The sequence below is a fragment of the Sorangiineae bacterium MSr11954 genome, assembly GCA_037157815.1.
Lineage (GTDB): Bacteria > Myxococcota_A > Polyangia > Polyangiales > Polyangiaceae > Pendulispora > Pendulispora albinea.
Genome location: CP089984.1, coordinates 6,818,741 through 6,876,411 on the forward strand (window position 1 = coordinate 6,818,741; position 57,671 = coordinate 6,876,411).

Consider the following 57,671-nt stretch of genomic DNA (forward strand, 5'->3'; position numbering starts at 1 on the left):
AGTCGGTGCTGATGAGCGTCCTCAAGGCGGGGAGCGCCAGCACGTTGGACGTGGTCGCGCGCATCCGGGAGATGCTTCCGACCACCTTGGCCAAGCTCCCCAAGGAGCTGAAGGTCTCGCTGCTCTTCGATCAGTCGGTGTTCGTGCGCTCGGCGGTGGGCGGGGTGGTGACGGAGGCGGGCATCGCCGCGGGGCTGACGGCCATCATGCTCCTGATCTTTTTGGGGAGCTGGCGCAGCACGATCATCGTGGTCATCTCCATCCCGCTGTCGATCCTGGTGTCCATCGTCATCCTGCGGTTCCTCGGTCAGACGCTCAACGTGATGACCTTGGGCGGTATGGCGCTGGCCGTCGGGATCTTGGTCGACGACGCCACGGTGGCCATCGAGAACGTGCACCGTCAGTTCGCGATGAAGAAGCCGCTCATCCAAGCCATCGTCGACGGCGCCTCGGAGATCGCGGTGCCGGCGTTCGTGTCGACCTTGTGCATCTGCATCGTGTTCGTGCCCGTGATGTTCATCACGGGGGCGGCCAAGTCGCTCTTCAGTCCCCTGGCGCTGGCCGTGGTGTTCGCGATGATGACGTCGTACTTCCTGTCGCGCACCCTGGTGCCCACCTTGATGATGATGCTGCTGGGGCGCGAGGCGCTCGAGCACACCGAGGGGCATGCGCACGGTCCGAAGAGCTTGGCGGCGCGCATGTTCGCGCGGTTCAACCAGGGCTTCGAGAAGCTGCGCAGCTTCTATGGCGGCTGGCTGGCGTGGGCGCTCGCCAACCGGCGCATGGCCATCGGTTCGTTCGGTGTGTTCGTGGTGATCTCGTGCGCGCTCTTTCCGCTGGTGGGGCGCGACTTCTTCCCCACGGTCGACGCGGGGCTCATCAAACTCCACGTGCGCGGGGTTCCGGGGACGCGGGTGGAGGAGACCGAGAAGGAGTTCATGCGGATCGAAGATGCGATCCGCGCCGTCATCCCCGCCCACGAGATCGATACGATGCTCGACAACATCGGGGTGCCCAACAGCGGCATCAACCTGTCGCTCAGCGAGGGCGCGCTGATTTCGCCGGCCGACGGGCAGATCTTCATCGCGTTGAAGAAGGAGCACGCGCCCACCGCCGACTATGTGCGGCGCATCCGAAGGAAGCTCCACGAGCAGTTCCCGAACACGACGTTCTTCTTCCTCGCGCCGGACATCTCGACCCAAGTGCTCAACTTCGGTCTCGCCGCCCCCATCGACGTGCAAGTGACGGGCGCGCCTGGAAACGAGGAGCAAACCTTCGGCGTTGCGCAAAAAATCGCCAATGAAATGGCGAAGATCCCGGGCGCAGCCGACATTCACTTCGCGCAGGTGACGCGGGCTCCTCAGCTTCGGGTCGATGTGGACCGGACGATGGCGGCCCAGCTCGGGATGACCGAGCGGGACGTGGCCGGCGATCTGCTCGTGTCGCTCTCCTCCAGCTCGCAAGTGTCGCCGAGCTTCTGGGTCGACAAGCGCGGCGTACAATACTCGATCGCCGTGCAAACCCCGCAGTACCAGCTCGATTCCATCGATGCGCTCCACACCATGCCGCTGTCGGCCGGTGAAGGCGCGCCCGCGCAGCTGCTCTCCAACGTCGCCTCCATTTCGCGCAGCGAAGGGGCGCAGAACGTCACGCACTACAACGTGGCGCGCACGTTCGATGTGCAGGCCAATGTGGACGGGGCGGATCTGGGCTCGGTGGGCAGCGCGGTCTCGAAGATCGTGGAGCAGATGAAGCCAGAGATGCCGCGCGGGACCACGGTGCGCATCAAGGGTCAGGTGGAGAGCATGGAGTCGTCGTTCCGCGGGCTCGGCTACGGGCTCTTGTTCGCGGTGCTCCTGGTCTACCTGCTGATGGTGGTCAACTTCCAGTCGTGGCTCGATCCGCTCATCATTCTGATGGCGCTCCCGGGTGCCATCGCCGGCATCGCGTGGATACTCTTTCTGTCGAACACGACGCTCAGCGTGCCGGCGCTCATGGGCTCGATCATGTGCGTGGGCGTGGCCACGGCCAACAGCATCCTGGTCGTGACCTTCGCCAACGATCAACGCAAGATTGGCTTCGACGCGAACAAGGCCGCGCTCGCCGCTGGAATGACGCGGCTTCGCCCGGTGTTGATGACGGCGCTCGCCATGATCATCGGGATGCTGCCGATGGCGCTCGGGCTGGAAGAGGGGGGAGAGCAAAATGCACCGCTCGGGCGCGCGGTCATCGGAGGGCTCCTGCTCGCGACCCTGACCACGCTCTTCTTCGTTCCGGTGATGTACAGCGTCCTGCGCCGACGCACGCCAGCTGCCCTCGATCCTCTCCTGGAGAACGTATGAGTACGCACGACGAATCGCCCAACCCCGGCGAACCGCTAGGTTTCTCGCTCCCCCAGCCCGCCGCGCTCTCCAAGACCCGCGCCGTCTCCCTGGCCGTCGGCGCCGCGGTGCTCCTGAGCGGCGCCTTCGTGCTCGGCTACCTGCCGAAGCGGCACGCGCGCGCCGAGCTCGAGGCCAGCACGCAAACGGCCGCCCAGGCGCCGACCCGCCTCGCCGTCTTCACCGCCAAGGTCTCGGCGAGCGATCGCGCCATCTTGCTGCCGGGCAGCGCGCAGCCGCTGGAGGAGACGACCATTTACGCGCGCGCCAATGGCTACACGCGCCGCTGGCTGGTCGACATTGGCGACAAGGTGAAAGAGGGGCAGCTGCTCGCCGAGATCGATACACCGGAGCTCGATCAGGAGCTGGAGCAGGCGCGGGCGCAGCTGGCGCAAGCCAAGGCGGCCATCGCGCAGTCGAACGCGAACCGCGATTTTTCGAAGAGCACGTTCGAGCGTTACAAGCAGCTCACGTCGGCGGGGCTGGCGTCGCAGCAGGATCTCGAGCAGCGGCGGGCGCAGTCGCTCGTGGACGAAGCCAATGTCGGGGTTTCGCAGGCGGACGTGGCCGCAAAAGAGGCGAACATCCGGCGTCTGACGCAGCTCAAGTCGTTTGCGCGGGTGATCGCGCCGTTCGAGGGGACCATCACGCAAAGGACGATCGAGCGCGGCGCGCTGGTCACCTCGGGGAACGCCACGCCGCTTTACAAGATTGCCGCCACCGATCCGATGCGCGTCTTGATTCAGGTGCCGCAAGACGTGGCGCCGAGCGTGAAGGTGGGCGCCGCGGTGAAGGTCACGGTGCGCGAGTATCCTCAGCGGGTCTTCGAGGGGACGGTGGCGCGCGCGGCGGGGGCGCTCGATTCGGCGACGCGCACGATGAACACCATCGTGCGGATTCCCAATCCGAACGGGGAGCTGCTCGCGGGGATGTACGCGCAGGTGTCTCTCACCTTGCCCACGCCGCATCGGGTGCTCGAGATCCCCTCGACGGCCTTGATCAACGACGCCAAGGGCGTGCGCGTGGCCATCATCGACGGCGAGAGCAAGATCCGCTTCGTGCCCATCGTCATCGAGCGGGACACGGGCGCGACCATCGAGATATCGAGCGGTCTGGAGGGGAGCGAGCGCATCGTGAAGATCGCGACCGCCGATCTCTATGAGGGCAAGGCGGTGGAGGTAGTTCCGTAATAAGCTCGCCATCATGCGAGAAGGACGACCGAGTTACACCGCTGCATGGGTGGCGGCCATGCGCGGGCTTTCGCGCTCCCCATCGGACCATCACGGCGGTGCGCTCGATCATGTTGCGCGCGATCTCGTTCCACAGCCCTATGCGTGGGCGCTCGATCTGGCGGATCGGTTTCCAGGCGTGTGGGAGCGGATCCACCACATGGCCGATCGCGCGAGCTTCTACCATTTCAGCCATGTGGGGCTGCGGACGCGCGCCATCGACGAAGGGGTGCACGAGGCGATTCGGAGAGGGGCGCGCCAGTTGGTGCTGCTGGGGGCGGGGCTCGATGCGCGGGCGTGGCGGCTTTCGGATCTACGGGACTCGGTGGTGTTCGAGGTGGATCATCCTTCTACGCAAGCGTACAAGCGCAAGAAGATTGGCGCTCGGCCGAGCCTCGCGCGCGAGGTGCGCTTCGTGGCCGTGGACTTCGAGCGGGATGCGCTGGATGAGCGGCTCGTGGGGGCGGGCTACGATCCGGGTGTGCTGTCGGTGTTCGTTTGGGAGGGGGTGACGATGTATCTGTTGCCCGAGTCGGTGGATTATACGCTTTCGCAGCTTTCGAGCTTGATTGCGCCGGGTGGGTCGCTACTCGTGACCTATGGGCAGCGCCATCATGGGCGTGTCGGGACACGGGCGGTGCGATGGTTGGTGCGGCGTTCGGGCGAGCCGTTTCGTGCGCTCTACACGAAAGAGAACATGGCGGGGTTGCTCGGCCGTCATGGGTTCGATGTCGTGGCCGATGAAGGGCTCGACGACTGGGTGCGGCGCTACTTCGGTGCGGAGTCGGGGCGAGGTACGGTCGAGCGGCTCGTGCGGGCGGTGCGGGTGTAGGGCGGGGGGCGGTGCGGGTTGGGGGCTCGACTCGGTTGAGGTATGGGGTGGGTGCGCGGTGCCGAGGGTGTCCGGGACAGGTGGGGGACGGGCCTGGACGCGTCCATGGGGTGCTGCGGTTGCGGATTTTGTCGGTGAAAATGCGAGGGGGTGGCGTTGGCCTTTTAATCGCAAGGAACCGAGCAGGTTTTGCTGCGTGGCGCTCCGGACGCCACCTTGCGGGACCGCAGACGATGGGTTGACCTTGGGTACGATCGGGTGTCAACAGCCCCCGCGTGCCTCGTGAGCTCCGCCAGACAGAGTTCCCATTGGGAGTCGGGATAAGCGAGGACGTACACGCGACGGGTGATGGGTTACGCAGCGGGCGCAGACCGGTGGCTGAATTCCTCGTTGGGGCAGCTGCTAGAACTGATCGCTTCCACCGGACCTTTTCTATCCACCTTTTTCGTCTGGTTCGAAAGAAAGCCAGCAGTAGAACGTGTGCGATTGCGCGGAGCGCTTCGTTGACGCCGCCGTTTTGTTCCACCCCGGCCCCCTTGCCGATTCCGCTTCGGCGCAGGCTTTGCCCACGCCGACCCGTTGGACGACGGTGCCCGACTCAGTGACGGAAGTGCCGCACGCCCGTGAAGACCATGGCGAGACCGAGCGAATCGGCAGCGGCAATGACATCCGGATCTTTGACGCTACCTCCCGGCTGCGCGATGGCGGTAATTCCAGCTTTGGCCGCCGCTTCGACCCCATCGGGGAACGGGAAGAACGCATCGGACGAAAGCACGCTCCCGCGCGCCTTGTCGCCCGCTTTCTCACATGCAATTTGCACGGAAATCACGCGCGACATCTGCCCGGCGCCGACGCCGACCGTGCGCGCCCCTTGCGTCAGCACGATCGCGTTGGATTTCACGTGCTTGCACACCCGCCATCCAAACGCGAGCGAGCGCAGCTCCTCGGCGGTGGGCGCACGGCGGGTCACGACCTTGCCGTTTTCGACCTCGCCCTTCACCCCCGGATCCCGCGCCTGCACCACCAACCCACCCCCCACGCGCTTGTACTGAAGCGCCTCGTGCTCGGCGCCCAACCACGCGCCCGTGGCCAAAAGACGGAGGTTCTTCTTTGCGCGCAACACCTCCAGCGCCGCCGGCTCGAACGACGGGGCCACGATGCACTCGAGGAACGTCTCGGCCAACACCGCCGCCGTAGCCGGATCCACCGGTCGATTGAGCGCCACGATCCCGCCGAATGCGCTGAGCGCGTCCGCCTCGCGGGCCTCGCGGTAAGCCTCCACCAACGACGCCCCCTCGGCCACCCCGCAGGGATTCGTGTGCTTTACGACCACGGCCGCAGGTGCATCGAACTCGCGCACCGCATCGAGCGCCGCCTCGACGTCGACCAGGTTGTTGAAGCTGAGCTCTTTTCCACCCGCGCCGAGGCTCTCGGCGCCCGCCAACGAACCCGCCGGAGCGCCACGCTCGACATAAAAGGCGCCTTTTTGGTGCGGATTTTCACCGTATCGGAGTGCGTATGCCCGCTCGAACGGCAAGGTGAGGTAGCGCGGAAACGCGTCGCGCTCCCCGTCCTCACGCCGCGACGAAAGATAGCCGCTGATGGCGGCGTCGTAGGCCGCCGTGTGGGCAAACGCCTTGGCCGCCAGCTCGGAGCGCGCACGGGCGCTCACCTCGCCGTGGGCCGCCAGCTCGTCCAGCACGCGATCGTAGTCCCGCGGATCGCATACCACGGTGACGCGCGCGTGGTTCTTGGCCGCCGAACGCACCATCGAAGGGCCGCCAATATCGATGTTCTCCACGATTTCCTCGTGGCTCGACGTGCTCGACTGGGCCACCCGCTCGAACGGGTAGAGGTTCACCACCACCAGATCGATTTCGCGCGCCCCGAGGCGCTCCAGGTCGGCGCGATCGCGGTCGCCGCGCGCCAGGATGCCGCCGTGCACGCGGGGGTGCAGGGTCTTGACGCGACCATCCATCACCTCGGGCGATCCCGTGTAGTTTTCGACGGTTTCGACGGCGATCCCCGCCTCTGCGAGCGAGCGGGCGGTGCCTCCGCTCGAGAGCAGGGTCACCCCGCGTTCCGCTAGGGCTCGCGCGAACGGGATGAGGCCGGTTTTATCGGAAACGGAGAGAAGGGCGGTTCGGACGGGCATGATCCGCCCCCGTTATCTTCTCTCGGCCCCCCGGTCAAGAGCCGCTCAAGAGACTGTGCGCGGCTCGTCGGAAGCCTCGTTGCTTCAGTCCAGATCGGCGCTCGCGAACGCTTCGACGTCGAAGTCGTCGCCGGACGCCCCGCTCTTGGCAGCAAAGCCCTCGTCCTCGTCTTCGTCCATGTCCTCTTCGTCGACCTCTTCCTCTTCGGCCGCCTTCCCCTTGGTGAGAACCGGCAGACGGCGCTTGCCGACGGGACCCTCGTCGACGTAGTCGCGCAGAGAGGCCATTTCACGCAGCGCTTCGAGCTTGGCGAGGCCCTTCACCTCGACTTGGCGAATGCGCTCGCGGGTGAGGTTCATGATGGCGCCCACCTCTTCCAAGGTGGTGCCCCCGCGATCGGCCACGTCGAGCGCGCAGGTCTCCGTCATGTCCCAGACCTCGAGATCGGGAAAGTTCAACTTGATGGCGCCGGTCTTGGCCGACACATCGAGATAGAGGTGGTGCTTGCACGAAACGAACGGGCACGGACGCATCCCATTGGCGCACTCCTCGCGCGTGCGCGGGTGCTCGACACCTTCCGTATCCGGATATAGAAGGCGCCCGATTTCGAGCTCGCGTTTGGTCATGCGCTTGACGCTGATCGTCCGAGCGCGCACCGCTCGCTTGCGGCGCGAGCGACGCTGCTCGCGCGTGACTTGATCTTCGCCGTTTTCGGCGGGTTGGAGCGCGAGTGCAAGGGCTCCCTCGGTCGAGGGTTCCATGGCAGTGGACGCGCTTTCGTGGTCGTTGGCGCTCGAACTCTCCGCAGTCGAAGTCGAAGAAGAAGTTGAAGGTGGAGTCGCGCGATGGCCGTCGCGCGAAGCTTCTGTGCCTGTCACGTGCTGCAGATTCTTCGGGTCCATTCGTCGTTCCTCCCAGGTCCTTGCATCGGCCTGCCGCAGATCACGAGCGGCACGATGCACCCCCACCTCCACCATGCAGGTCGCCTCCGGCCCGCACGTGGTCCCTAATGGCGCGCCGTACTCCGCGCACCAAGCCATTTTTGTAGTCGTCGGTCGTTGCTCGACGCTCGTTCCCGAAAAATCGAAAACCTAAGAGACGTCGATCCGTTCGCTCGTCTAACTGCGACGATTGGTCCCCACCCCTACGCGGGCTGCTGATGCCGTGCTGCTCGCCAGGGAAAATTTCCACACCAAGAAAGCGGTCCACTCCGGCCTCGGCCGTCGTTTACCTCGATCCTCGGTTCAGCAAGAAACGCCAACCACGTATCGAACGCCGGCGACTGTATGGCAGGCGGAAGATTACGGTCAACGCCTCTCCAACGTTTTTTTCTCAATGTTTCCATAATGGAAGGGAGTCGCGTAGTTAGGTCGTCGGTGTGACAAAGAATGTCATAGCAAAAGTGCATTCCCAGGCGCGGATCGACATCGAGAACAAGAACGAAAACGAGACCTTAATGAGGGTCCATGTGTGTCCATCCCGCCGGGTTCGCGAGCTCTTCCGTCCGTCCCCGCTGGACGATCGTCCGGAGCTCGCGGCACTTGGGCTATGGTGCACGCCACGGTGGCCAGTTCTTCACGTGAAGTCATGCGATCCCATGCGTCGCTCATTGCAACGCGCGACGTGAGCGCACGCGGGGCGCGCGTCCGCCTCGTGGAGGCAGGCGAAGGGCCCGCGCTCCTTCTGGTGCATGGATGTTTGTCGAGTCGTCTCGTCTGGGAGGACGTGCTCCCGAAGTTGGCGACGCACTTTCGCGTGATCGCGCCCGATTTGCCAGGATTTGGCCAAAGTGAGAAACCGCCTCCGGCGCGTTACGCTTATGGATTCAACGCGTTCGCCGAGTCGCTGGTCGATGTGGTGGCCGCCCTCGGGCTAGGACGCATCTCCATTTGCGGCCATGGAATGGGCGGCTCGGTGGCCCTGACATTGGCCGCGCGCCACGCGGCGTTGGTCGACAAACTCGTCTTGGTCGATCCCATCGTCTACCCTCCCCGCACCGACGCGCTGTCGCGCCTGGCGAACATGCCCATCGTCGGGCCGTTTGCGTTCAAGCAGCTGTGCGGGCGCACCGTCTTTCGAAGCTATTTCAAAGATCGCGTGTACGCGCCCGACTCGACCATCCCGTGGAACCGGGTCGATCATCACTTCGACCTGTTCAACGCGCCGGCCGCGCGTGAAGCGGCGCTCGCTACCCTGCGCGCGCTCCACGATACGCGCCCGCTGGTGGCGCTTCTGCCCCGGGTGGCCGCCCCCACCTTGCTGGTGTGGGGCCGCTCGGATCGCACGCTCCCGGTGGCGCAAGGCCGGCGGCTCGCGCGCGAGCTTCGCAACGCGCGCTACGAAGTCTTCGAGTGCGGTCACTCGCCACCCGAAGAAGTGCCCGACGCCTTCGCGGAGATCGCCGCTTCGTTTCTTGCCACGCAGGGAGGCAAAGCGGCATAGTGGAGGATCGAGGCCTGACACCGTGCTGGATCGCCGCGCGCGAGCTCGATTCCGTCAACATCGCGGTGCGATGGTCGGCTCCGCGATCGTCCTCGGCTTGGCGGCCTTCGCCTTATTTGGTCCCCTGCTATCGGGAAAAGACCCGTACGCGAGCGACTTCGTCCACGGCGTGTTGCCCGACACGGGCTTGCCGGCGCCCCCCAGCGGTGCGTTCGTTCTTGGCGCCGATCGCCTCTTTCGCGATCAGTTCGTACGCCTCGCCGTCGGCGCGCGCCTCTCGCTTCTGATCGCCCTTTCGGCCGCCGCCCTCGCGAACGTCCTCGGCGCCGCCGTCGGCATTTTGGCGGGCTACTACGAAGGCACCGACGGCGTTCGGCTCCCCTGGCCTTTTCTGACGTCGCTCGCCTTCGCGTTCCTGCTCATCGTCGCGCAGGGCCATTGGCTCGCGCCGGTCGCCACCTTGGTCGCCGGTGCCCTCGTCGGCGTCTTCGCCGTCAAACGGAAGATCGCCTGGCTCGCGCGCGGACCGCAGTTGAACCTCGACATCGCGCTGATGCGCCTCGTCGATGTGGGGCTCTGCTTTCCGTTTTTGCTCTTGGTCATGGCCATCGGCGCCGCGCTGGAGCGAACGACCGCCATTTCGGTCTTCGTGGTGCTGGGCCTCACCGGCTGGCTGGGCGCAGCCCGAATTTTTCGCGCCAAGACCTTGCAGGTGCGCCACTTGGAGTACGTGCAAGCCTCGCGGGCGCTCGGTCAGAGCACGCCCTGGATCCTCATCCGCCATATCCTCCCGAACCTCTCGGGCACGTTCATCGTGCTCTCGAGCAGCGCCGTCGCGCAGATGATCCTGTACGAGAGCATGCTCTCGTACCTGGGCGTGGGCGTAGCTCCACCCACCCCCACTTGGGGGCATATGCTATTTCAAGGACAGGACATTTACGCGGCGGCGCCGTGGGTCGTGCTGGCGCCGGCGGCGGCGATCCTCGCGGCCGTGTTCGGGTTCAACCTCCTCGGAGAAGGGCTGCGCGATGCGCTGGATCCGCGGGAAAGCTAAGCTATTTTACGCGCGCATCGCGTGCAGCGGCTTGGCCATGGCGCTGATGGCGTCGGCGACCGCGGGTTGCCGCGAACCTTTGGCGGCGCCCATCCCCTCCGCACAATCCGACGAAGCATCGCCGCGGCGCGGCGGAACGTTGCATCTTGCATCTTTTGGCGATGTGCGCGGCCTCGACAGCGTCACGGGCGAGGCCTTGGCGTCGCAAATGGGCGAGCTTATCTATGCGGGCTTGGTCGATCTGGACGCGAAGGCCAACGTCATCCCCGATCTCGCCACGCACTGGGAGCGGACCTCGGACGGGCTCACATACACCTTTTTCTTGCGCTCGAACGTGCGCTTCCACGATGGCGAAGAGCTCACGGCCGACGACGTGAAGCGCTCGATGGAGCGCGCCCTTCATCCTACGACGCCCAACGCCCTCGGCAGCTTCTACGAGAACCTCGCGGGCTTCGACGAGTACACCACCAAGAACGCGCCCGAGCTGCCGGGCGTGGAGGTGGTCGGGCGCTACGCCGTCGCGTTTCACCTCAAAAAGCCGGATGCCACCTTCCTCACCTTGATGGCCCTCATGCCCGCGCGCCCCGTTTGCAAGAGCGCGGGCCATCGCTACGTCGATACGTGGTCGCCGTGCGGCGCGGGTCCGTTCAAGCTCTTGCCCGGAGGGTGGGAGCACGGCCGGAGCCTCACCCTCGTGCGGCACGAGGGCTACTTCAGACCCGGGCTGCCGTACCTCGATGCCGTCAATGTCACGTATGGGATGAACTTGGTCACGCAGCGGTTCAAGTTCGAGGCGGGCGTCCTCGACGTGCTGCGCGAGACGCTGCAAGCCGATGCGCTTCGATTCCAGAACGATCCGCGCTGGAAGCCTTACGCCACCTTGGAGCCATCGATCCAGAGCTTTGGCGAGAACATGAACACGGAGATGCCGCCCTTCGACAATGTCGAGGTGCGGCGCGCGGTGGCCTGCGCCATCGATCGCGAGCAGTACCATTTGCTCCGAGCGAGCAACGTGTCGGCCCATACGCACGCCGTTCCCGCCGACGTACCCGGATACAACCCGAACGTCCCGGGCCAGAAGCTCGATTTGGCCGAGGCCCTCGAGCACATGCGAAAGGCGGGCTTCCCGTACGATCCGGCCACCGGCCGCGGAGGCTACGAGCCGCACATCGAGTACGTGGTCCAGCGGCAAAGCTTCGGCGAGTACACGGCGCAGGTCCTCAAGCAAAGCCTCGCCAAGATTGGGATCCGCATCGACATTCGGGCGGTGAACTTCCCCACCTACCTGGCGCTCACCCACCGCCGCCACCGCGTCGCCTTTTCGCCGCAAGGGTGGAGCCAGGATTACCCCGACGCCATCGACTTCTACGACTCGCTCTTTGCGTCGAAGTCGATCAACGACGAGGACAGCAGCAACTCCGCATTTTACAAGAATCCGACCCTCGACGACGTCTTGGAGCAGGCGCACCACGAGCTCGACCCCGCCGCGCGGCAAGCGCTCCTCGATCGCGCGGAGAGCATCGTGCAAGGCGATGCGCCGTGGGCCTTCACGCATAGTTACCGCTTCGTCAACGTGCGCCAGCCCTACGTGCGCAACTACCGGCTCCACCCCTCGTGGACCTTCGAGGTGCGCGAGATGTGGTTCGATCGCATCAAAGACGTCATGGTCACGGGCGCGCTGGGGCCTTTGCTGCGCTCCCGCACGCCGGAGCGCGCGGGGATGGCCACGCGGCGGAGCCTGCGTTGAAGCGCCTGGCGGAGAGGCTGGTGTGGGCCGTCCTGGTGCTCTGGGCCGTGATCACCTTGACCTTCGTCATCAACAACGTGCTCCCCGGCGATCCGGCCCGCATGGTGGCGGGACCGGCGGCGCGGCCCGCCGACATCGAACGCATCCGCCAGCAGCTCGGGCTCGATCGCCCTCTGCTCGCGCAATATGCGCGCTTCATGTCACGGCTCGTGCACACCCCGCGCGCGGCGGCCGACGACGTCCCCGACAAAGAGCACGCGAGCTGCGCGGCCTGGGGCCAGCTCCACATCGACTTGGGAAAGAGCTACCAGCAAAGGCGCCCGGTCACGACCATCCTCGCCGAGAAGCTCCCGCGCACCGCCATGTTGGCCATGGCGGCGCTGCTCGTGCAGCTCGTGCTCGGTGTGCTCATGGGGATCCTGGCGGCCATGAAGAGAGGGACGCGCGCCGATCTCGGCATCGTCGGGGTGAGCCTGCTCGGGGTCAGCATGCCCACGTTCATGTTGGGCATCGGCCTCCAATACGTGTTCGCGCACCGGCTCAAATGGCTGCCGCTCGACGGCTTCGGCAAAACGCCGCGCGAGAACCTGCTCTCGCTCGTTCTCCCCGCGCTCACCCTGGGGATCTTCGGGGCGGCTTATTACACGCGCCTCGTCCGCGACGAGATGATCGGCCTCTTGCAACAAGATTACATTCGAACGGCCCTCGCCAAGGGAGCTTCGCGCTACCGCGCGGTGCTGGTTCATGCCTTGCGCAACGCGCTCGTCCCCATCGTCACGGTGGTCGCGCTGGATCTGGGGGCCTTGGTCGGCGGCGCGGTGGTCACCGAGACGCTCTTTCGCTGGCCCGGCATCGGTGCCCTCAGCGTCAATGCGCTGCTCGACCGCGATGGTCCCGTCATCCTCGGCACCGTGTTGCTCACGTCGACGGCCATCGTATTGAGCAACGTCGTCGCCGATTTTCTCTACGTGCTCCTCGACCCGCGCATCCGCGCTTCATCCGGCGATACGCCGCGCTGACGAAGAAAGTCGCCCGCTACGGGCCGCCGGCCAACGCGCGGCACTCGCTCACCCGCGGCCCTTGCCCGCTGTCGACGCAGCTCTTGTACGCGCCGCGTGCCAGCGCATGGTTGCCCGCGGCGTCGTGCGCGGCGCCCAATGTCAGCCACGCTTCGGCGTTCGTCGGATCGCCGTTCACCGCCTTGCGCGCCAGCTCGGCGGCACCCGTGGGGTTGCCCCGCTCCAGCAAGCGTTGCGCTTGTTGCGTCAAGGTGCCACCGCCCGCGCCCGCGGGAGCAACGGCGGCCCCCGCGGATCCCGAGGGGCTTGCACCGCCACCCGCCGCCGCGACGGTGCTCGCATCGGCTTCCGCCGCCTCCGAACGAGGCGGATGCCGCCTGCGCGAGCTCGCCGACGCAGCCGACGAAGGCGTCCCCTCGGACGACGACGATCCCGCTCCAGCGGGCGCCTTCCCCACGTCCGCCGTCGCCGCCTTGACGAGCCCCGCGTCCGCCTCGGCCACGGGGCTCGCCGAGCTCGAAGCCGTGGTCACCGCGCTCGAGATGGCAAGCTTCGGCCCATCGGCCACCACCTTCGCGGGGGCCGCTCCCTTCTCCGACGACGGCGACGAGGCGGCCGCCGCTTGAATCGCCGGCCCCTCCTGCCCATCTTGCCAGCGGAAATAGAGCACCGCGAGCACCACCACCACCAGCGCTCCCCCGACCAACGCCGCCGCGCGCTGCGCGACCCCGGACCCCTGGTTGCGCATCGGCAAAAAGACGGCCGCGTCGTCCTCCGTGCGGCGCCGATACGCGCGCCCCACCGGCACCGTGACGTCGGAGTCCGACTCCGCCTCCTCCACCAGCGCACGCAGCTTGGCCTTCGAAACAGGCACCTCCGGCTGCGTCGTCTCGTCCTGATCGTCCGGAGAGAAGGCCGCGTGGCCTACGCCGTTCTCGTCGTCGTAGTCGTCCTCGCGCGCGTCCTCTTCGTCGTCTTCGTCGTCTTCTCGATCGTCGTCTTCGCCGTCGTCACCGGCATCCCCGCCGACGCCGTGATCGTCTTTGGCGTCCGCCTCGGCGCCGCCCTTCCCATCTTGCGTAAAGAGCGCCGCCAGATCGCGCGACGCGGCCGGCGGCGGCGTCAGGCTATCGGGCCCGGGGACCACCAGCATCTCCTCGATGGCCGACGGAGGCGGCCGCGTGGTGTCCGCCAACCCCAGCTCGGCAGGGACGACCGAATCGTCCGCGGACGGCTCGGTGTCGTGCACCTCGTCGGCGACGTCATCGAGCTCGATCAGAAGACCCTCGAAGTACAGCTTCGAGATGGTCGACAGGGTCGACAGATCTTCGAACGGCGACTCGTCGACCACGTCCATCAACGAGCGCTGCCCGTCGAAGAGCCGCAAAATCCCATTCAGCTCGTCGGGGATCTCGTTCAGCCGCTCGAGCAGCTGCGCATGATCGATCTCGAAGATGGTCGAAAGCGGAGGGAGCTGCTCGAGGAGGCGCGTCCACTCGTCGACCCGGCGCATGCCCTCCATGAGGATGCCCTGCGTCGACGTGCCGATGATGTCCTCGTTCTTGACCTGGGTGAACTCGACCTCGAAGTCGGCCTCGTTCCAGATCAAGATCCGGTAAATGGCCTCCTCGCCGCGCAGGCGACCGAGGTTCGCGTCCACGATCTTCCCATCCCGGAAGAAGACGTGCGCCTGCTGCGGCCCGCTCGACAGGTGCACCACCCCGCTCTTGCGCGAGACCTCGAAGGTCTGCAGCAGGTCCACCACCGCCATGTCTTGGATGGACCCCGTGAACCGGGTGCGCCCGGGCACCGAGTTGCGGGTGGAGATCGTGTCGTGCGTGCGGCGCGCGAGCAGAAGATTGACCCGCGCGAGCAGCTCGCGAACGAAGATGGGCTTGGTCAGGTAATCTTCGACCCCGAGCTCGAGCCCGCGGATTTTGTCCTCCACCGACTTCTGGCTGGTGAGGAACACCACCGGGATGCTCGCCCACTCGACCCGCTCCTTCAGACGGCGCACCAGCGCGTAACCATCGAGCCGCGGTAGGCGCGTGTCCGACAGCACCAAGTCGGGGGTCGAGACTTCCAGCTTGCTGATGGCATCGAGCCCATCGGACGCAGTCGTGACGCTGTAGCCAGCCTTTTTCAGGCTGACTTCCAGGACCCGCGTGCTACGCGGGTCGGCATCGACGAGCAGGAGCTGTTGCTTGGCCACGGCGTGGAAGAGGCTAACCGAGCTTCGCGAGAAATCTTCGCATCATTTCGACCGTACCACCAGGGCTTGTCCCGTGCCCTAATCCGGCCGCCCATCCGCGGCCGCGTCCGGCTCGCCCCCCTCGCCTGCCCCGGCGTCGCGCGGCTGCCCCCCGCCTCCGCCGTCGCGCTCACCGGGCCATACGCACACGCCCCGATCGCACACCAAACCGTTCCTGCAGTCGCGATCGCGCGTACAGGGGGAGTTGGGGATCCCTTCGGAGCTCGTGGCCGAACTGCTGCACCCGCCCGCGACGAAGCCGATCGCCAAAGCCCATGTTGCTGCTCGTCGAATCACTACGGCTCGAGTCTAGCGTGGATCCATGGGATCACGGCCATCCCTCCACCGATTCACGCAGGATTCGCGGGCGCAGCCGTAGAGGTTCCGCAGTTGGCGCAAAACTTTACCGTCGGGGGAACGAGCTCCTGGCTGCATCCCGCGCAGATTTTCTTGGCCGCCAAGGAGGTGCCGCACTCGGAGCAGAACTTCCCCACCGGTTGGCGTGCGCCGCATTTGCTGCAGGTGAGCAGAGCACCTTGCACCGACGCACCACCACCTCCCGCCGGCCCGGCTTGTCCAGCTTGCGGCGCACCGCCCACCCCAAACTGCGGTTGGTTCTGAAACGCACCCGCCATCGCGCCGCCGACGCTCGCCCCAATCGCGACTTCCGCGCCGAGCCCCGCGAGCCCTCCGCCCACGCCGTGCTCCGCCATGCCTTGGCCGGCGCCGATGATGGCCTGCCCCGCCGCGTAGTTTTGCCAGTTTCCAGCGAGGTTCTGGACGTAGCGCGCGTCTTGATTGAACTTTTGATCGAGCCCGAACTGGCGCGCGTCGGCCTCCGCTTTGGCCGCCGCCACCAGCTTTTGCTTCATCTTCACCTCGCGATCGACGGCCGCCACCTCGGCCTGCGCGCGCACCAGCCGCGCCCGATCCTCGTCGTTGAAGTTGATGTTCGGCGGGCCCATGCCCACGATGCGCACGCCCATCTCGGCCAGGTTGGGGGCCCGCGCCATGATGGCCTGCACCAGCTTCTCCGTGATGGAGACCACCTGCAGGAGGCTCTTGCCCTCGACCTCGCACACCTCCCCCAGCACGGTGCGCACGCCGATCATGAAGAGTTTTTTGATCCAATCGTCGTTGTCGCGATCCCCGTAGCCGGATTGGCCGTGGTAGCCGATGACGAAGCGCACGGGATCGACCACCTGCAGCGAGAACTCGCCATAGACGCGCGGGCCCACCACCTCGCTGGTGAGCGGATCGACCATGTCGCCCAGCTTGTCGCCGTAGGGGATGTTGCGCTTGGGCGTCATCCGCACGAAATACAGCTCGGCGATGAAGACTTGCCCGCCCGTGAAGTGGTTCACGATGTTGTTCAGGAACGGGATGTTCTGCGTCTGGAGCGTGTGACGCCCGGGCGGGAGCACGCCGACGACGCGACCATCTTTGAAGAAGACCGCAACCTCGTCGCTGTCGACGGTGAGCTGCGAGTACATGGGGAAGTTCTGGTCGGGGTGCTTGAAGCAAAGAAGATGCTTCTGGTTGTCCGGCCGCGCGATCATCATCTCGCGCACCCCGTTCTTTACGAAATCGAACACTCCCATCGTCTTGTCTCCTTCCCAACAGGATAATGACGATTGGAGCGGGGCGCTACCGCCGCTTCATCCGTTGCGCTCGGCGCCTCAAATCGGCCGCGATGAGCAGGAGCTCGGCGGTGGTCTTCACCATGCTTCCGATGTGCAGCTTCGAGCCGGGGACGTCGGTCCAGATGCGAAGCGGCACCTCGAGGAAATCCTCCTCCCGAAGCGGCAAAACACGGTCGCTGCCCGTCAGGAGCCGGCCGATTAGCTCCACGTCGAAAGCCCAGCGCGACACGAACGGATCCGCGAGCGCTGCGCGCAACGCCGGCGTGGACGCAAAGAGCTTCGCGCCGCATTGCGTGTCGTAAATGCGCAGGCCCAACGTGAGCGACGCAAAGGTCGCAAACACGCGCCCGGAATAGTGGCGCGCCGCGCGGCGTTCGATGCTGGTGCCGAGGAGCCCCACCCGCGTGCCCAGTAGAACGGAATAATCCCTTTCATGGAGGATATTCCACATGCGCAACAATTCCGAAGTCGGGGTCGATAAGTCGGCATCCAAGTAGCCAACGGCATCGGGCCCCTCGTCGAGCGCCGCAAAGAGCCCGCGCCGCACGGCCTCGCCCTTGCCGCAGTTTTCGGTGAGGGAAAGAACGCTCACCTTGGACGGGTGGCTCCGCTCGATGGCGCGCAGTCGCTCCTCTGTGTTGTCGCGGGAGCCATCGTTCACGAAGAGGAGCGACACGCCGGCGACGGCCGCGAGCTCCCCGAAGGCCCCCGCGTCCAGACGCTGGCCTTCGTTGTAGCAGGGCACCACCACGACGAGACGGTTCACCGACCGATGTTCCAGGTCTCGCCGGTGGTCCATGTGGCATCTAGCAAGGCGAGGACCACGTGGGCGACCTCCTCGGGTGTGCCAAAGCGACCGAGGGAGGAGCGGGCGGCCAGACGGTGCGTTCGCAGCGGATCGAGGTCGGCCTCGGGATCGGCCACGATGCCGAGCTGCAACATATTGATGCGGACATCGGGCGCGAGCTCGGCGGAGAGGGCGCGAAGACCCGCCTTGAGGGCCCCTTTGGCCGTGATGTAGGCCACATGGTTCGTGTACGGCCGGGACGTTCCCACGTCCCCCAGCGCGACCACCGCGCCTTGCGCCGCCGCCAGATCGCCCGCGAGGGCGTGCACCAGGAGCAGGGGCGCGACGGCGTGCACGGTGAGGGTGTGGTGCAAATCTTCCCGCCGCAGCGTCTCGAAGGGGGTGCGGGGAAAGGGGCCGCAGGCAAGGACGATGTCGTCGATGCGGCCGACTGTGTTGCGGACACCGGCCACGATGAGCGAGGCGGCGTCCTCCCGGGTCAAATCGGCGCAGACGACGGCTGGCTCGGAATTCTCCGGCCCGCCAAGCTCGTGGGCCATGGACGCCAGTTTGTCCGGATCCCGGGCGGTGAGGACCACACGGCTCTGCCTTTTGACCAGGGCCGCCGCGATGGCCACCCCCAGACGCCCAGTTGCGCCAACAACGAGAACGGTGCGACGTTTTTGGGGCTCGCCGTGGGCGGTGCCCGACCTCGAATTGTCGGCCATATCTACTTTTCCCATTTCGCACGCCAGGGCGGCGTATTCCAGTGTAAAAAAGGGGTAATATGGGCAACGGCGTCCGAGCCGCAGAATCGACCGAGGCGATGAATGAAGAGCACGTGACCTTGCTATGGTCCGCCTTCAAAGAGGGAAAAGCCATCACGTGCCCCCGCGACGAGAATCAAATGGCGGTCGCGGTCGACGGCGCCATGGGCCTCTATCGATTGATCTGCGTGGGCTGCGGGCACGCCACCCCGTGGTTCGAAGCCAAGATGCGGGGTGTGCGCATTCGGGGGATGAGCTCGCGCCCGCCGCCTGGTAGCATCCGCGGCGGTTGATGCGGCTCGGAACGGAATGGATTGTCGACGCAAGCGGATGCGACCCTGAAAAACTGCGCGATCCGACCGCGGTCGACCGCTTCGTCGACGCCGTGATCGAGGGCTTGGCGCTCACCGTGCTCCCGCCGCGGCGCGTGCATCGCTTCCCCGGCGAAGGAGGCATCACGGCGCTGGTGCTCCTCACCGAGTCGCACTTGGCGCTGCACACCTTCCCCGAACACGGCGCCCTCACCGTGAACCTTTACTGCTGCCGCGAACGGCCGCCGTACGCCTGGGAGGCCGCGCTGCACGCGTCCTTCGGCGCTGCGCGCGTGCACGTCGTGGAAGCGCCGCGCGGGGTCCCATGACGTTCCAAGTTCGTCTGGTTCGCAGCGGCCCTTGCCCGCAGTGCGGGGCCCCCGTGGAGTTCGCGTCGGGCACGGCGCCCGCCCAGATCTGCAAACACTGCCGCTTCGTGGTGGTGCGCACCGATCGCGACTTTCGCTCCATGGGGCGGGTGGCCGATCTGGTCCCCATGGCGACCCCCTTTGGCCTGGAGGCGCGCGGCACCCTCGAAGGGCGCCCGTTTCGCGTGGCAGGCCGGGTGCAATACGACCGGATCCAGGCGCCGGGCGCGCCCTGGGAGGAGATCTACCTGGAGATGGACGGCGGCGCGTGGGCCTGGCTCGCGCACGCCCAGGGGCGTTGGCTCCTCACCTCGCTCTACGGAGGACCGCCGCTGCCGATGCGGCCGCCGAGCTTTGCCGAGGCCAACCCCGGCGTCGTCTTTCCCGTCCCCAACATGCCGGGGCTGGCCGTGGTGGAGCGCGGGCAGCGCCGCTTCGTGTCGGGCGAGGGCGAGCTCCCCTTCCCCATGGTGCCGAGCCAAGTCGAGGCCTACGCCGATCTCGCGGGCCAGGGCGGCACCTTCGCCACCATCGACTACGACGCGCAAGGCTGGCCGGCGCACGTCTACTTCGGGCGCGCCATCGATCCGCGCGCCCTGGCGATCACCTCGGCCGCGCCGCTGGCCGAGGCCCCGCGCGCCCAGGTCACCACCTTGGTTTGCCCCAAGTGCGGCGGCAACCTCCCGCTGGTCGCACCGGACCAAGCGGAGCGCATCGCCTGCCGGTATTGCGGCATGCTGTGCGACGTCCGTCAGGGCGCGCTGGTGGCGCTCCGGGAGCTTCCGTTGCCGGAGCAACCACCGGCCATTCCGCTCGGCACCAAGGGGACGCTCCGCGGGCAGGAGGTGACCCTGCTCGGGTACATGGTGCGCGCGACCGTGGTGGACGGCGAGACGTACTCCTGGCGGGAGTACCTCTTTTATGCGTCGACCCCTCCCCCCGCAGGCGCGCCGCCGGCCGCGAGCTCGTTCGTCTTTCTGCTCGAGGAGGACGGCGACTGGCAGTACATCGTCCCGATCCACGCGGGCGAGGTGCAGCGCAGCGGGCCCGATAGCGTAGCCCTTCGCGGGCAGAATTACCGCCACCTGCAGACGGTGCAAGCGGTGGTCACCAGCGTGCTGGGGGAGTTCTACTGGCAGGTGGAGCTCGGCGAGACGGTCACCGCGACCGAGTACGAGGGGCCGCACCGCCAGAAGGTGAGCCAGGAGTCGACGAGGGACGAGGTTCAGTTCTCGCACTCCAGCGTGATCCTCGGCCACGAGCTGCGGGCCGCGTTTCCGTCCGCCTTTACGGCGCCCAGAGAGACGAGCGCGCGCGCCGCGAACAGCAAAGCGAACGTGTTCTTCCTCGTGCTGTTCGCGCTCTGGTTCGTGGTGACCATGGCGGGGTGCCTGATGGCACGGGACACGGTCGTCCTCGAGAAGAGCGTGCCGGTGGTGGTCAAAAAGGGGAACTTCCTTGCGGACGCGCCGAAGGCCGAGCCCTGGTTCTCCGAGCCGTTCGTGATCCCGGGGGGGCACAACATGGAGATGGAGATCGAGGTGCACTCCGCCTGCATGGTGGCGGACGACGCCTGGGTCACCGCCGACATCGCGCTCGTGCACATGGACTCGGGGGAGGTCTGGGAGGACTCGGTCGACTTCTCGGACAACGAGAAATCGATCTGGTACTCACGGCTGCCCGATGGCCAATACGTGCTGCGGGTGGAGCCGGACAGCAACAAGGTGGGGGTCATGTGCGGCCCGCTCAAGTTCCGGCTCGTGAGCGGGGCGAGGCCGTTCGGCTATATGTGGGCGTCGTTCGGAGTCCTGTTCGTCATATGGCTCTTCAGCCGGAGAACCACCTGAGCAACCAGGAGCAAACTCGAAACTCGAGGCACCGGAGGGAAAAGGCCGTATGGGATATCTGACGAAAGCGCTCGGAGGCGCGCTCCTCATTGGCTACGGGGTCGTCATCTTCGGTGGACTCGACTTCGCGAGCCATACGCGATCGCAAGTTGCACCGAGCATGCGGCAATCGCCAGGGGGCTACCGCACGTGGAGTTTCTGGCATTCGGGATCGGGTGGAGGAAAGTAAATGAATGCGATGGCGATCGTGCAGTCGGCTGTCATGTCGCTCGTCTTTAGCGGGATCGGGCTGGTGATGTTTCTCATCGCGTTCAAGGCCATTCAGTGGCTCGCGCCCTTCTCCATCCGCAAGGAGCTCGAGGAGGATCAGAACACCGCCGTGGGCATTCTGATGGGCGCCGTCATGCTCGGGCTCGCGATCATCATCGCCGCGGCGATCCACGGATAGGCGCGATGAGTCTCCCCCGCCCCAATCCTCCCGCCGAGGGGGAGGGGGAGCCCGCGCTCCCCGACGTTTCTCCCGAGGGGGAGCCTGCGCTGCCAAACGTTTCCCCCAAGGGAGAGTCTGCGCTGCCGAACACTTCCTCCGGCGGGGAGGCCGCCCACCCCGACGTTTCCTCCGGCGACGAGCGAGACGAGCGAGACGAGGGAGACGGCGCGCCCAAGCCGTGGCTTTTGTTCGCCACGGTGCTGGTCATCGCCACCGCGGGCATCGTCTATGAGCTGGTGGCCGGGGCGGTGGCGTCGTATGTGCTGGGCGACTCGATCACGCAATTTTCCATCGTGATCGGGGTGTACCTCTCGGCCCTCGGCCTGGGCTCCTACCTGTCGCGCTTCATCGATACGCGGCTGGCGCGCGCGTTCGTCGAAGTGGAGTTCTCGACCGCGCTCGCCGGCGGAGCCTCTGCGCCCGTGTTGTTCTTGGCGTATGCGCACACCAAAGCGTTTCCGGTGGTGCTCTATGCCACGGTGACGGTGGTGGGCACCTTGGTGGGGCTCGAGCTCCCGCTGCTCATCCGCATTCTCCGCGAACGAGTGGTCATCAAGGAGCTCATCGCGCGCGCCCTCGCCTTCGATTACCTGGGCGCGCTGGTCGGCTCGCTCCTCTTTTCGCTGTTGTTGGTGCCCCGCCTGGGCCTGGTCCGCACCTCCCTCGCCTTTGGGCTGCTCAACGCCGTGGTGGGCATCGCCTCCACGTGGTTCGTCGGCAAGAGCGCGGAGATGCGCGGGGCGCGCGTGCGCGGGTTCATCGTGGCCGCCCTTTTGCTGGGCGCGTTCACCCAGGCGGAGCGGATCACCACCGCCGCCGAGGATCAGATTTATGCCGACGAGGTGATCTTCGCCAAACAGACCGCCTACCAGCGCATCGTGATGACCCGATCGCAGCACTCGTTCCAGCTCTTTCTCAACGGCAACCTGCAGTTTGCGTCGGCCGACGAGTACCGCTACCACGAGGCCCTCGTGCACCCCGCCTTTGCCGTGGCCGATCGCCGCGCCCATGTGCTCATCGCCGGCGGCGGCGACGGCCTCGCGGCGCGCGAGATCTTGCGCTACCCGGAGGTGGAGGACATCACCCTGGTCGACATCGATCCGGCGATGACCGAGATGGCCAGCACCGTGCGCTTGGTGCGCGAGCTCAATGGCGGAAGCCTGGTCGACCCCAAGATGAACATCGTGCACGAGGACGCGATGGTGTGGCTCTCGGAGGGCGCGGCCGACAAGCGCTTCGACGTCATCGTCGTGGACTTCCCCGATCCGAACAATTTTGCGCTCGGCAAGCTGTACACGACCCGGTTTTACCACTTGGTGCAGCGCCGCCTCGCGCCGGGCGGTGCGCTGGTGGTGCAGGCGACCTCGCCGCTTTTTGCGCGCATCTCGTTTTGGTGCATCGCCAAGACCATCGAGGCCGCGGGCTTCTCCGCCAAGCCGTACCACGCGGCCGTGCCCTCCTTTGGCGAGTGGGGGTTCGTCCTGGCCAAGCGCGAGGCCTTCGATGCGCCGCAAAGACCCCGGCTCGAAGGCCTCCGTTTTCTCGATGAGGCGTCGATGAAGGCGCTGTTCGTCTTGAACCCGGACATGGCCGAGGAGAAGAACGTCGAGGTCAATCGATTGAACAATCAGATCCTCGTTTCGTACTACGAACACGAGTGGCGCCGATGGAACTGAGGCGAAAGCTCTTCCCGTCCGCCGCGCGCGCCCCGCTCGTCTCGCGAAGGCAAATGCTGGAAGCGCTGCTCTCCGCGCCCATCGCCGCCGCCGCGTGCCGCCGCAAGAGCCTTCCGCCCTTCGCAGGATCCCTCCGCGGCCCCTCCATGGACGTGGGGCACAAGCTGCGCGAGGCGGCGCGGGCCGCGATCCCCGCGCACCAAAAGCGCACCCACGTGCACGTGGCCATCGTGGGCGCGGGGCCCAGCGGGCTCTCGGCGGCCTGGCGGCTGGAGCGGCTGGGGATCAAGGACTTCGTGGTGTTCGATCTGGAGGGGCGCCCCGGCGGCACATCGCAATACGGCGACGACGCCATCGTGCCGTATCCATGGGGAGCGCACTACGTGCCGATGCCCTCGGCCGAGAACCGCGCCATGGTCGAGCTCCTGCGCGAGCTGGGCGCCATCACCGGCATCGACGCGCGCGGCGCGCCCATCGCCGCCGAAGAGCAGCTGGTGCGCGCCCCCGAGGAGCGCGTCTTCTACCTCGATCGCTGGTACGAGGGCCTCTACCTTCGGGCGGGCGCGAGCGCCGACGATCTGGAGCAGTTTCACCGCTTCCAAGCCGAGATCGACCGCTTCGCCGATCTGCGCGATGGCTCGGGGCGCCGCGCGTTCGCGTTGCCCATGGCGCACGGGAGCACGGACGCCGATCTGACGGCGCTCGACCGCACCTCCATGGCCGAGTGGCTCGCGGCGCGCGGGTTTACGAGCCGGCGCTTGCGCTGGTGGGTCGACTACGCCTGCCGCGACGACTACGGCCTGCTCGCCTCCGAGACGAGCGCCTGGGCGGGCCTCTTCTATTATGCCGCGCGCACGCAAGGAAAAGGCGACGCGGCCGCGCCGCTCCTCTCGTGGCCGCACGGCAATGGCCGGCTGGTCGAGCACCTGGCCGCCGTGGCCGGCGACCGCGTGCGCGTGGGGCAGCTGGTGGCCGACATCGCGCCGCGCAGGGGGCCCGGCGCGTCCGGCACGCCCGGCGCGCCCGGGAAACCCGACGCATCCGGCGCGCCCGTCGACGACGGCGTCGATCTGAGCGTGCTCGATACGGCCTCCGGCGAGCTTCGCGGGTGGAGCGCCGACCACGTGATCTTCGCGGCGCCCAAGTTCACGGCCGCCCACGTGATCCGCCCCTGGCGCGAGCGCCCGCCCGAGCACCTCGCGAACCTCGACTACGGCGCCTGGATGGTCGCCAACCTTCACCTCAAAGGCCGCCCCGCGTCCCGCGGCTTCCCCATGGCGTGGGACAACGTCCTCTACGACTCGCCGTCGCTCGGCTATGTGGTGGCCACGCACCAGAAGCTCCGCGATCACGGCCCCACCGTGTGGACGTACTACTACCCCTTCACCTCCGCCGATCCCCGCGCCGACCGTGCGCGCTTGCTCGCGCTCGACCACGCCGCCGCCTGCGACGTCATCGTCTCGGATCTGTCGCGCGCCCACCGCGATCTCGCGAGCTACGTGGAGCGCATCGACGTCTTTCGCTGGGGGCACGCCATGGCCCGCCCGCGCGTGGGGCACGTGTGGACGGACGCCCGCGCGCGCCGCGCCGAGCCCTTGGGCCGCATTCGGTTCGCGCACTCGGATCTCTCCGGCATCGGCCTCTTCGAGGAGGCGCAGTACTGGGGCATTCACGCGGCGGAGGACATCGCAAAGAGCAGCGGCCGCACCTTCGCGAGCTTGCTCGAGCGAAGCGGGTAGCGCCGTGCTCCGGGTGACGCCTTGGATCTGGAGCCCGCGCCTCGACCTCCTGGCGTTCGGAGGAAGCGCGGCGCTCGCGCTCCTGGTCGTCGCGCTGATCCACGCCATGGGGCTCGCGCGCACCGAGCTCCCCGAGTGGTCGTACCTGGCGTTCGTGCTGGCCATCGACGTGGCCCACGTCTGGGCGACCTTGTTTCGAACGTATTTCGACCGCGAAGAGCTGGCGCGCCGCAAGGCGCTCTATGTCGGGCTCCCCATCGCCGGCTACCTCGTCTTCGCGGCGCTCCACGGCTACTCGCCGCTCGCGTTCTGGCGCGCGCTCGCCTACCTCGCCGTCTTTCACTTCGTGCGCCAACAAGCGGGCTGGGTGCGCATCTACCACCACCGCGCGCGCCTCGGGCAATCGGACGCGCGAGGCGCACGAAGCACACGAGACACACGAGACCGGAGCTGGGACGAAGGGCTCGACTTCGCCGTCATCTACGCCGCCACCTTGGTGCCCCTCCTCGTCTGGCACGCCAACCTCCCACGCTCCTTCAACTGGTTCGTGCCGAACGACTTCGCCCCCGCCGCATGGCTGCGCGGTTTTCTTCCGGCCATCGAGGCCGCGTACCTCGCGCTCCTCGGCGCCTTCGTGCTTCGCACCGGTTGGAAGCTCCTCGCACGATCCGAGATCGCGCTCGGTAAGCTCGTCGTCGTAACCACAACCGCTGCGTGCTGGTGGGTCGGGATCTGTACCACCGACAGCGACTTGGACTTCACGGCCACCAACGTCATCATCCATGGGGTACCGTACATGGTGCTCCTCTGGCGTTATGCGGAAGCACGTCGCAACGAGCGCCCAGGCGCGCTGGGATCGCGTATCGTGGGGACGGGCCTCGCGGCGTTCTTGGCGACGCTCCTCGCGTTCGCTTTCACCGAGGAGATGCTCTGGGACCGTTTGGTCTGGCACGATCGCCCCTGGCTTTTCGGAGGAACGGAGGACGAGCCGCCGCTCGGCGCGATGGCGCGCGCCTTGGTGGTGCCGCTCCTCGCGCTGCCGCAGATCACGCACTACGCGATGGATGCCGTCCTCTGGCGCCGCAAAGATCGAACGCCGGCCCTCGCTGTTAGCTTGCTCGAATGAGCATTCACATGTTGTAAGCTCCGTTCATGGCGCGAACCCGCAGCGAGCTACCGTCCGATCATGCCGCGCGCATGAAGCGCGCGACGACGTCGCTCGATGGCCTCTCCGTGGGCGACGCATTCGGCGAGAAGTTCGCCATCGACCCCGATCTCGCGCGCTCGCGCATCCTCGTGCGCGCGGTCCCCCGCCCCACCTGGGACACGACCGACGACACGGAGCTCGGCTTCGCCATCGTGCAGGTGCTCGACCGCTACGGCCGCATCGACCCCAGCGCCCTGGCCGACGCCTTCGCCGACCGGTATCAGGCGGATCCCGCACGCGGCTACGACAAAACGGTGCACGCCACCTTGCGCGCCATCAGCGAGGGCATGCCCTGGCACGCCGCCCCGCGCGAGCTCGAAGGCGGCATGGGCTCCATGAGCAACGGCGCCGCCGCCCGCGTGGGCCCCATCGGCGCCTACTTCGCCGACGATCTCGAGGCGGTGGTCCGCGAAGCGCGCGCTTCCGCGCAGATCACCCACGCGCACCCGGAGGGCCAAGCCGGCGCCATCGCGGTCGCCGTGGCCGCCGCCGCCGCGTGGCGCATGCGCAAAGCACCGAGCCGCGCGGCCTTGTTCGACACCGTCTCCAGCCACGTCCCCGACGGCGAAACGGCGCGGGCCATCGCGGAGGCCGCGAAGCTCCCCCCCAACGCCTCCATCGACTTTGCGGCGCGCAAGCTGGGCAACGGCTCCCGAAAGCTGGCCGCCGACACGGTCCCCTTCGCCCTCTTCTGCGCCGCGCGCCACCTCGACGACTACGCCGAGGCCCTCTGGTCCACCGTCAGCGCCCTGGGCGATCGCGCCACCAACTGCGCCATCGTCGGTTCGATCGTCGCGTCGGGCGCCCCGCCGATCCCCTCGCCCTGGCTCCTCTCCCGCGAACCGCTCGGCGACCGCGTACCGGACAGCTACCACATGACCCTGGCCACCGGCCGCAGCACCCCCCCGACGAACGATTAGTCGTTCGAGGCGCCTGCACGCCCTGCGGCATCGACGATTTGCCATCGCCGCCCGCTCGCATGGAACGATCTCCCGATAAGGCCATCATCCTCGTGCGGGAGGGCGTCTCCCCACGAGGACTCGAACGACGGCAAGCTACGGCTCATGAAATCGTCTTTTGATACACGCGATACTTCTTGTAAGGCGTCGCCCCCATCGCCTTGATACCCACGTTGATCGGACCGTCGTCTTCGCGGGTCCACGAGAGCTCGCCCCATTTGTAGCCCTTGGCGATGCCGCGCTTCGCGACCTCGACGTACATGGCGGCGGAGAGCCCTCCGTACTTCTTCACGTGACGGTATTCGCTCCGGATGCCCAGCATCATCAGCCGGGTCGAGACCGGGTGCTTCACCTTCAAGCGCCAGAGGAGCTTCGCGAACCCGAGCGGCAGCAGCTTGCCGTTCAAATCGGCGATGGCCTCGTTCAAGTTCGGCAGCATGATGCACATGCCGGCCGCGCGACCGTCGATCTCGGCCATGAAGGCCAGATCTTCGTCGATGATCAATTTGAGATCCTTGGCCACCTTCGCCACCTCGTCGGGCAGCGCGGGCACCACGCCCCACTTCCCCGACCAGGCGTCGTTGTAGATCTCCTGGACGTTCTTGATCTCCTCCTCCATCCGGCGCGTGTCGACCGAGCGAAGACGCACCTCGGGCATGGCCTTCACCTGCTCCCAGGCGCGCAAGACGCGCGCGGGGAACTCGCCGGCCGTGTATTTCCAGGCGATGAGGTCCTTCTCTTTTTCGAGCCCCGCCACCTCACAGAGGCGCGATTGCCACCGGCGCGAGTGGCTCATCATGAGCACCGGCGGCGAGTCGAACCCCTCGATGAGGACGCCCACCTCTTCGTTGACATAGAGCGAGAACGGACCGCGCATGCGCTTCATCCCGCGACGGCGGAGCCAATTGGTGGCCGCGTCGATCAGCGCGATGGCGGCCTCGTCGTCGTTCAGGGTGTCGAAGAAGCCAAAGAAACCCGTGTCGTCCTTCCACACACGCAGGTGCTCGCGATCAATCTGAGCCGAACACCGCCCCACCAGCTGCGAACCGCGCCAGGCGGTAAAGAGCGTCACCTCCGCGCGGCGGAAGAAGGGGTTCTTCTTGGGGTGCAGCCGCTCACGAAGCTCGAAGTGAAGCGGGGCAATCCAGTGCGGATCATCCCGGAACACCTCGTGTCCAGCTTGGATGAAGGGCCGAATGTTTTCCCCCGGCTTGTGTTCCCGAATCGTGATCTTCAAGCAGGCCTCCGGCGAGCAGAAATGAACGCCCTGACAAACACGGCTCCGGCTTTGCCGCAGCGTGGTCAAGTACTTAGGGTATAGGGTAGGTCTGCGTCGTTACCATGCTGACGTCGGGCCTGGTAAGAGGTTCCACTCATGCTCACGTTCGCGCTCGGTTCGATCCCCATCCGGGTTCATCTGTCGTTCTGGATCACGGCCGCCATGCTCGGCGTGTCCGGCAATCCAAAGCCGGCGGATCTCGCGCTCTGGGTGGCCGGTGTCTTCGTCTCGGTGCTCTTGCATGAGCTCGGGCACGCGCTGATGGGAAAGGTCTTCGACCTCGCTCCTCAGATTGAGCTTTATGCGTTTGGCGGAGGGACGTCGTGGCAAGGTGGCAACGAACTGTCCTCGGGACCACGAATCCTAGTCAGCCTCGCGGGGCCGTTGGCCGGTCTCGCCCTGGCCGGTGTCCTCTACTTCACCGCGCTCTCCTTGGCCGATGGGGACGGCATGTCGCCCGTGGTCGACCGGTTCGTGAACAACATGCTCTGGATCAACCTGGTGTGGAGCATCTTCAACTTGCTCCCCATCCTCCCGCTGGACGGCGGCAATGTGATGGCGCACACCCTGGCCGCCTTCACCGATGGCGGCGGACGCCGCGCCGCGCACGTCATTTCCATCGTGGTTGCGGCCGCCATCGCGCTCTACATGTTCGTTCGAGGCGGCTTGGGCAACATCTTCCCCATCGTCTTCCTCGCGCTCTTCGCCGTTCAGAACGCGAAGGCCCTGGGCGCCATCCGGGATGCCGGCCGCCCCGGCGCCCCATCCCATCGGCCCGGCAATCGAGGTGACTTCCCGGCCGGCTAGGCAAACATGGTGAATTGATTTACTAGTCTCGGCGCTATGGAAAAACCGCTGGTCGGCATCATCATGGGGAGCGACTCGGATTGGGAGACCATGAAGTCGGCCGCCGAGTTGCTGAAGGCCCATGCGATCCCGTACGAGGTCGCCGTGGTGAGCGCGCACCGCACTCCCGAGCGCATGGTCGACTATGCCAAGGCGGCACAAGGACGCGGGCTCAAGATCATCATCGCCGGAGCCGGCGGCGCCGCGCACCTTCCGGGCATGGTCTCGGCGCTCACCCCCCTGCCGGTGCTGGGGGTTCCGGTGCAGTCCAAGGCGCTCAGCGGATTGGATAGCCTTTTGTCCATCGTGCAGATGCCACCGGGCATCCCCACCGCCACCTTTGCCATCGGCGCGGGCGGCGCCACCAACGCCGCCGCCTTTGCCATGCGCATTTTGGCGCTCGACGATCCCCGGGTCCGCGATGGGCTCGAACGCTACCGACAGGAAAATGAAGCGCGCGCCCTGGATGGCCACGCGAAAATACAGCCATGAAACGAATCGGAGTTCTCGGAGGGGGTCAGCTCGGCACCATGCTCGCGGGTGCCATCCACGATCTCGGCGCCGAAGCCTGCATCTACGAGCCCGACGCGGCCGCGCCCGCGTGCGCCCGCTTTCGTGAGGTGGTCAACGCCCCCTGGACGGACGCGCCGGCGCTCGAGCGCTTCTTCTCCTCGTGCGACGCCGTCACCTACGAGATGGAGCACATCGACACGACCGCCTTGAAGTCCCTCCGGTCGCCCACGCCGCTCTGGCCCAATGTGCACGTGCTCGAGGTGGCGCAGGACCGCATTCGCGAGAAGACCTTCCTCGAGCACGCGCACCTGCCGCACGTGGCCTTCACCGCGGTGACCGGGCGCGACGAGCTTTTGCGCAGCGCCGCGTCGTTTGGATATCCCTTCATCATCAAGACGGTGCGCGGGGGTTACGACGGCAAGGGACAAGCCTTCGTGGCCAGCGCCGAGGAGCTCGGCCCCATCGTGGAGAGCTTGGCGCCCGATGGCACGTACCTGCTGGAGGAGGCCATCGATCTGGCGCTCGAGGCCAGCGTGATCGTCGGCCGCTCGCCGCGCGGCGAGGAGGTGGTCTTTCCCGTCTTCGAAAATGTTCACGCGGAGCACATTCTCGATCTGACGATCGTCCCCGCGCGCATCCCGCCCGAGCTCGCGGAGCGGCTCCAGGCGATCGCGCTGGAGGCCGCGCGCGCCCTCGACGTGCACGGCCTGCTCACCACGGAATTTTTCCTGTCCCGGACCCAAGGTCCAGAGGTGCCCACCCGGCCGGGCCGCGTGGCCTCGCGGAGCGTGGCGGCATTTGGATATCACGTCTATGTCAATGAGTTTGCGCCGCGCCCGCACAACTCGGGACACGTGACGCGCAATGCTTGCACTGCGAGCCAGTACGATGTACTTGCACGCATTCTCTTGGGCGTGCCGGTGAACTCTCCGGAGCTGGTAGGCCCTGGCGTGTTTTGTATGGGAAATCTGCTCGGCGATATTTGGCTGGCGCAAGGTCGCGTCGATCTCGACCTATCGTGCTTACGCGAGTTTCCCGAGGTGATCGACGTGGTCCTGTACGGCAAGCGCAATGCGCAAGCCCGGCGAAAAATGGGGCATTTCGTCACGCAAGCCCCGGACGCCGACCGAGCCATCCGCTCTGCCAAAGCCTTCCGGCAGAAGCTTCTCACTTGACTCGAAGGCACCGTTCCGGGTCGACTCACGCGCCATGAGCCTCCAGTCGCTAGTTCGATGGCTCCTCCCCCGTGAGGATCATTTTTACGATTTTCTCGAACGCCAGGCCGCGGTGGCCCACGAGGCCGCAATGGCCCTCGCCGAGTTCCACAAGCCCGACTCGACGGTCGCCAGCGTGCGCGCGAGCGTGCAGGACTTCGAGCACACGGGCGACAAGATCGTGCACGAAATGGAAGAGGCGCTCGCCAAGACCTTCGTCACCCCCATCGACCGCGAAGATCTGCAGCGCTTGTCCTCGCAGCTCGACACGGTGACCGACATGGCCAACGCGGCCGCCCGCACATGCGATCTGTTCGGCGTACCGCGCCCGACCGAGCCGATGATCGGCCTCATCGACAAGCTGACCGAGTGTACGAGGGTGCTGACGCGGGCGGTGCCCATGCTGCGAAAACACCAATACAAAGAGCTGCTCGAGGAGTGCCGTACATTGCGCGCCATCGAGAAGGAGGCCGATGCGATCTACCGCGAGGCCATCAGCCAGCTCTTTCACGACGACAATGTCGACGCGAAGAAGCTGCTTCGTGAAATGACCGTGCTCGAGGACCTCGAAAAAGGGGTCGACTATTGCGAGTACGTATCGGAAACCTTGACGAACCTCGCGGTCAAACAGAGCTGATTCGGATGCTCAGCCTCCTCATCGCCGTCGTCATCACGGCCGTGGTGTTCGACTTCATCAACGGCTTTCACGACGCCGCCAACGCCATCGCCACCGTGGTCTCGACCGGGGTGCTCCCGATCCGCACGGCCGTGTTCATCGCGGGCATCTTCAACTTCATCGGCGCCGTCACCGGCACGGCGGTGGCGAAGACCATCGCCTCCGGCTTCGCCGATCCCCAGATCGTGTCCCAGACCGTGGTGCTCGCCGCCCTCGTGGGCGCCATCGTCTGGAACTTGATCACCTGGTGGTACGGGATCCCTTCGAGCTCGTCCCACGCCTTGGTCGGGGGTCTGGCGGGCGCGGTGACCGCCCACGCCGGGCTGGGCGCGTTTCGGTGGCTGGCGCTGGTGGAGAAGGTGATGATCCCGCTGGTGGTCTCCCCCACCCTGGGCTTTCTCATCGCCTTCTTCGTGATGATCGGGCTCCTCTGGCTGGTCCGGCGCATGCGGCCGGATTTCGTGCACAAAAGCTCGCGCCGGCTGCAGCTCGTGTCGGCCTGCTTGATGGCGCTCTCGCACGGCTCGAACGACGCGCAAAAGTCGATGGGGATCATCACCTTGGCGCTGCTCTCGTTCATGGCGACCGGCTCGCATCCCGGGGTGCCGCCGTGGGCGCTGCCGCATCACGCGAACGAGGTCCCGTATTGGGTCATCGTCGTGTGCGCGGCCGCCATTGCGCTCGGCACGATGGCGGGCGGCAAGAAGATCATCAAGACGATGGGGACGAAGATCATCCGCATTTCGCCCCTTCAAGGCTTCGCGGCGGAGACCAGCGGCGCGCTCACCATCCTCACCGCGAGCCACCTGGGTGTGCCCGTCTCCACCACCCACTGCATCAACGCGTGCATCATGGGCGTGGGCGCCAGCCGCCGCGTGAGCGCGGTGCGCTGGGGCGTGGCGGGGAACATCGTGATCGCGTGGGTGCTCACCTTGCCGCTGAGCGCGGCCATTTCGTTCGGGACGATGCTGCTGATCAACGCGTTCTGATCCGCGCCGCCCACGTTCTACATTTCGCTCGGACCGAACGTCATGTCTCGACGATGACCGGGCGGCGTTTGCCAGAGGCCGATGCCGGGATTTCGTCGACCAGGTGGAGCGCGATGGGCACGCCGCGCACGGTGCGGCGCAGGCTCTCCATGATGAAGCGCCGCGAGCCATCGTCGAAGTTGGGCGACGGTACGATGCGCAAGGTGATGGAGCGATCCTTGTGCTGTACGGCTTGATACTGCCGGACGGCGCGCGCCAGCGGCAGCATGAGCACCGGGAAGAGCATGCCGTGCACTTGCCCGCCGAAGCCGTCGATCAAGGTGTCGGCCTTGCGCCCCTCCACCGACTTGAGCCGGGGGAGCACGCGGCCGCATTTGCATTGCTCGTCGGGCATGACCTTGGCGAGATCGCCGTTGGCGTAGCGGATGAGCGGCGCGCCGAAGTTGTGCAGATCGGTGACCACCACCTCGCCCGTCTCACCCGGCTGGGCGGGCCGCTTTCGCCCGTCGGCCTCGGTGACCAGCACCTCGAGCAAGATGTTCTCGACGCTGATGTGCAAGCCATCGTGCGCGTCGCACTCCATGGCGAGCAGCATGGTCTCGCGCCCGCCGTACGAGTCGTAGACGCTGGGCCCGAAGGCATTTTCGATTTCGACCCGGTCGTGCGGATAGAGCTGCTCGGCCGTACAAATGACGGGGATGGTGTCCCAATCGCGCGACTGCGTGGCGTTGACATAGCGCGCGAGGTTTCCGCCCGCCTGCGAGTAGGCGATGATCACCGTGGGCTTGAAGCGGCGGATGGTCTCCACCGTGCGCGCCAGGTTGGCCTCGTCTTGCGCGACGCAGTCGACATAGCGCTCGCGGCGCATCATGCGGTCGACTTGAATCTTCGCCCACTTGGGGAACGGCGGCCTCATTTGCGGCGGCCCCCAGTAGTGCATGACCCGATCGCCCGGGCGGAAATGCGCCCAGCCGTAGCCTCGCCATTTGACGCCCTGGCGCCAGTGCTCACTCTCCTCGTCGTAGGCGATGGTGATGGGCGTTCCGGTGCTGCCGCTGGTCGTCTTTTGAATGGTGGCGAACGGGGGCGCGGTGCTCTTGCGCTCGGCGAGGGACTCTCGCACCTCCGCGCGCGTCAAAAGCGGCAAGCGCCGTATGTCGTCGGGACAGCGGATGTCGCTCGGAGCAACGCCCGCATCGGAAAAGGTGCGCCGGTAATAAGGAACATTATCGTGCGCGTGCCACAAGAGTCGCGATAGCGAGGCCATCTGCCGGCGATTCAAATCTTCGCGCGGAAGCCACTGCGTCCGCTCGAGATAATGCATGCGCGCGAGCGTAGGCCGCCCCATCAGCGCCTCCCATGCGGGAAAGAGCGCGTGTCTGTACACCGAACCGTACGGGTCAAGGGACATCATGGATGATGCGGGAGGGACGAATGCCTCCCCCCTTCGATGCAGGATCGAAGCTCGGTAGCGCGTTTACTCATGGTCGGGGGCGCTGAATTTTATGGCTCGCTCACGAAGGCGCTCGCCCCCTCATTGCATTGGATGCGGCATGCTTCATTTGCGTTGTCGCGAATTGCTACGCAACTATCGATTACCGCTACTTTGGTGATGCAATTTGCTACAGGGGTGTCGCGAACGTCGCCAATCTCGCAAATGTCGCGATCGTCGCAAAAGCGAGGCGTCGCCGGCCATTTGGCGCTCGTCGGCCATTTCGCGGCTTGGTCGGTCATTCAGGCCGCCTGTTCATCTGCGCGAGCCCATTCGCCGCCATTAAAAGAGGACGGGCCCGCTCACAGCGAGGTGAACGGGCCCGTGTCGGGGCTGCTACGGCCGCAGCGCGGCCGCATTTTTGGCGCTACCGGATTTAGCCGGCCGCCTCGAGCAACGCGGCGGCGCCCATGCCACCGCCGATGCACATGGTGACGACCGCGTATTTTCCACCGCGGCGCTTCAATTCGTACAGCGCGGAGGCGGTCAGCTTGGCGCCGGTGCAGCCGAGCGGGTGCCCGAGCGCGATGGCGCCGCCATTCACATTGAGCTTCTCGTCGGGGATGCCGAGCGTGCGCTGCACATACACGGATTGGCTGGCGAACGCCTCGTTGACCTCGAAAAGGTCGATGTCTTTCACGGACTTGCCCGTTTTTTGAAAGAGCTTCTGCACGGCGGGGACGGGGCCGATGCCCATGATGGCGGGATCCACCCCCACCGTCACATAGGCGCGGAAATAGCCGAGCCCCTTGATCCCGAGCTGATCGGCCTTGGCCTTGCTCAACACCAGCGCCGCCGCCGCGCCATCCGAGAGCGGCGAGCTATTTCCCGGGGTGACCGAGCCCTTGGTGCTGAACGACGGTTTGAGCTGCGCCAGCCCCTCGGCCGTGGTGTCCGGTCGAATGAGCTCGTCCTGGCGGAAGTCGAAGGTGACGCGGTCGTTGCCGTCGTAGCGGATGCCGCGCACGGTCACGATTTCGTCCTCGAACTTCTTCGCCTCGCGCGCCGCCGCCGCCTTTTGGTGGCTCTTCAGCGCGAACGCATCTTGGTCGGCGCGCGCCACGTTGAAGCGCGTGGCCACGTTCTCGGCCGTGATGCCCATCGGCGTATAGGCGGTGGGGAACTTCTCCATCACCTCGGCCGACGCGCTCAGTTTGTTGCCGGTCATGGGGACCATGCTCATCGACTCCACACCGCCCGCGACGACGATGTCGTTCGACCCGATGGCAATCGCGCCCGCCGCGAGCGCAATGGCCTGCAGCCCGCTCGAGCAGAATCGATTGATGGTCATCGCCGCCGAGTCTTGCGACAACCCGCCGAGCAGCCCCGCGAGCCGCGCGATGTTGAGCCCTTGCTCGCCCTCGGGCATGGCGCAGCCGAGCACCAGATCCTCCACGTCCTCGGGCTTCACCTGCGGCACGCGGGCGAGAAGACCGCGGATCACGTCGCCCGCGAGCTCGTCCGGCCTCTTTTGAACCAGCGAGCCCTTGTGCGCGCGCCCCACCGCCGAACGAACTGCTTCTGCAATGACGATATCAGCCATGTGTGACCTCACTTGAAATCATATCGGTGGTGGGCCGCTTAGTTGCGCAGCGGCTTGTTGTTCATGAGCATGTACTGCATGCGCTCTTGGCTCTTGGGCTCGCCGCAGAGGCTCAAGAACGCCTCCGCCTCGAGCTCGAGCATCTCGGCCTCCGTCACCTCGCGCGACGCGCCGCCCGCACCTCCGCAGAGAACCACGGCGAGCTTGCGCGCGATCTTCGCGTCGTGCTCGCTGGCGTAGCCGCCGGCCACCAAGGTGTCGATCATCATGTTCAAGGTGGCGATGCCGCTCTCGCCCGGCAACGTGTACGCACGCGGCACCGGCGGATGGTACCCGGCCTGGGCCATGCCGATGGCGCGGGCCTTGGCCTCCGTGAGCTGCCGCGCCCGATCGAACGAGACGCCGTCCGTCCGGCGGAAGTAGCCGAACGCCTTGCCCTCGTCGGCGCTGGTGGCGACCTTGGCGAGCGCGATGTTCTTGAAGGTCTGGGTCACGAACTCCTGGGTCACCACGGTGGTTCCCTCGGGGACCGACTCGAGCGCGCGCCAGAGCATGTTCATCGTCCCGGCGCCGCCCGGGATGAGCCCGACCCCCACCTCGACCAGCCCCGAGTACGTCTCGGCGGCCGCTTGCACGGCGTCGCTCCCGAAGCAAAGCTCCAGACCGCCGCCCAAGGTCATGCCGTACGGCGCAACGACCACCGGCACGTGCGCGTACTTCAGCCTTTGCGTGGCCGCCTGGTAGCCCCGCACCAAGGTGCCGATCTGGCCCCACTCCTTCTGGCTCGCCGCCATCACCACCAAGAGCAGGTTCGCGCCCACGCAGAAGAACTCGCCCTGGTTGGCGATGACCATCGCGCGGAAATCGCTCTCGGCCTTCTCCGCCGCCTGCGACAGCATGCCGATGACGTCGGGATCGATGCTGTTGGCCTTCGTCTTGAACGTGAGCCCGAGCACCCCGTCGCCGAGATCCCAAGCCTCGCAGCCGTCGTTCTTGAGCACCGGCGCCTCACCGCGGCGCAGGATGGTCAAGGTGGCGTTGCGCGGATCGACCTCGCGCTTCACGTAGGCGCCCTTGATCAGATCGTAGACGGAGCCATCGTCCTTGTAGAAGCCGGTCGCCCCGCTCGCGCGCATCTTCTTGATGGACTCGGGGAGCGCCACGCCCTCCTTCTCCATGCGATCGGTGGTCTCCGCGAAGCCGAGCGCGTCCCACGTCTCGAAGGGCCCGAGCTCCCAGTTGTAGCCCCAGCGCATCGCATCATCGACGGCGACCACGCTGTCGGCGATCTCGCCGATGCGCCGCGCCGAGTAGGCGAGCGAGCGCGAAAGCACCTTCCACGCGAACGCGCCGGCCTTGCCCGGATCCTTTACGATGGCGCGCACGCGCTCCTTCGGATCCTCGATCTTCGACACGGTCTTGGTCACGCCCTTGATGCCGGCGTCGCCGCCCTTGGCGCGGTACTCGAGGGTGCTCGGGTCGAGGGTCTCCACCTCTTTGGCCGCGTTCTTTCGGTAGAACCCGCCCTTGGACTTGTCGCCGAGGTACTTCTTCTCGACCATGCCGCGGATGAACGAGGGGACCTCGAAGACCGCGCGATCCTCGTCGCCGGTGAGCGAGTCGTAACAGTTTTGCGCCACGTGCACGAACGTATCGAGGCCGACCAAGTCCGCCGTTCGGAAGCTCGCGCTCTTGGGGTGCGCCAGCGGGGCGCCGGTGATGGCGTCGACGTCCTCGGGCGAGAGTCCGTCTTGGAGCATCTGGTGGATGACCGACATCATGGCGTGCACGCCGATGCGGTTGCCGACGAAGTTCGGCGTGTCCTTGCCGAAGACGATGCCCTTGCCCAGCGCGTCCTCCCCGAACCGGCGAATGCGCTCCACGGTCTTCGGATCGGTGTCGGGCCCGGCCACCAGCTCGAGGAGCTTCATGTAGCGAACCGGGTTGAAGAAGTGCATCACGAGAAAATTCTTCTTGAACCCCTCGGAGCGCCCTTCCATCATGTCGTGGATCCGAAGGCCCGAGGTGTTCGACGCCACCACCGCGTGGGCGGGCAGAATTTTCTCGAGCTTGGCGAACAGCGCCTGCTTGATGTCGAGCCGCTCGATGACCGCTTCGACCACCAGGTCGTAGTCTTTCAGCTTCTCGAGATCGTCCTCGGTGTTCCCGACGGAGACCAGCCGCGCGTTGGACTTATGGAAGAACGCGGCGGGGCGCGACTTGATGGCCTTCTCCAGCCCACCGGCCGCGAAGCGGTTGCGTGCCCGCTTGTCCTTTTTCTCCGCGTCCGTGAGGTTGGGCGGGACGATATCCAAAAGGAGTACTTCGAGTCCCGCGTTGGCGAAGTGCGCGGCAATGCCGCTCCCCATCACACCTGCGCCGATGACGGCTGTACGTCGGATCGCCTTGCTCATGACATGCCTTTCGAACTTGAGATGCCCTTGAGATGACGCAATTTCCCATGGTTGCGCAAGCTGAATGTGCATTCATTCAGTTTTGGCTCGGCCCCGTCCGGTCCCCTCTTGCGAACGGATGACGTTGGCTCTGGTGCGTACGATCCATGTATATAGGGAGCTGGGTGTGATGCCAGACGCGACCATGGGGGGCTTCCCAACGTCGGCCACACCTTCCCCGTTCCAAGATGTCGCTCGGTCTGCAGAGAGGTTCCCTTTTCGCGGGACGCTACCGCATCGTCCGCCGTCTCGGCTCCGGGGCGATGGGGAGCGTCTACGAGGTGGTGCATCTTCAAACCGAGCGCCCGTGCGCGCTCAAGATCATGCACGCCCACATCGTCGAGCGCGAAGAGATGCGCGAGCGCTTCAAGATGGAGGCCAAGGTCGCGGCGCGCGTGGGGAGCGAATACATCGTCGACGTGCTCGACGCGGGGGTGGACGAGACCTCGGGCATCCCGTTCTTCGTGATGGAGCGGCTGCGGGGTGAAGATCTGAGCCGGCGGCTGAAACGGGTCGGCCGGCTCGGGCCCGCGGAGGCGGTGCGGTACCTGCACCAAGTGTCGATCGCGCTGGACCGCACGCATCAGGCGTCGATCGTGCACCGCGATCTGAAGCCGGCGAACCTGTTTCTGACCGACGGAGCGGACGGCCAGGTGCGGGTGAAGGTGCTGGACTTTGGCGTCGCCAAGTTCATCACCGAGGCCACGGGCGGGGCGACGACGGCCATCGCGGGAACACCGCTGTACATGTCCCCCGAGCAGTGCCGCGGCGGCAAAGTGACGGCGGCGGCCGATGTGTATGCGCTGGGGATGATCGCGTACACCTTGCTGGTCGGGGATGCCTACTTCGCGGAGGAGTTTGCACATACAAGCAACTTGGTGGCCTTTGCGCTCGCGACCGTGAAAGGACCGGTCGAGCGGGCCAGTGTGCGCGCCTCGGCGCGCGGCGTGACCTTGCCGGACACCTTCGACGCATGGTTTGCGTTGGTCACCAGTGTGGATCCGGAGCGGCGGTTTGCGAGCGCGGGCGTGGCCGTTCGGGCGCTCGCGGTGGCGCTCGGGGAACCTCCGTTGCCGGAGGCATCGCCCTCGTTGCCGGCGCAGAGGGCCGCGGCGGCCGTCCCGCGGGTGGGCGGCGCAGGGCTCCTCGGCGATGCGGTGCCCGACTCGCGCGGCGATCCGACCTTGGTGGCGGAGGATGGGGCGGACTGGATGGCGCCGACGGCGACGGCGAGTGTGTTGCCCAGCGGCGGGTCGGGGGGCGCGGGCGGCACCGGAAGCGCGGCGGACGCAAGCCTCGCGGGGGACATGAGCGCCGCGGACGTGAGCGATGCGGCGCGGCGGTCGCAGTTGTCGGCGGGGCCGCATGTGACGGATGCGCCGAGCGTGCCGCGGCGGACGACGACCACCGTCAGCGTGCGCGGGCGGCGGCGGTGGGCGTGGGCCGTGGGTGCGTTCGTGGCGGCGGGCGGGGTGACCGCGGGGGTGGCGTTGGGGTTGCGGCGGGAGGAGCCCGCGCCGGTGGTGGTGTCACCGCTGGAGGAGCCCGCGTCGGTGCTGGCGTGCCCCATCTTCGAGGCGTCGGGCGTCCCGGAGCCGAGTGGGTGGCTGGGTGCGGCGGCGGCGGCCACCGTGTGCGAGCGGGCGCGCGTGATTTTGGGCGGGAGCGCGGCGCGGACCTTGGTGCCGGCGGAGCTCTTGGCGTTGCCGGCACAGCCGGTGGATCACTTTCCGGAAGATCCGTTTGGGCAGGCGGATGCGCGGGCGAAGTCGCTCGATGCCGCGAAGCGACGGGCGGCGGCGTACGTGGATGGGCATGTGACGAAGGAGCGCGATGGTTTCAAGACCACCCTCGCCTTGCGTCGCGCCAATGGGGAGGAAATCGGGCACGCCGACGGTCAGGGCCGCGCGCTCTACGAGGCCGTGCGGCAAGCGATGGATCGACTGGTCTCCCCCGATCGCCTTCCGAAATCGAAGGCGCTCGATCCCACCCTCGCGGAGTGGTCGCGCGCGCGGAGCGTCGATGGCGCGCTCGCGTTGCTCGATGTCACCATGTCGATGTGGCACAACGCCGGTAGCGTCGCCGACGAGTGCGCGAGCCTGGCCGCGCGGGGCGGCGAAATTGGCGAGATGATGCCCATCGAGCAATGGGTCTGCGCCTACACTTTGGGCCTGGCTGCGCCCTCCTTGCCGCTGCCTCCCCTGGACGCATCCGCCACCCCCGGCGCGCTCGCGGCACGCGCGCGGATCCAGCACATCGCCCTGAGCGTCTACGATCAAAGCCTCATTTCCCGGCTCCACGAGCACTTCGAGAAAGAGCGAAGCTCGCTCGGGCGCTCGGTGCTCGCCGCGACCTTGTCCTGCGTCATGCAGGCGTCCGATCCAACGCGGGCCTCGGATCTCGCGCGCATCGCCGTCCACGCCGATCCGAAGAACCCGCTGGCCGAGTTCTGCGCACCGTGGGGACAACTTTTGTCGACCACGACGGACACCGCCAGCATCGGCAATGTCGTCGATGCCCGACAGGCGTGGGTCCCATGGGACGGCAATGCGTGGCTGGAGACGGCCCTTCGAGGGGGCGATCCGAAACGTGCGACCGTCTACGCGCGACGGGCTTACGTGCTCTCGCCCTTCGACGCCTACGTCGCGGGCGTCCTCGCCGACAAGCTCCTTCGTCAAGGTGCGCGCGAAGAGGTTCGGAGCATGGCCATCACCATGGGCGTGAGCGCATTTCCCGTGCACAAGGTGGAGAGCGATCTGCTCCTGGTCCGGGTCGACGCCAGCGAAGCGCGTTTCGGAGCTGCCCTCAAGCGCGCCATGAGCACGATGAACCTCGGCCCCGACGACGCGGGGTGGGTGCGCGTGCAACGGTTCGAGGTGGCGTGGCGTGCCCTCGAGATCGGCAATGTCTTGGGTCGTGCTTCGGAGATCGCCGATCTCATCGTCGAGCGCTTCTTGGATCCCGAGCCGTCGCCGCTCGATGGGAACAACTTTACCGTGGCGCTCCGCATTCCCGCGATATGCGTTCGCGCGTCCGAGCCCGTATCCAAGCGATGCTTCGTCCGATTTCGCGCGCTGCGGAGCCGTCTCACGGGTGGGATCCTCCAAGGGACGGACGCGTTCACGGACGGCGCCGAGAGCTACGCGAATGGGGACTTCCGCAACGCGGCGCGAATTTGGAAGCCGCTGCTCCGCGAGCCAGGGCTCCTCACGACCGTGCTGTCGGACGCCATGGAGACGGTCTTCGAGCGCTCGGGCGAGCAGGAGCTCGTGCAACGCTTGGAGTCCGCCTCGACGTCGTCGGGCGCAGGTGAATACAACGGCGCCGTTCCGGGCGACGTACGCGCGGCGCGGCGGGCCGTGAAACATCGAGATACCGAGCGTGCCCGCCAACTCGCGCAAAAGGTGATCGGGGCATGGTCGGTCGCCGACGAGACGGTGCCCGCCGTGTCCGAGATGCGAAAGCTCGTCGCGAGCCTCCGCTAACGGACGCCGTTGGGTTTTCTCGCGAACAAGCACCCCGCGCTCACGTGGGAGAGATCACACGGATCATTGAGATAGACGGTGAGCGGCTGCCGCCAGATCCCCGAGGCCTCGTGGCACGTGTCATACGAAGGTCCGTTGCCCGCCGTTCGCGTGTCGCAGCGGCCCGTGGGTGGCGGCGGGTAGCAGGGCTTCGGCTTGTTCGGGAAACACTGGAAGCTCGCGTTGGGATCTCCGCAGAGCCGATCGGCCAGCTGGTTTTCGGCCGTGTTCGATACCTCGCTGAAGCACGCGTGCATCGCCCCATAGAGCACCGCGGTTCGCGACTGCTCCCGGCTATTTTTGCTGGAGAACAGGTCGCCGTAGAACGCCGCCTCTTCGTAGGTGAAGATCTCTCGCTCGGTGGCCGGATAGTGGAAGGGGGCGACGGGCGCGCTGCCCTCCACGTTATCGACCAAGCTGCTCGGATCCAACTCGGGGACTCCGTTCTCTTTGGCGAACTGCGACGCCATCATCAGGCTGAAATATCCGGTCTTGATCCCGGACACCGTGGGCCCGTTGCCCGGACATACGAACGACACCGTCGCGCCGTTCTTGTTGGCGCAGGTCGCGTCGCCGTCCTGAAGCCAGGCGTGGTACGGGGCATCGGGATCGATCGGCTCGTTGCTCTGGCACCCGTAGATACCGGCGCAAGCTCGCAGCATGACGGGCGCGCCGCTCGCGCAGTGGCTGGCGGGCGTGGACATGGTCACCTTGGTGCCCGCGATGCAGCGCCCGACGTGCAGCGGGTGCCAGCCGCAGCCCCGCTTCGATCCGTCGTCCGAATAGGGCTCCTTACAGGCTTCGAAGCTCGGGATCGGCTTGCCGTTGTTCTCGATGTCCGGATTCGAAGGATCGATCTTTCGGTACTGGGTGTCGACGCGCACCTTGTCGCGGAGCGCCACGTTGTACGTAACGCCGTCCCCGCGCATCGAGATGGGGACCCGCTTGCCCAAGGCATTGGTTCGAGCCAAGACGCACGACGAGACGACCTCGCGGCACGCTGCCGTGGCGTTGCCCTTCCAGCCCGAGCAGACGCCATGCTTTCCGCGCCATGCGAGGGGCGGTGTTCCATCGTGGGGGTCGTACACGATCCCATCGCCCGCCGGCAGCGCGCACGAGACGACATAGGCCATGAGGGTCTGCGTCTCGGGGGTCTTCAGCGCGGCCGCGATCTCGGGATCCGCGTCGCCAAAAGCTTGAATGTCGCCCAGGGCGCCCGAGGAGAGTCGTTCGCGAAGCTTTGCGTTCTTCTTGAAAGGGAGCGGCTGCAGAACACTCGCCGGCATACCATTGTGCGTGTCGCTATCGTCGGGCAACGCGCTCGCGATTTCACCCGTTGCCTCCGTCAGAGCGTCTGGCGTCTCCGAGGAAGCCCCGCACGCCACCATGACCATTGCAGACGAAACACCGAGGCCAAACGCGAAATATAGCCGTCCCATAAAAGAACCTCCCTTTTTCAGTACGTCGCAGCCTTCGCTGACGAGAAACCCAAGCTTCGTCAACCCCACTCGTTCCGGCTCGGGCAACGGACAGGCCCCTTCCCCCCAAGTACGAGCATCCAACGAAGCGCCAACGCCAACGCCAACACATAGAGCAAAGGGCACGCCACCGGCGTCCCTCATTCAGACGACACCCCCTCGAGTAGACAATCTCCGGAATTGCTGCTTGTTCGCGTGTTCCTGAAAGATAACACAATGCGCAACGACTGTTGAGCTTGTGTTGCACCCTGTTGCACCCCAAAAATGCCGGCGTTTTTGGATTTGCGGGAGCGGCTCCCCCAAATGCGCACCCAGGCCCCCCTGCAACAGGGTGCAACAGTGCAACACCTGGAACACTCCGAGCGCGCGTGCCTCCCGTGCTCAAAGGCGCGGCGGATACCGACTCATCGTCATGGCACTGCGCGTGCACACGAATCCGCCTGCATTTGCGTCGGTTCGCCCCACCATGGAGATTTTTGGACCATGCAGTCGGATATCCGGCGAGAGATCGTTCTCGCCATGAGACAGGCCGTACGGGCCCCCATTGCCTTTTGCTTCACCGCAACTGCGGATCATCCTGGCGATGCCGTTGGCGGCATGCTCGCCGTCGACGATGATTTCGCCGAGCTCCCGAGTCAGTGCCTCCAGGCCTTGGCGGACGAATTTCGATTCCCCATTGCCTTCTCCTTTACTTCCTCGCACTACTGCATCCCCGTGATGACGCTCTCGCAGTCATCGACCTTCGCGGACACCGCGCACCCGCTGATCCCGTCGAACGGCAACGCCTTGCTCGTCTACTTGCGCGTGGAGGACACCCTCTACGGAATGGCCGGCGTCGCCCGCCGCCATGGAGCCCCCGACTTCGACGACGAAGCCATCGGGCACCTCGAGCAAATCGGACCGCTCCTCTCCTCTTTGACGATGCACTACACGCACGTCCTGCACCTTCAGCGCAAACACCCCGTCGCGCGCAACGTCCCCACGTTGCTCTCCGAGCGCGAGCAGCAAGTCGCCCGCCTGCTCGCAGAGGGCTACAGCTGTGTGAACACGGCCGCCGTGCTCAACCTGAGCGAAAACACCGTTCGCACCTATGTCCGCCGTCTCTATCGCAAACTCGACGTCACCAACCGCGTCGATCTCGTCCAGCGGCTCATCGCCACCGTCGCCGCGGCGGGTTAACCCATTCGCGCCGCACGATCCGAGCGATCCGCGATCGCGGCTCGGCAGGCGGCAATTCGATCGAGCGAGCTGGGACACGATCCCCATCCACGAGACGCCATCGAATCGACGTTGCACATCACGTCGAGCCGACGAAGCGTCCGCTCGAGCTTCGGGCGAATCGCGATGCAAGCATCGTCTCGCGGCGCCTTTTTCGCGACGCCACGATCAAGAAAGTGGCGCGCGCACGAAGTGGCCCGGGCGCGCGAAAGGACCTGGCCTGGGCGTCCAGGTCAGGTCCCCACGTCGCTCACTTCCACGGATCGGTCGAATCGAACGACGGCTTCTTTCGCTTCGACCACGGATCGTCGCCTTTGGCTTTGCCGTCGGAGCCATTGGACGGCGCGGCGGCGGCCGGTGCGCTCGGAGGTGCCGGCGGCGGCGCGGCGCTCGCGGCGGCGGCGGCGCCTTTGTCGCGATCGCGCCTCGAGGGCGGAGACCACGAGCTTTGTCGCTCCAGCACCAGCTCGACGCCGGCGGCTTCGGACGAGAAGTCCACGCGCACCGACTTGGGGGCAAACCCTTGCGCCTCGGCGCGTACGCGGTGGCTCGCGCCGTCGCGGACGAATTTGCCGACGAAGGGGTTTTCGTCGACCTCGATGCCATCGACGGAGATTTTGGCGCCCGGCGGGGTCGCGCGAACGGTGAGCTCCGTCAAGGTGGATGCGGGTGCGGCGGCTGCAGGTACGGCGATCGCCGTGGCCGTCGGGGCGCTCGGGCTGCCGAGGGATGCGGAGCTGTCGCCCGAGACGGCGGTGGCGCTTTGGGCGGGCGCGGCGCCGGCGTGGCTCCAGGGGCGCCACGCAAAGAGAACGGCCACCGTCGCGGCCACCGCGAGTCCGCCCACGATCACGTGCGAGCGGTACGAGGGGCGCGGCGCGATGGTGGGCGCCACCTGAAACGATGGCTGCGACGCCATCGACAGGGAGGACGACGACCGTGAGAACGACGAAGACATGTGCGCGCCCACTTGCGACGTCGACCCTCGGTCCGGAGGGACATCGCGAAACGCGGGGGGCAAGAGGGAGCGGAGCATCGGAATTTCGGGGGCCGAGTCATTGGCGGCCACGCGCATCCGCTCTTCGATGGCGGTGCGCGTTGCCTGGCGCTCTTGCCCGAAATGCTTGTGCACCAGCGCGCCCAGATCGCGGGCGGTGGAGTGGGCCTTCTCGGCGGCGAGGAAGTCCTCGATGACGGCGCGCAGCTCGTCGGCGGTTTGGTAGCGGTTCGCTGGATCGGTGGCCAGCGCCTTCATCACCATCTCGTCGAGCACCTCGGGGATGCTCGCATCGATCTCGCGCGGGCGCGGTACGCGCGACTCGACCACGCGCCGGTAGACTTCGATCTCGTTGACGTCGCGGCCCCAGAGCCGGCGCTTGGTCACCGCTTGCCAGAGCATCACGCCGGCGGCGAAGACGTCGGTGCGGCGGTCGACTTTTTGACCCAAGAACTGCTCCGGGGCCATGTACGTGAATTTGCCCTTGAGCACCCCCGTGCGCGTCTCCGAACGGGAGCCGGCGACCTTGGCGATGCCGAAGTCGAGGACCTTCACCTCCCCCTCGTAGCCGACCAAAATGTTGTGCGGCGAGACGTCGCGGTGGACGATCTCGAGGGGGTTGCCGTTGAAGTCTTTGAGCTCGTGCGCCGTGTGGAGACCGGCGAGGGCCTCGGCGATGATCTTCAAGTGCAGGCGCAGCGGCACGTCGCCTTTGCAGCTGCGGAAGATGCGCTCGAGGGTCTGCCCGTCGACGTACTCCATGGCCATGAAGTAGGCGTCGCCGTCGCGGCCGATCTCGTGGATCTGCACCACGTTGGGGTGGTTGATGCGCGCCGACACGCGAGCCTCGTTGAGGAACATCGCGATCTGCTCGGGCTCGCGCGCGAGCTCGGGGCGCAATTGTTTGATGACTTGGAGTTTGTTGAAGCCTGCCGGACCTTGCACCACCGCCAGGTAGATGACTGCCATCCCCCCGCGGCCCAATTCGAGGATTGGGCGATACTTTCCGGCGATCGGCTGTTCGCTTTCGGCTACGCTCGTCACGCTTCATAAAAGCTACGCGCAGGATGCAAACGACACAAGATCCTCGCCGGGTCGTCTTTCATCTTCGTCACCACCGTCGGATCGTGCCGAGCGCGGGAATATTTCAGAAGGGGTGGACGCGACATCGCCTGAGTGTAGGGCGTGCAAAGACCCTCGATGAATTCGCACGATGTAGCTATGGTTAGCATGCGCGTGAGAGGGGGAATCATGTCGAGGGGTGTACATTGATTGACAAGGTGGCCACGCCTCCCGCGGGTCCAAAGTACGAACCGATTTTCGAGCTCGGTCGTGGCGGGATGGCGACGGTGTACCTCGCGATCAGCCGCGGGCTCGCCGGCTTCAACAAGCTCGTCGTGCTCAAGCAGCTTCGGCCCGAGGTCGCGAGTGATCCGGATTTTCTCCCGATGCTGCTCGAGGAGGCGCGCATCGCGGCGCGCATCAATCACCCGAACGTCGTGCAGACGAACGAGATCGGGTTCGACGGGCGCGCGCATTTCATTGCGATGGAATACCTCGAAGGGCAGACCCTTCACGAGATCACCCGTCGCCTGGCAGAGCAGGGCCGCCGTCTACCGCTACCGCTGTACTTGCATATCCTAAGTCAGGCGTTGCGCGGACTCCATTGCGCACACGAGCTCACCGACTACGACGGTTCGCCACTCTCCATCGTTCATCGCGATATGACCCCCCACAACGTCTTCATCACCTATGACGGGGTGGTCAAAGTCCTCGACTTCGGGATCGCCAAAGCCGCCGACACCAAGAACGAGACGCGCAGCGGCACGTTCAAGGGCAAGCTGCGGTACATCGCGCCAGAGCAGGCGCTGGGCATCCATATCGATCGGCGCGCCGATATCTTCGCCATCGGCGTGATGATGTGGCACGCGCTCACCGGCTCGCGCCTCTGGAAGGACGTGAGCGAGACCGATGTGCTCATGCAGCTCGCGAAGGGCGAGATCCCCAGCATCGCCGCCGCGGCCCCCAAGGTGTCGCCGGAGCTGGTGACCCTCTGCGCGCGGGCGCTCGCGCACCGGCCCGACGATCGCTTCGCCACCGCGGCCGAGATGATGGACGCCTTCGAGGCGTACTTGGCGCAGACCGAGATGCTGACGCCGGGGCGCGAGCTCGCGCAATTCGTGAGCCAGCTCTTCGAGGAGCGGCGCAACGTGGTGCGGGCGGCCATCGATCAACGCGTTCGCGAAGGGCTCTCGGGCGACGATATTCCGCTGCTGGCGGCGAGCGATACCAAGTTGGCGCCGGGGGCGTCGAAGCCGTCGATGCCCTCGGTACCGTCCGTGCCATCGGTGCCGAGCATGTCGGGCTCGCGCTCGTTTCCGCGCTCGGTGGGCTCCATCAGCCTCGCCACGGGCTCGAACGCGGCGGTGATTCCGGCGCGATCGGCGCCGGTTCTGCCCGAGGTAACCGAGCCGGTCTCCCCCGTCCGGCGGCACGCCCTTGGCGCCATCCTCGGCCTCCTCGTCGCGGGGGTGGGCTTTGGCGCCTACAAGATGATGGATCGAAATACGGTATCGGTGCCCGCGGCCAGCGCCGCGCCCGGGATCGCATCGACCCATGGCGCGGCGTCGGCCCAGGCGACGCAAGCGAACGCCGCGATCACGGCAGAGGCCGGGCCGAGCGCCGCACCTCTCAAGTCGCGCCTTCGTGTATCGGTCACGCCAAACACGGCGACGATCCGGCTCGATGGCGCGCCGTTCTCGGGCGAGGGCTCGATTGCGCGCGATGGTGCGTCGCACCGACTCGAGATCAGCGCGCCGGGTTTCAAATCGGAGTCCGATTACGTGGTCTTCGATCGCGACGAGCTGACCCTCACGTACACGCTCGGGAAAAAAGATTCGACGGTATGGCGCAGCGCGCCGCGCTCCGCGAAGAACAAAGAGCGCGATGCGGCGCGCGCCGCGGTGGCCGAAACGGCCCCTGTTCCGCCGCCGCCGGCGGCACCTGCGACCGCGGCTTCGGGTGCGCCACCGCAGCAGGGACAAAAGCGGAAGGCGTCCCTCGATTCGGCCGATCCCTGGAAGTGAGGGACGTGATCGCGACGTGCCGCGGCGCCGTCCGTTTGCAGGGACGGCGCGCGCTCTCGAACGCAGCAGGGACAAGAGCGGAAGGCGTCCCTCGATTCGGTCGATCCCTGGAAGTGAGAGCGAAGTGATCGCGAAGTGCCGCGGCGCCGTCCGTTTGCAGGGACGGCGCGCGCGGCGGGCGCTCTCGAAGAGCGCTTAGAATCGGCCGTGGGTGACGACGCCGAAGGGCGATACGCCGAAGCTGACGGAGGGGCCGTCCTTCTTTTCGCCCTTCTCGTCCTCGGGTTTCCAGTTGATGGCGCGAACGGTGAACCACGTGGAGATACCCGCGCCCACGATGGCGGCGCCGAGCAGGACGTCCGACGTGATGGAGAACGTCTTTACGTCTTTGCTCTTCGATTCCAAGTCGGACTCGTTGTTCGGTAGTTTGCGCGCTTCGGAGAGCTTGTTCGATTTATCGAGCGCCATGAAGCCGGTGATGCCGGCGCCAATGGCAAAGGCGGCGGTGGCGCCCCAGCCGATCCAGGCGCGCGTGGCCCATGGATTGGACTCGGGCTCCGGTGCCAGCGGTACGGAGCCATCCTTGGCGGCGTTCAAGTTGGTGAGCGCCAGCTCGACATCGGCGTTCTCGCCCACCGAGATGTTGACCACCTTGGAGACGGGCGCATAGCCCTCGCGGCTGGCCGTGACCTTGCGGCGGCCCGGGTTGACGCGAACACGGTTGAACGGTGTTTTGCCGACGGGCACGTCATCGATGGTGACATCGGCGCCGGGTACGTTGACCTTGACCTCGAGGTTGGCCACCAAGCCTTTGAGCTGCGTGATGTAGCGATCGACCTCCGTGCGCCTTGCATCGGGGACGTCGGCACCGCCTTCGGCGATGTAGCGCTCGAAGTTCTTCAGCGCCTGCGTGAAGTCGTTCAGCTCACGATCGATGAGGCCGACGTTGTAGAGGATCTTGTAGCTCGGGGCGAGCTGGTAGGCCTTCTCGCACTCGACGAGCGCGGAGTCGTAAGCCTCGGAATTGAACAACTCGAGGCAGTGTTCGTAATGCTTTCGTGCCGCCTCCTTGTCCGCGGCGGAGGGGTTCGGGTTCTGCGCGAACGCCGTGGCGCTCGAAAAAGCGGAGAAACCGAGGGTCAGGAAGGCAGCGACGACGACGCGTGAAGATGCGGCAAAAGAGAGGTTGCGCACGTAGCGAGGATCTCTCAAACGATGCTTCATCGCAATAGCCGAGTACGCTCGAGCTGCCAGTAATTTTGCAAGCGTTGCGCGGACATTCGGGAGCCGGTGCTCCATTGAGTCGGAGTCGATCCGAAGTTGGGAGTTCGTCGTGCCGGTGGGCAACGGCGTTTCTCGGGATGGCCGATGTTGGAGAACCAAGATCCATTGTCGGACGCAACCCGATAAACAACTCCGTCGAGGACGATTATCTCACCATCGTACGCTCTGTACGCAGCGTATTCGATGCCATGCTCGATGACGCGTATTGCGCGCGACCCGGCGAAGTCGGCGCCACACCCCGGCGTCGGGGGCGTCGAGGGCGTCTCACGAAGGTCCGCCGGGGGGCGAGACCGAGAGACAACCGGCAAGGAGCGCCCCGCTGGGGACAACCTGTGAAATCCCTGAGGACGACCTGTCGAGGAGCTGCTCGGTCGCGAAACGACTCCGTCGAGGGCGGCTCTTCGCGAAACGACTCCGTCGAGGAGGCGCTCCCTATCGCCAAACGAAGTCGGGAGACCTCCTACCGTGCGACTCCGTCGAGGGCAGCTCCTCGCGAAACGACTCCATCGAGGATGGCGCTCCTTTCGCCGAACGAAGTCGGGAGACCTCCTACCGCACAACTCCGTCGAGGAGCTGCTCCTCGCGGAACGACTCCATCGAGAAAGCGCTTCTTTCGCCGAACGAAGTCGGGAGACCTCCTACCGCACGACTCCATCGAGGAGCTGCTCCCTCGCGGAACGACTCCGCCGCGGGCCGCTTTCTTGCCGAGCGATCCGGTCGAGGAGCTGCTCCCTCGCGGAACGACTCCGTCGCGGGCCGCTTTCTCGCCGAACGACTCCGTCGAGGAGCTGCTCCCTCGCGGAACGACTCCGTCGCGGGCCGCTCTGTCGCGAAGCCGCTCCGAGAACGGCACGGGATGTCCCCCACGCGATGCCATCCTCGCATCGATACATGACGAGCACGTCATGGTCGAGACCGCCGCACCCTTGCGAGCCGGCACAACACGCCTGCGCGCAACACGCACGGCCCCCCGCGAGCACCTGCTCACCCTTCGAACCAACCGGCGAAGGGTGACGGCAAATCTTCCCCGACCGGTATCGTGCCCTTTCGAGCACGAACCGTCGAAGTTGTCCGACTTTTCAGTCGGGGCGAGTGGATTCGAACCACCGACCCCCAGACCCCCAGTCTGGTGCGCTAACCAGGCTGCGCTACGCCCCGAACGGCTTCTTCCTGAACGGTGAAGCCGGCGCCAACCTAGTCGAATCGTGGATTATCGCAAGCACGATGTCAGAGAAAGAGCACCTCGTAGGCTTCGGGCCGGAAACCGACCAAGACATCGGCCCCGCGAACGAGCACCGGGCGTTTGACGAGCTTGCCGTCTTTGGTGAGCCAACGGATGATTTCGAGGTCGCTGGCCGCGTCGACCTTGGGCTTGCCGATGGCGCGGTAGCTCTGGCCGCTCGTGTTCAGCCACTTCCGAACGCCTAGCCCGCTCGCAGGGATCCACGCGGAGAGCTCCTCCAGGGTCGGCGGCTCGTCGACGATGGGCCGCACCTCGGGCTCGATGCCGTGCGATTTCAGCCACTTGATGGCGTTGGTGCACGTCTGGCACTTGGCATAGGCCAAAAGGGTGACGGGGGTCACGATACCGGTGGTCTTTTTCGTCCGAGAGCTGGCCATATTCAAGGCGGGACGTTAGCACCGGCGTCGGCCGCAGGGGGACTCGTGTCTCCCCCGTCCGGGAGCTTGTGCCCGATCCACAGCGACCGGGATGCCGCGCCGGGTACGACCCGGATCGGCGGCGTGTACTCCTCTCCGGGCGATGGCGGGCGCGATGCACACCCCGCGAGCGCAAGCCAGCATGCCGCCGCCGCCGGCAACCACCCCCGGATGCGCGCTTTCACGCGGCCGGCTCGGACGCCGCTGCGCGCGACGAGGCGTGGAGGATGAAGCGGGCCAGGGCTTGCGCCTTGGGGACCAGCGAGTCGACCTCGATCAGCTCGTCCTTGGTGTGGAAGCCGGTGCCGCGCGGGCCCAGACCGTCGATCGATGGGATGCCGATCTGGGAGGTGGAGCTGGCGTCGGAGGCGCCCCCGATGAGCGCCGCCTCGATGTCGCCCAGCCCCGATGCGCGCGCACACGCGCCGTACTCGCGGAAGAGCGCGACATTGGCGTCGGTGCGCTCCAGCGGCAGACGGGAGATGCCGCCCTCGAGGCGGATGCTCGTTCCCGCGAGGCCGCGCGGGGCCTCGGCGGCGGCTTGGTGAAAGGCCGCGATCAGCTGCTCGGCGTCGGCGCGGGTCTCGAAGCGGGCGTCGAAGACGGCCTCGGCTAGGTCGGGGACCGTGTTTCTCCCCTGCCCGCCCGAGATTTTGCCGCAGTTGACGGTCACCCCGCGGTCGTAGTTCGTGAGCTTCTGCGCCTCGTCGATGAAGCGCGCGAGCGCCCAGATGGCGTTGGCGCCGTCGCGGTGGTTGGCCCCCGCGTGCGCCGCCTTGCCGGAGGCGATGGCGTTGATGTTCGCGGTCCCCTTGCGGCGGGTGATGATGGCATCGCCCTTGCGGCCGGCCTCGAAGACCAGCGCCGACGATGAGCCGCGCGTGGCATCTTGAATCACTTTGTAGCCCTCGGGCGAGCCCACCTCTTCATCGGCCACGATCACCAGCCGGATGGGGGCCACCGCATCGAGCCCCACGGTGGCGGCCACGGCACGAAGCGCGAAGGCGACGACGACCAAGCCGCCCTTCATATCGAGCACCCCGGGTCCGCGCGCGAGCGCGCCGTCGCGCCGGTAGCCTTCGAAGGTCCCGGGAGGAAAGACGGTGTCGAGGTGTCCAACCAGCGCGATGGGCGGAAGGCCCTTCGTTCCGTCGCTGCGGAAGATGAGGTGGTCCGCGTAGCGCTCGCTCGGATGCGAGGAGCCGTGAAGCCCCTCGATGGCAAACGCTTCGGCGCGCAAGAGGGCGCCAACGGTCCGGCCCCCTTCGATGTTTTCGGTGAAGGAATTTTGTTCGACCAATCCGCGGAGGATGGTCTCCATCTCCGGCGTTTTGTCGTTGAGCCACTGCGCAGCGATGTCAGCCTTCTCGTTCGATCCCACGTCCCCGATGGTATGAGGGTAGCCATGGTGGAACAAGCGCCCTCGCACGTCGGCCGGCCTCCTTCTTCTCCATCGGCCTCCGTACCGGACAACGACGATCCGTTTGGGTGGGTGGGTCACACCCTCGAAGGACGTTACGCGGTGGAGGAGCTCGTGGGCGAAGGGGGCTTCGCCATCGTCTACCGAGGCCATCACAAGGGCCTCGACGATGCGGTGGCCATCAAGTGCCTCAAAATTCCGCGCAAGCTTCAAGGCCCGGAGCGCGATCGCTTTCTGCAGTCGTTCCTCGACGAAGGAAAGCTCCTACACCGACTCTCGCGCGCCAACGCCAGCATCGTGCAAGCGCTCGACGTCGGCGCCACCACATCGCCGAACGGCACCTGGACCCCGTACTTGGTCCTGGAGTGGCTCGATGGCGAGACCCTCGAAGAAGATCTGAAGGCGCGGGCCCGCCAGGGGAGCGCACCCCGAAGCCTGGAGGAGACGATGGCGCTGCTCGAGCCTGCGGCGCGCGCCCTCGCCACCGCGCACGCGCAAGGCATCGCCCACCGCGACGTGAAGCCGGCGAACTTGTTCTTGTGCACGGTCGCCGGAAAGCGGGCCATCAAGGTGGTCGATTTCGGCATCGCCAAGGTCATCGGCGAGTCGACCGATCTGCAGCGCGCCCACGAGGCGACCGGCATGTCGCTGCACGCCTTCACCCCGCGCTACGGCGCGCCGGAGCAGTTCGATCGTCGCTTCGGCGCCACCGGGCCATGGACCGATGTGTTCGCGCTGGCGCTCATCGTCGTGGAGGTGGTGGCCGGTCGCTCGCCCATGCACGGCGACAGCGCGCAGCTGTTCGTGGCCTCGAGCAACGTGCGCTACCGTCCCACGTTGCGCTCGCTCGACGTCGATCTCGGCGAGGTGGATGACGCCGTCGAAGCGGTGCTCCTTCGCGCGCTCGCCGTCGACCCCAAGGAGCGCTACACCACCGCGGGCGAATTCTGGGACGCGCTCACGGCCGCCATCGCGCCGTCGGCCGCGCGCACCCTCGCGCACGGAGGTGCCGCATCGTCGTCGCGCATCGAACGCGACGAGGCGCGCGCATCGTCGCCGGCGCGCGCCTCCGCCCCCGCGCGCGGCGCCACCGTCGATCCGCTGGGGGCCACCGTTCTCTCGCAGCGTGTGCCCGATCTCACCTCGGCGCGCACCGCGTTTCCGCAGGGTAGCGCGCGCACCGAGCTCGAGGAGCCGCCGAGCAGCCCGACCCGAGGGAGCGGCGCCGGCAAGATCAACGTGGTGATGGAGCCTTCGCTCATGGTGGAGCCATCCATCAGCACCGCCATGGCGGCGGCCGACGTCAAACCCCGCCCGCCGGGCTCCCCCAAGAGCGGCTTCGTATGGGGCGCGCTCGCCGTGGCCGCGGTGCTTGGCGCGGGGTGGTTCTTCCTTCGCCCCGCCCCGGAGCCGCACGGAAAGCTGCCGGGCGTCGCGTCTTCGTATTTCGCGACGTCTTCTTCCTCTTCTTCCTCTTCTTCATCGTCCGCACAAACCTCCGCCTCCGCGTCGCCCGCCGGCGCCGCGGCAGCGAGCGCGGCGCACGCGACCGACCGCGCCCCGAGCGGCGCGATCGAGCCGGCCGCGGCCACGCCGCCGCCCATTGCGTGCTCGGGCGGGTTGGTTCCCTATGTGGATACGCAGGTCGGCTATGCGCTTTGCATCCCCGACGAGCTTCGCGATCTCACGGCCGTGGATGGCGTGATCCGCAAAGGCGACATCGAGCTCACGATGCGCGGCGGTTACCTGCGCCCTCCTGCCACCACCCTCGAGACGTTGTTCGAAAAGGCCAAGGCCGATGACACCGATGGAACGGGGCGCACGGTGGCCGCGGGCAAGACCGAAAAGACGGCCAATGCGTTTGCGCTCGCGGGGACCTTCAACCCCGATCCGGCGTCGCCGAAGGCCGGGCTCGCGGGAAAGAAGTTCTTCGAACGAACGGTCACGACCACGGATCGCTTCGCCAGCTTCCAGCTCATTTACCCCAACGCGGAGCGCAAAACGATCGAGCCCAAGCTGGACCACATGATGCCGTCCTTCATCGTCAGCTCCACCAAGACTGCGCGCTAGACATCGAATAAGCTCGCGCCCATGGCGAAACGATTCAAGGCCGCGATCATCGGCGGCAGCGGTTATGGGGGAGCGGAGCTCATTCGAAGGTTGCTTCGTCATCCCGAGGTGGAGCTGGTTCGCGTGGCATCGGTCGACTTCGTGGGCGAGCCGATCACGGTGGCGCACCCGAACCTGGAAGGTCAGACGGATCTGCGCTTCGAAGGGATCACACCGGCCGAAGCGGCCAAGGGCATGGACGTGGTGCTCCTCGGGCTGCCCCATCGGGTGAGCGCGCAGAAGATGCCCGAGCTGGTGGAGTCGGGCGCGCGCGTGGTCGATCTCTCGGGCGACTTCCGCCTGCGCGACAAGGAGGTCTACCGGCGCTACTACGGGGCGGAGCATCCTTGTCCAAGGCTGCTCGCAGGCACCTTCGTGTACGGCTTGCCGGAGATCCATCGCGAGGCCATTCGCGCGGCGCGCTACGTGGCGTCGCCCGGTTGCTTTGCGACGACCATCGAGCTCGCGCTCCTCCCGCTCGCCCGCAAAGGTTGGCTGAAGGGCGAGGTCGAGGTGGTGGGCATCACCGGCTCCTCGGGCAGCGGCGTGGTGCCCAGCGTGGGTACGCACCATCCGGTGCGCGCCAACAACTTGAAGACGTACAAGCCGCTCGATCACCAACACATCCCCGAGATCGTGCAGACGCTCGGCGACGCCGGCGCCAAAGACGTGGCCTTGCGCTTCGTGCCCGTGAGCGCGCCGCTCTCGCGCGGCATCTTCGCCACGTCGTTCGCGCACGTGGACGAGCGCATCTCGCCCGAGCAAATCAAAGCGGCGTACCTCGAGACGTTCGCGAACGAGCCGTTCGTGCGCGTGCCGGCCAAGCGCCTCCCGGAGGTCGCCGCCGTCAAAGGGACGAACTACGCGGAGGTCTCCGCGGTGCCCGGCGAAGTGCACGATGGAAAGCGCGTGGTCGCGTGCTTCTCGGCGACGGACAACCTGATCAAGGGCGGCGCCGGGCAGGCGATCCAGTCGATGAACTTGATCCTCGGCTTGGACGAGCGCCTCACCCTCGAAGATCCGGGCGGGTGGCCGTGACGGCCGCTTCGAAATCGCAGGCGCCGATCGTGCTCAAGGTGGGGGGCGAGGTCGTGAACGGCCCCTACCTCGGCGCCATCGCCGCCGATGTCGCCGCGCTCGCGCGCGAGGGCACGCCCGTCGTCATCGTGCACGGCGGCGGGCCGCAGGCTACCGCGCTGCAGAAGCAGCTCGGGCAGACACCGAACATCGTCGGCGGCCGCCGCGTGACCGATCAGGCCACGCTCGACGTCATGAAGATGACCCTGGCCGGCAAGGTGAACGTCGATCTCTGCGCCGCGTTGCTGGCGGCGGGCGCGAAGCCCGTGGGCCTCCATGGCGCGAGCTCCGCGGTGATCCGCGCCGTCAAACGTCCGGCGCGCGTGGTCAGCGGCGGCGGGCCGGATCCCGTCGACTTCGGCTTCGTGGGCGACGTGATCGGCCTCCGCAAAGAGCTGCTCGATCTGCTCCTCGGCGCGGGCTATGTGCCCGTGCTCGCGTGTCTGGGCGCGGACGAGCAGGGCCAGGTGTTCAACATCAACGCCGATACGGTGGCCAACCAGGCGGCCATCGCCCTCGGCGCGCGCTCGCTCTTTCTCGTCACCGACGTCCCCGCCGTTCTTCGCGACGTGAACGATCCCAGCTCGCGCATCCCGCGGCTGTCCATCGCCGAGGGCGAGAGAGCCATCGCCGAGGGCGTGGTGACCAAGGGGATGATCCCGAAGCTCGAAGAGTCGTTTGCCGCGATCTCCGCCGGGGTCCGCGCGGTTCACATCGTGGGCCGCCTCGCCTCGGGCGATCTCGCGCGCGAGGCGAACGAGCCCGGCAGCATCGGCACCGTTCTTACGAGTTAGCGTCCGTCTTCTTCCCGTACACGTTCACGTTCCCGCTCCCGAATTCCAGAGGAGAAGATCGGGAACGTGTACGGGAAATGGACGTCACACCCCGACGGGGTGCCAGACCGTCTTCGTCTCCAAGAAGCGCTCGATCCAGCCGAGCCCCTGCCCTTCGCCGTCCTGGTACCAAAAATTGCCAGACGGCGGAGGATGGGTCTTCACCCGCTTGATGCTCCCCGCCCCTTCGCGCTCGAGGGTGGCGCGAAGCTCGAGGTCGCGCGGCCATGCGTCGAGGCCGATCACCTCGCGGTGCTTCGCCAGCACGGGGCCCATTTCGGAGGCCTGCCCGGTGAGCACATTGATGACGCCGCCCGGCAGATCGCTGGTCGCCAGGCACTCGCAGAAGACGATGGCCGTGCGCGGATCGCGCTCGGAGGCCACCGCCACGCACGTATTGCCGCCGGTGATGACCGGCAGCACCGTGGAGACGAGCCCCAAGAGCGCGGGCGACTCCGGCGCGACGACACCGATGACGCCCATGGGCTCGGGGACGCTGAAGCCGAAGTGCGGCCCGCTCACCGGATTCGACGACGCCACCAAGGATTGGTACTTATCGCTGAATCCCGCGTAGTACACGGCGCGATCGATGGCGGCATCCGTCTCGGCCGACGCGTCCTTCGCGCTCTCACCGCTGCGCACCAGCGACATGATCAGCTCGTCGCGGCGCGACTCCATCACCTCGGCGAGGCGATACAGGATCTGCCCGCGGTTGAACGCCGTGCGCGCGGCCCAGCCCTCTTGCGCGTTCTTGGCGACGAGCACGGCGTCGCGCACGTCTTTGCGCGAGCCGCGCGGGATGTTGACCAGCGAAGGGTCCGCATCCGAGGCCCTCTCGTGACTCTTCACTTGGAAGTACCTCCCCGACTCGGAGCGTACGAAGGCGCCGCCCACGAACATCTTGTAGGCCTTGGCGATGCGCAGCCGCGCGATATCAGGCTTGCCGGCAGACTTGACCGTGGTGGTGGCCATTATTCGAGCTCCACATAGGCAGAGAGCCCCTGCCGGCCGCCCTCGCGACCGAAACCGCTCTCTTTGTAGCCGCCGAAGGGCGAGGACGGGTCGAACTTGTTGTA

General features: G+C 66.5%; 43 protein-coding genes and 1 tRNA gene (2 of these 44 running past the window's edge). 26 read left to right on the top strand and 18 right to left on the bottom strand.

Going from position 1 to position 57,671, the window contains the following annotated elements; all coding sequences use genetic code 11:
* The 3 genes in view from LZC94_26330 to LZC94_26340 are tightly spaced (at most 13 nt apart) and all read left to right on the top strand, a layout consistent with a single transcriptional unit that may run on beyond the window.
* Positions 1 to 2,342, top strand: partial view of an efflux RND transporter permease subunit gene (locus LZC94_26330; GenBank protein WXB11375.1) — the 3' portion only. It extends 790 nt beyond the left edge of the window; only the last 2,342 of its 3,132 coding nucleotides appear in the window; its start codon lies beyond the left edge, outside the window; its stop codon occupies positions 2,340 to 2,342.
* The gene (locus tag LZC94_26335; GenBank protein ID WXB11376.1) at positions 2,339 to 3,571 is read left to right on the top strand and encodes an efflux RND transporter periplasmic adaptor subunit; all 1,233 of its coding nucleotides are present in this window, start codon (positions 2,339 to 2,341) and stop codon (positions 3,569 to 3,571) included. The genes LZC94_26330 and LZC94_26335 overlap by 4 nt, the downstream gene beginning before the upstream one ends.
* A 13-nt stretch (positions 3,572 to 3,584) precedes the next feature.
* Positions 3,585 to 4,442, top strand: a complete 858-nt coding sequence (locus LZC94_26340) for an SAM-dependent methyltransferase (protein ID WXB11377.1) — start codon at positions 3,585 to 3,587, stop codon at positions 4,440 to 4,442.
* 598 nt (positions 4,443 to 5,040) lie between these two features.
* Here the strand turns inward: LZC94_26340 and purH are convergent.
* Both purH and LZC94_26350 read right to left on the bottom strand, forming a co-directional pair.
* Positions 5,041 to 6,597 (bottom strand): bifunctional phosphoribosylaminoimidazolecarboxamide formyltransferase/IMP cyclohydrolase, encoded by a 1,557-nt coding sequence (gene purH / locus LZC94_26345; protein WXB11378.1) that lies wholly within the window; start codon positions 6,595 to 6,597, stop codon positions 5,041 to 5,043.
* Between the two features lie 84 nt (positions 6,598 to 6,681).
* Entirely contained in the window at positions 6,682 to 7,359 is a 678-nt protein-coding gene (locus LZC94_26350) for a hypothetical protein (GenBank protein ID WXB11379.1), read from the bottom strand.
* A gap of 826 nt (positions 7,360 to 8,185) precedes the next feature.
* Here LZC94_26350 and LZC94_26355 point away from each other — a divergent pair.
* The 4 genes from LZC94_26355 to LZC94_26370 all read left to right on the top strand — a co-directional run bounded on the left by LZC94_26355 (position 8,186) and on the right by LZC94_26370 (position 12,860).
* Entirely contained in the window at positions 8,186 to 9,040 is an 855-nt protein-coding gene (locus LZC94_26355; protein ID WXB11380.1) for an alpha/beta hydrolase, read from the top strand.
* A gap of 70 nt (positions 9,041 to 9,110) precedes the next feature.
* Positions 9,111 to 10,094 carry an ABC transporter permease gene (locus tag LZC94_26360; GenBank protein WXB11381.1) on the top strand — a complete coding sequence of 328 codons (984 nt, stop codon included), beginning with the start codon at positions 9,111 to 9,113 and terminating at the stop codon, positions 10,092 to 10,094.
* Entirely contained in the window at positions 10,069 to 11,841 is a 1,773-nt protein-coding gene (locus tag LZC94_26365) for an ABC transporter substrate-binding protein (GenBank protein WXB11382.1), read from the top strand. The genes LZC94_26360 and LZC94_26365 overlap by 26 nt, the downstream gene beginning before the upstream one ends.
* Positions 11,838 to 12,860, top strand: a complete 1,023-nt coding sequence (locus LZC94_26370; protein WXB11383.1) for an ABC transporter permease — start codon at positions 11,838 to 11,840, stop codon at positions 12,858 to 12,860. Before LZC94_26365 ends, LZC94_26370 begins: the two co-directional genes overlap by 4 nt.
* A 16-nt stretch (positions 12,861 to 12,876) precedes the next feature.
* Here LZC94_26370 and LZC94_26375 read toward each other — a convergent pair whose 3' ends face one another.
* From LZC94_26375 to LZC94_26390, 4 genes are all read right to left on the bottom strand, one after another.
* Positions 12,877 to 15,072 (bottom strand): response regulator, encoded by a 2,196-nt coding sequence (locus LZC94_26375; protein WXB11384.1) that lies wholly within the window; start codon positions 15,070 to 15,072, stop codon positions 12,877 to 12,879.
* Positions 15,073 to 15,461: 389 nt separating this feature from the next.
* Complete coding sequence (locus tag LZC94_26380; protein WXB11385.1) at positions 15,462 to 16,712, bottom strand: SPFH domain-containing protein; 1,251 nt, start codon at positions 16,710 to 16,712, stop codon at positions 15,462 to 15,464.
* A gap of 46 nt (positions 16,713 to 16,758) precedes the next feature.
* Positions 16,759 to 17,520 (bottom strand): glycosyltransferase, encoded by a 762-nt coding sequence (locus tag LZC94_26385; GenBank protein WXB11386.1) that lies wholly within the window; start codon positions 17,518 to 17,520, stop codon positions 16,759 to 16,761.
* A complete protein-coding gene (locus tag LZC94_26390; protein ID WXB11387.1) occupies positions 17,517 to 18,284 on the bottom strand; it encodes an SDR family oxidoreductase in 768 nt (255 codons plus the stop codon). The genes LZC94_26385 and LZC94_26390 overlap by 4 nt, the downstream gene beginning before the upstream one ends.
* 83 nt (positions 18,285 to 18,367) lie before the next feature.
* On the opposite strand from LZC94_26390, the gene LZC94_26395 reads away from it, so the two are divergent.
* From LZC94_26395 to LZC94_26430, 8 genes are all read left to right on the top strand, one after another.
* Positions 18,368 to 18,601, top strand: coding sequence for a hypothetical protein (locus tag LZC94_26395; GenBank protein WXB11388.1), 234 nt, complete (start codon positions 18,368 to 18,370; stop codon positions 18,599 to 18,601).
* A complete protein-coding gene (locus LZC94_26400; GenBank protein ID WXB11389.1) occupies positions 18,601 to 18,948 on the top strand; it encodes an S-adenosylmethionine decarboxylase in 348 nt (115 codons plus the stop codon). The genes LZC94_26395 and LZC94_26400 overlap by 1 nt, the downstream gene beginning before the upstream one ends.
* On the top strand, positions 18,945 to 20,834 hold the full coding sequence (locus LZC94_26405; protein ID WXB11390.1) for a DUF4178 domain-containing protein: 1,890 nt from the start codon (positions 18,945 to 18,947) through the stop codon (positions 20,832 to 20,834). The genes LZC94_26400 and LZC94_26405 overlap by 4 nt, the downstream gene beginning before the upstream one ends.
* A 229-nt stretch (positions 20,835 to 21,063) precedes the next feature.
* Complete coding sequence (locus LZC94_26410) at positions 21,064 to 21,282, top strand: DUF350 domain-containing protein (protein WXB11391.1); 219 nt, start codon at positions 21,064 to 21,066, stop codon at positions 21,280 to 21,282.
* A 5-nt stretch (positions 21,283 to 21,287) separates the two neighbouring features.
* Positions 21,288 to 23,000, top strand: a complete 1,713-nt coding sequence (locus tag LZC94_26415; GenBank protein ID WXB11392.1) for a polyamine aminopropyltransferase — start codon at positions 21,288 to 21,290, stop codon at positions 22,998 to 23,000.
* Positions 22,991 to 24,739: an NAD(P)/FAD-dependent oxidoreductase gene (locus tag LZC94_26420; GenBank protein WXB11393.1), complete on the top strand. Its 1,749-nt coding sequence runs from the start codon at positions 22,991 to 22,993 to the stop codon at positions 24,737 to 24,739. The genes LZC94_26415 and LZC94_26420 overlap by 10 nt, the downstream gene beginning before the upstream one ends.
* Before the next feature lie 4 nt (positions 24,740 to 24,743).
* Positions 24,744 to 25,865, top strand: coding sequence for a hypothetical protein (locus LZC94_26425; GenBank protein ID WXB11394.1), 1,122 nt, complete (start codon positions 24,744 to 24,746; stop codon positions 25,863 to 25,865).
* 26 nt (positions 25,866 to 25,891) lie between these two features.
* Positions 25,892 to 26,866, top strand: coding sequence for an ADP-ribosylglycohydrolase family protein (locus tag LZC94_26430; GenBank protein ID WXB11395.1), 975 nt, complete (start codon positions 25,892 to 25,894; stop codon positions 26,864 to 26,866).
* 142 nt (positions 26,867 to 27,008) lie between these two features.
* On the opposite strand, the gene LZC94_26435 is transcribed toward LZC94_26430, so the two are convergent.
* Positions 27,009 to 28,142, bottom strand: coding sequence for a hypothetical protein (locus tag LZC94_26435; GenBank protein ID WXB11396.1), 1,134 nt, complete (start codon positions 28,140 to 28,142; stop codon positions 27,009 to 27,011).
* A 138-nt stretch (positions 28,143 to 28,280) separates the two neighbouring features.
* On the opposite strand from LZC94_26435, the gene LZC94_26440 reads away from it, so the two are divergent.
* Genes LZC94_26440 through LZC94_26460 form a run of 5 tightly spaced genes read left to right on the top strand, consistent with a single transcriptional unit; the run spans position 28,281 to position 32,422 of the window.
* A complete protein-coding gene (locus LZC94_26440; protein WXB11397.1) occupies positions 28,281 to 28,991 on the top strand; it encodes a site-2 protease family protein in 711 nt (236 codons plus the stop codon).
* Between the two features lie 36 nt (positions 28,992 to 29,027).
* Positions 29,028 to 29,522 carry a 5-(carboxyamino)imidazole ribonucleotide mutase gene (purE, locus tag LZC94_26445; GenBank protein ID WXB11398.1) on the top strand — a complete coding sequence of 165 codons (495 nt, stop codon included), beginning with the start codon at positions 29,028 to 29,030 and terminating at the stop codon, positions 29,520 to 29,522.
* Positions 29,519 to 30,718 (top strand): ATP-grasp domain-containing protein, encoded by a 1,200-nt coding sequence (locus tag LZC94_26450; GenBank protein WXB11399.1) that lies wholly within the window; start codon positions 29,519 to 29,521, stop codon positions 30,716 to 30,718. The genes purE and LZC94_26450 overlap by 4 nt, the downstream gene beginning before the upstream one ends.
* Positions 30,719 to 30,752: 34 nt before the next feature.
* Positions 30,753 to 31,394 carry a DUF47 family protein gene (locus tag LZC94_26455; protein WXB11400.1) on the top strand — a complete coding sequence of 214 codons (642 nt, stop codon included), beginning with the start codon at positions 30,753 to 30,755 and terminating at the stop codon, positions 31,392 to 31,394.
* Between the two features lie 5 nt (positions 31,395 to 31,399).
* On the top strand, positions 31,400 to 32,422 hold the full coding sequence (locus tag LZC94_26460; protein WXB11401.1) for an inorganic phosphate transporter: 1,023 nt from the start codon (positions 31,400 to 31,402) through the stop codon (positions 32,420 to 32,422).
* A 40-nt stretch (positions 32,423 to 32,462) separates the two neighbouring features.
* Here LZC94_26460 and LZC94_26465 read toward each other — a convergent pair whose 3' ends face one another.
* The 3 genes from LZC94_26465 to LZC94_26475 form a co-directional block, all read right to left on the bottom strand.
* A complete protein-coding gene (locus LZC94_26465; GenBank protein WXB11402.1) occupies positions 32,463 to 33,770 on the bottom strand; it encodes a hypothetical protein in 1,308 nt (435 codons plus the stop codon).
* A 520-nt stretch (positions 33,771 to 34,290) separates the two neighbouring features.
* Positions 34,291 to 35,457 (bottom strand): thiolase family protein, encoded by a 1,167-nt coding sequence (locus LZC94_26470; protein ID WXB11403.1) that lies wholly within the window; start codon positions 35,455 to 35,457, stop codon positions 34,291 to 34,293.
* 38 nt (positions 35,458 to 35,495) lie between these two features.
* Positions 35,496 to 37,871: a 3-hydroxyacyl-CoA dehydrogenase/enoyl-CoA hydratase family protein gene (locus tag LZC94_26475; GenBank protein ID WXB11404.1), complete on the bottom strand. Its 2,376-nt coding sequence runs from the start codon at positions 37,869 to 37,871 to the stop codon at positions 35,496 to 35,498.
* Between the two features lie 227 nt (positions 37,872 to 38,098).
* Here LZC94_26475 and LZC94_26480 point away from each other — a divergent pair, with 227 nt between their 5' ends.
* Positions 38,099 to 41,395, top strand: a complete 3,297-nt coding sequence (locus LZC94_26480; protein ID WXB11405.1) for a serine/threonine protein kinase — start codon at positions 38,099 to 38,101, stop codon at positions 41,393 to 41,395.
* Here LZC94_26480 and LZC94_26485 read toward each other — a convergent pair.
* Positions 41,392 to 42,873, bottom strand: a complete 1,482-nt coding sequence (locus LZC94_26485; protein WXB11406.1) for a hypothetical protein — start codon at positions 42,871 to 42,873, stop codon at positions 41,392 to 41,394. The two genes, LZC94_26480 and LZC94_26485, sit on opposite strands and share 4 nt — an antisense overlap.
* Before the next feature lie 558 nt (positions 42,874 to 43,431).
* Here LZC94_26485 and LZC94_26490 point away from each other — a divergent pair.
* A complete protein-coding gene (locus LZC94_26490; GenBank protein WXB11407.1) occupies positions 43,432 to 44,091 on the top strand; it encodes a LuxR C-terminal-related transcriptional regulator in 660 nt (219 codons plus the stop codon).
* A gap of 289 nt (positions 44,092 to 44,380) precedes the next feature.
* On the opposite strand, the gene LZC94_26495 is transcribed toward LZC94_26490, so the two are convergent.
* Complete coding sequence (locus LZC94_26495) at positions 44,381 to 46,096, bottom strand: protein kinase (protein ID WXB11408.1); 1,716 nt, start codon at positions 46,094 to 46,096, stop codon at positions 44,381 to 44,383.
* 371 nt (positions 46,097 to 46,467) lie between these two features.
* Here LZC94_26495 and LZC94_26500 point away from each other — a divergent pair, with 371 nt between their 5' ends.
* Positions 46,468 to 48,213 (top strand): serine/threonine protein kinase, encoded by a 1,746-nt coding sequence (locus LZC94_26500; GenBank protein ID WXB11409.1) that lies wholly within the window; start codon positions 46,468 to 46,470, stop codon positions 48,211 to 48,213.
* A 195-nt stretch (positions 48,214 to 48,408) separates the two neighbouring features.
* On the opposite strand, the gene LZC94_26505 is transcribed toward LZC94_26500, so the two are convergent.
* From LZC94_26505 to LZC94_26520, 4 genes are all read right to left on the bottom strand, one after another.
* Entirely contained in the window at positions 48,409 to 49,407 is a 999-nt protein-coding gene (locus LZC94_26505) for a PEGA domain-containing protein (protein WXB11410.1), read from the bottom strand.
* A 1,173-nt stretch (positions 49,408 to 50,580) separates the two neighbouring features.
* Positions 50,581 to 50,655, bottom strand: a tRNA-Pro gene (locus LZC94_26510).
* Positions 50,656 to 50,724: 69 nt separating this feature from the next.
* Positions 50,725 to 51,084: a Spx/MgsR family RNA polymerase-binding regulatory protein gene (locus tag LZC94_26515; protein WXB20249.1), complete on the bottom strand. Its 360-nt coding sequence runs from the start codon at positions 51,082 to 51,084 to the stop codon at positions 50,725 to 50,727.
* Positions 51,085 to 51,337: 253 nt separating this feature from the next.
* Positions 51,338 to 52,477 (bottom strand): M20/M25/M40 family metallo-hydrolase, encoded by a 1,140-nt coding sequence (locus tag LZC94_26520; protein ID WXB20250.1) that lies wholly within the window; start codon positions 52,475 to 52,477, stop codon positions 51,338 to 51,340.
* An 84-nt stretch (positions 52,478 to 52,561) separates the two neighbouring features.
* Here LZC94_26520 and LZC94_26525 point away from each other — a divergent pair, with 84 nt between their 5' ends.
* Genes LZC94_26525 through argB form a run of 3 tightly spaced genes read left to right on the top strand, consistent with a single transcriptional unit; the run spans position 52,562 to position 56,556 of the window.
* Positions 52,562 to 54,646 (top strand): protein kinase, encoded by a 2,085-nt coding sequence (locus LZC94_26525; GenBank protein WXB11411.1) that lies wholly within the window; start codon positions 52,562 to 52,564, stop codon positions 54,644 to 54,646.
* A gap of 21 nt (positions 54,647 to 54,667) precedes the next feature.
* Positions 54,668 to 55,723, top strand: a complete 1,056-nt coding sequence (argC, locus tag LZC94_26530) for an N-acetyl-gamma-glutamyl-phosphate reductase (GenBank protein ID WXB11412.1) — start codon at positions 54,668 to 54,670, stop codon at positions 55,721 to 55,723.
* Complete coding sequence (gene argB / locus LZC94_26535; GenBank protein WXB11413.1) at positions 55,720 to 56,556, top strand: acetylglutamate kinase; 837 nt, start codon at positions 55,720 to 55,722, stop codon at positions 56,554 to 56,556. Before argC ends, argB begins: the two co-directional genes overlap by 4 nt.
* Before the next feature lie 84 nt (positions 56,557 to 56,640).
* On the opposite strand, the gene LZC94_26540 is transcribed toward argB, so the two are convergent.
* The gene (locus tag LZC94_26540; protein ID WXB11414.1) at positions 56,641 to 57,567 is read right to left on the bottom strand and encodes an aldehyde dehydrogenase family protein; all 927 of its coding nucleotides are present in this window, start codon (positions 57,565 to 57,567) and stop codon (positions 56,641 to 56,643) included.
* Positions 57,567 to 57,671: the 3' portion of an aldehyde dehydrogenase family protein gene (locus LZC94_26545; protein WXB11415.1), read on the bottom strand. Its footprint extends 1,593 nt past the window's final position; the window shows 105 of its 1,698 coding nt (coding positions 1,594-1,698); the start codon falls outside the window, past its right edge; it ends in the stop codon at positions 57,567 to 57,569. Before LZC94_26545 ends, LZC94_26540 begins: the two co-directional genes overlap by 1 nt.

Coding starts and splice junctions, on each gene's coding strand:
- LZC94_26335 (WXB11376.1), top strand. CDS start 2,339: ATGAGTACGCACGACGAATCGCCCAACCCCGGCGAACCGCTAGGTTTC.
- LZC94_26340 (WXB11377.1), top strand. CDS start 3,585: ATGCGAGAAGGACGACCGAGTTACACCGCTGCATGGGTGGCGGCCATG.
- purH (WXB11378.1), bottom strand. CDS start 6,597: ATGCCCGTCCGAACCGCCCTTCTCTCCGTTTCCGATAAAACCGGCCTC.
- LZC94_26350 (WXB11379.1), bottom strand. CDS start 7,359: ATGGAACCCTCGACCGAGGGAGCCCTTGCACTCGCGCTCCAACCCGCC.
- LZC94_26355 (WXB11380.1), top strand. CDS start 8,186: ATGCGATCCCATGCGTCGCTCATTGCAACGCGCGACGTGAGCGCACGC.
- LZC94_26360 (WXB11381.1), top strand. CDS start 9,111: ATGGTCGGCTCCGCGATCGTCCTCGGCTTGGCGGCCTTCGCCTTATTT.
- LZC94_26365 (WXB11382.1), top strand. CDS start 10,069: ATGCGCTGGATCCGCGGGAAAGCTAAGCTATTTTACGCGCGCATCGCG.
- LZC94_26380 (WXB11385.1), bottom strand. CDS start 16,712: ATGGGAGTGTTCGATTTCGTAAAGAACGGGGTGCGCGAGATGATGATC.
- LZC94_26390 (WXB11387.1), bottom strand. CDS start 18,284: ATGGGAAAAGTAGATATGGCCGACAATTCGAGGTCGGGCACCGCCCAC.
- LZC94_26395 (WXB11388.1), top strand. CDS start 18,368: ATGAATGAAGAGCACGTGACCTTGCTATGGTCCGCCTTCAAAGAGGGA.
- LZC94_26400 (WXB11389.1), top strand. CDS start 18,601: ATGCGGCTCGGAACGGAATGGATTGTCGACGCAAGCGGATGCGACCCT.
- LZC94_26405 (WXB11390.1), top strand. CDS start 18,945: ATGACGTTCCAAGTTCGTCTGGTTCGCAGCGGCCCTTGCCCGCAGTGC.
- LZC94_26410 (WXB11391.1), top strand. CDS start 21,064: ATGAATGCGATGGCGATCGTGCAGTCGGCTGTCATGTCGCTCGTCTTT.
- LZC94_26415 (WXB11392.1), top strand. CDS start 21,288: ATGAGTCTCCCCCGCCCCAATCCTCCCGCCGAGGGGGAGGGGGAGCCC.
- LZC94_26420 (WXB11393.1), top strand. CDS start 22,991: ATGGAACTGAGGCGAAAGCTCTTCCCGTCCGCCGCGCGCGCCCCGCTC.
- LZC94_26430 (WXB11395.1), top strand. CDS start 25,892: ATGGCGCGAACCCGCAGCGAGCTACCGTCCGATCATGCCGCGCGCATG.
- LZC94_26440 (WXB11397.1), top strand. CDS start 28,281: ATGCTCACGTTCGCGCTCGGTTCGATCCCCATCCGGGTTCATCTGTCG.
- purE (WXB11398.1), top strand. CDS start 29,028: ATGGAAAAACCGCTGGTCGGCATCATCATGGGGAGCGACTCGGATTGG.
- LZC94_26450 (WXB11399.1), top strand. CDS start 29,519: ATGAAACGAATCGGAGTTCTCGGAGGGGGTCAGCTCGGCACCATGCTC.
- LZC94_26455 (WXB11400.1), top strand. CDS start 30,753: ATGAGCCTCCAGTCGCTAGTTCGATGGCTCCTCCCCCGTGAGGATCAT.
- LZC94_26460 (WXB11401.1), top strand. CDS start 31,400: ATGCTCAGCCTCCTCATCGCCGTCGTCATCACGGCCGTGGTGTTCGAC.
- LZC94_26465 (WXB11402.1), bottom strand. CDS start 33,770: ATGGGGCGGCCTACGCTCGCGCGCATGCATTATCTCGAGCGGACGCAG.
- LZC94_26470 (WXB11403.1), bottom strand. CDS start 35,457: ATGGCTGATATCGTCATTGCAGAAGCAGTTCGTTCGGCGGTGGGGCGC.
- LZC94_26475 (WXB11404.1), bottom strand. CDS start 37,871: ATGAGCAAGGCGATCCGACGTACAGCCGTCATCGGCGCAGGTGTGATG.
- LZC94_26480 (WXB11405.1), top strand. CDS start 38,099: ATGTCGCTCGGTCTGCAGAGAGGTTCCCTTTTCGCGGGACGCTACCGC.
- LZC94_26485 (WXB11406.1), bottom strand. CDS start 42,873: ATGGGACGGCTATATTTCGCGTTTGGCCTCGGTGTTTCGTCTGCAATG.
- LZC94_26490 (WXB11407.1), top strand. CDS start 43,432: ATGAGACAGGCCGTACGGGCCCCCATTGCCTTTTGCTTCACCGCAACT.
- LZC94_26495 (WXB11408.1), bottom strand. CDS start 46,096: ATGGCAGTCATCTACCTGGCGGTGGTGCAAGGTCCGGCAGGCTTCAAC.
- LZC94_26500 (WXB11409.1), top strand. CDS start 46,468: ATGGCGACGGTGTACCTCGCGATCAGCCGCGGGCTCGCCGGCTTCAAC.
- LZC94_26520 (WXB20250.1), bottom strand. CDS start 52,477: ATGGAGACCATCCTCCGCGGATTGGTCGAACAAAATTCCTTCACCGAA.
- LZC94_26525 (WXB11411.1), top strand. CDS start 52,562: ATGGTGGAACAAGCGCCCTCGCACGTCGGCCGGCCTCCTTCTTCTCCA.
- argC (WXB11412.1), top strand. CDS start 54,668: ATGGCGAAACGATTCAAGGCCGCGATCATCGGCGGCAGCGGTTATGGG.
- LZC94_26540 (WXB11414.1), bottom strand. CDS start 57,567: ATGGCCACCACCACGGTCAAGTCTGCCGGCAAGCCTGATATCGCGCGG.